Origin of the sequence: Paenibacillus uliginis N3/975 (genome assembly GCF_900177425.1) — a bacterium.
Taxonomy (GTDB): domain Bacteria; phylum Bacillota; class Bacilli; order Paenibacillales; family Paenibacillaceae; genus Paenibacillus_AQ; species Paenibacillus_AQ uliginis.
The window spans coordinates 5,870,471-5,928,141 of record NZ_LT840184.1; the positions used below are offsets into that span (position 1 = coordinate 5,870,471).

48 protein-coding genes and 2 pseudogenes (2 of these 50 running past the window's edge) are annotated in these 57,671 nt (G+C 46.3%); 22 read left to right on the forward strand and 28 right to left on the reverse strand.

Going from position 1 to position 57,671, the window contains the following annotated elements:
* Positions 1-1,570, forward strand: the 3' portion of a protein-coding gene (locus B9N86_RS27325) for a DEAD/DEAH box helicase (protein ID WP_208916195.1). 1,382 nt of this gene lie to the left of the window's left edge; 1,570 of the gene's 2,952 nt are visible here — the last part of the coding sequence; the start codon falls outside the window, past its left edge; the stop codon is at positions 1,568-1,570.
* A 1-nt stretch (position 1,571) separates the two neighbouring features.
* On the opposite strand, the gene B9N86_RS27330 is transcribed toward B9N86_RS27325, so the two are convergent.
* Positions 1,572-2,414, reverse strand: a complete 843-nt coding sequence (locus tag B9N86_RS27330) for a helix-turn-helix transcriptional regulator (protein WP_208916196.1) — start codon at positions 2,412-2,414, stop codon at positions 1,572-1,574.
* A gap of 133 nt (positions 2,415-2,547) precedes the next feature.
* Here B9N86_RS27330 and fabF point away from each other — a divergent pair, with 133 nt between their 5' ends.
* The 4 genes from fabF (at position 2,548) to B9N86_RS27350 (ending at position 6,489) form a co-directional block, all read left to right on the forward strand.
* Positions 2,548-3,786, forward strand: a complete 1,239-nt coding sequence (gene fabF / locus B9N86_RS27335) for a beta-ketoacyl-ACP synthase II (RefSeq protein WP_208916197.1) — start codon at positions 2,548-2,550, stop codon at positions 3,784-3,786.
* Between the two features lie 178 nt (positions 3,787-3,964).
* Complete coding sequence (locus tag B9N86_RS27340; protein ID WP_208916198.1) at positions 3,965-4,480, forward strand: RNA polymerase sigma factor SigV; 516 nt, start codon at positions 3,965-3,967, stop codon at positions 4,478-4,480.
* Entirely contained in the window at positions 4,473-5,348 is an 876-nt protein-coding gene (gene rsiV / locus B9N86_RS27345) for an anti-sigma-V factor RsiV (protein WP_208916199.1), read from the forward strand. Before B9N86_RS27340 ends, rsiV begins: the two co-directional genes overlap by 8 nt.
* 34 nt (positions 5,349-5,382) lie before the next feature.
* Positions 5,383-6,489, forward strand: a complete 1,107-nt coding sequence (locus tag B9N86_RS27350) for a stalk domain-containing protein (RefSeq protein ID WP_208916200.1) — start codon at positions 5,383-5,385, stop codon at positions 6,487-6,489.
* Positions 6,490-6,578: 89 nt separating this feature from the next.
* Here B9N86_RS27350 and B9N86_RS27355 read toward each other — a convergent pair whose 3' ends face one another.
* Positions 6,579-7,499: a proline dehydrogenase family protein gene (locus tag B9N86_RS27355; protein ID WP_208916201.1), complete on the reverse strand. Its 921-nt coding sequence runs from the start codon at positions 7,497-7,499 to the stop codon at positions 6,579-6,581.
* Between the two features lie 121 nt (positions 7,500-7,620).
* Positions 7,621-8,139 (reverse strand): P-loop nucleotide/nucleoside kinase family protein, encoded by a 519-nt coding sequence (locus tag B9N86_RS27360; protein WP_208916202.1) that lies wholly within the window; start codon positions 8,137-8,139, stop codon positions 7,621-7,623.
* Positions 8,140-8,793: 654 nt separating this feature from the next.
* On the opposite strand from B9N86_RS27360, the gene B9N86_RS27365 reads away from it, so the two are divergent.
* From B9N86_RS27365 to B9N86_RS27390, 6 genes are all read left to right on the forward strand, one after another.
* On the forward strand, positions 8,794-9,933 hold the full coding sequence (locus B9N86_RS27365; RefSeq protein ID WP_244562867.1) for a type 2 periplasmic-binding domain-containing protein: 1,140 nt from the start codon (positions 8,794-8,796) through the stop codon (positions 9,931-9,933).
* 103 nt (positions 9,934-10,036) lie between these two features.
* On the forward strand, positions 10,037-10,831 hold the full coding sequence (locus B9N86_RS27370) for a M55 family metallopeptidase (RefSeq protein WP_208916203.1): 795 nt from the start codon (positions 10,037-10,039) through the stop codon (positions 10,829-10,831).
* 27 nt (positions 10,832-10,858) lie between these two features.
* Complete coding sequence (locus B9N86_RS27375; protein ID WP_244562868.1) at positions 10,859-11,887, forward strand: Gfo/Idh/MocA family protein; 1,029 nt, start codon at positions 10,859-10,861, stop codon at positions 11,885-11,887.
* A gap of 21 nt (positions 11,888-11,908) precedes the next feature.
* Positions 11,909-12,781 (forward strand): sugar phosphate isomerase/epimerase family protein, encoded by an 873-nt coding sequence (locus B9N86_RS27380; RefSeq protein WP_208916204.1) that lies wholly within the window; start codon positions 11,909-11,911, stop codon positions 12,779-12,781.
* 249 nt (positions 12,782-13,030) lie between these two features.
* Entirely contained in the window at positions 13,031-13,936 is a 906-nt protein-coding gene (locus B9N86_RS27385) for a Gfo/Idh/MocA family protein (RefSeq protein WP_208916205.1), read from the forward strand.
* 160 nt (positions 13,937-14,096) lie between these two features.
* Positions 14,097-15,227 carry a hypothetical protein gene (locus tag B9N86_RS27390; protein WP_208916206.1) on the forward strand — a complete coding sequence of 377 codons (1,131 nt, stop codon included), beginning with the start codon at positions 14,097-14,099 and terminating at the stop codon, positions 15,225-15,227.
* A 91-nt stretch (positions 15,228-15,318) separates the two neighbouring features.
* On the opposite strand, the gene B9N86_RS27395 is transcribed toward B9N86_RS27390, so the two are convergent.
* Positions 15,319-16,764, reverse strand: a complete 1,446-nt coding sequence (locus tag B9N86_RS27395) for an alpha/beta hydrolase family protein (RefSeq protein WP_208916207.1) — start codon at positions 16,762-16,764, stop codon at positions 15,319-15,321.
* A gap of 90 nt (positions 16,765-16,854) precedes the next feature.
* Positions 16,855-17,946, reverse strand: a complete 1,092-nt coding sequence (locus B9N86_RS27400; RefSeq protein ID WP_208916208.1) for a threonine aldolase family protein — start codon at positions 17,944-17,946, stop codon at positions 16,855-16,857.
* 207 nt (positions 17,947-18,153) lie between these two features.
* Here B9N86_RS27400 and udk point away from each other — a divergent pair, with 207 nt between their 5' ends.
* A complete protein-coding gene (udk, locus tag B9N86_RS27405) occupies positions 18,154-18,789 on the forward strand; it encodes a uridine kinase (protein ID WP_208916209.1) in 636 nt (211 codons plus the stop codon).
* 119 nt (positions 18,790-18,908) lie between these two features.
* Here the strand turns inward: udk and B9N86_RS27410 are convergent, their stop codons facing one another.
* From B9N86_RS27410 to B9N86_RS27425, 4 genes are all read right to left on the reverse strand, one after another.
* On the reverse strand, positions 18,909-19,640 hold the full coding sequence (locus B9N86_RS27410; protein ID WP_208916210.1) for a MerR family transcriptional regulator: 732 nt from the start codon (positions 19,638-19,640) through the stop codon (positions 18,909-18,911).
* Positions 19,641-19,657: 17 nt separating this feature from the next.
* Entirely contained in the window at positions 19,658-20,395 is a 738-nt protein-coding gene (locus B9N86_RS27415; RefSeq protein ID WP_208916211.1) for an ABC transporter permease, read from the reverse strand.
* Positions 20,392-21,108, reverse strand: coding sequence for an ABC transporter ATP-binding protein (locus B9N86_RS27420; protein ID WP_208916212.1), 717 nt, complete (start codon positions 21,106-21,108; stop codon positions 20,392-20,394). The genes B9N86_RS27415 and B9N86_RS27420 overlap by 4 nt, the downstream gene beginning before the upstream one ends.
* A 191-nt stretch (positions 21,109-21,299) precedes the next feature.
* Positions 21,300-22,967, reverse strand: coding sequence for a glutathione ABC transporter substrate-binding protein (locus B9N86_RS27425; RefSeq protein ID WP_208916213.1), 1,668 nt, complete (start codon positions 22,965-22,967; stop codon positions 21,300-21,302).
* Positions 22,968-23,103: 136 nt separating this feature from the next.
* Here B9N86_RS27425 and nikC point away from each other — a divergent pair, with 136 nt between their 5' ends.
* The 4 genes from nikC to B9N86_RS27445 all read left to right on the forward strand — a co-directional run bounded on the left by nikC (position 23,104) and on the right by B9N86_RS27445 (position 27,327).
* The gene (gene nikC, locus B9N86_RS27430; RefSeq protein WP_425298557.1) at positions 23,104-24,000 is read left to right on the forward strand and encodes a nickel transporter permease; all 897 of its coding nucleotides are present in this window, start codon (positions 23,104-23,106) and stop codon (positions 23,998-24,000) included.
* Between the two features lie 175 nt (positions 24,001-24,175).
* Positions 24,176-25,099, forward strand: a complete 924-nt coding sequence (locus tag B9N86_RS27435) for an ABC transporter permease (RefSeq protein ID WP_208916214.1) — start codon at positions 24,176-24,178, stop codon at positions 25,097-25,099.
* 219 nt (positions 25,100-25,318) lie between these two features.
* On the forward strand, positions 25,319-26,323 hold the full coding sequence (locus B9N86_RS27440; protein ID WP_208916215.1) for an ABC transporter ATP-binding protein: 1,005 nt from the start codon (positions 25,319-25,321) through the stop codon (positions 26,321-26,323).
* Positions 26,320-27,327: an ABC transporter ATP-binding protein gene (locus tag B9N86_RS27445; protein WP_208916216.1), complete on the forward strand. Its 1,008-nt coding sequence runs from the start codon at positions 26,320-26,322 to the stop codon at positions 27,325-27,327. Before B9N86_RS27440 ends, B9N86_RS27445 begins: the two co-directional genes overlap by 4 nt.
* A gap of 217 nt (positions 27,328-27,544) precedes the next feature.
* Here the strand turns inward: B9N86_RS27445 and B9N86_RS27450 are convergent, their stop codons facing one another.
* The 7 genes from B9N86_RS27450 to B9N86_RS27480 all read right to left on the reverse strand — a co-directional run bounded on the left by B9N86_RS27450 (position 27,545) and on the right by B9N86_RS27480 (position 37,348).
* Positions 27,545-28,294: an SDR family NAD(P)-dependent oxidoreductase gene (locus B9N86_RS27450; RefSeq protein ID WP_208916217.1), complete on the reverse strand. Its 750-nt coding sequence runs from the start codon at positions 28,292-28,294 to the stop codon at positions 27,545-27,547.
* A gap of 2 nt (positions 28,295-28,296) precedes the next feature.
* Positions 28,297-29,307: a helix-turn-helix transcriptional regulator gene (locus tag B9N86_RS27455; RefSeq protein WP_208916218.1), complete on the reverse strand. Its 1,011-nt coding sequence runs from the start codon at positions 29,305-29,307 to the stop codon at positions 28,297-28,299.
* A 122-nt stretch (positions 29,308-29,429) separates the two neighbouring features.
* Positions 29,430-30,965, reverse strand: a complete 1,536-nt coding sequence (locus B9N86_RS27460; RefSeq protein ID WP_208916219.1) for an MDR family MFS transporter — start codon at positions 30,963-30,965, stop codon at positions 29,430-29,432.
* 664 nt (positions 30,966-31,629) lie between these two features.
* Positions 31,630-35,340 (reverse strand): pullulanase, encoded by a 3,711-nt coding sequence (locus B9N86_RS27465; RefSeq protein WP_208916220.1) that lies wholly within the window; start codon positions 35,338-35,340, stop codon positions 31,630-31,632.
* Between the two features lie 301 nt (positions 35,341-35,641).
* A complete protein-coding gene (locus B9N86_RS27470) occupies positions 35,642-35,893 on the reverse strand; it encodes an FtsW/RodA/SpoVE family cell cycle protein (protein ID WP_208916221.1) in 252 nt (83 codons plus the stop codon).
* A 191-nt stretch (positions 35,894-36,084) separates the two neighbouring features.
* Complete coding sequence (locus B9N86_RS27475; protein ID WP_208916222.1) at positions 36,085-36,396, reverse strand: hypothetical protein; 312 nt, start codon at positions 36,394-36,396, stop codon at positions 36,085-36,087.
* Between the two features lie 79 nt (positions 36,397-36,475).
* Entirely contained in the window at positions 36,476-37,348 is an 873-nt protein-coding gene (locus tag B9N86_RS27480; protein ID WP_208916223.1) for a DUF6612 family protein, read from the reverse strand.
* A gap of 205 nt (positions 37,349-37,553) precedes the next feature.
* Here B9N86_RS27480 and B9N86_RS27485 point away from each other — a divergent pair.
* A pseudogene (locus B9N86_RS27485) lies at positions 37,554-37,737 on the forward strand (SLOG family protein); the annotation flags it as partial.
* 70 nt (positions 37,738-37,807) lie between these two features.
* Here the strand turns inward: B9N86_RS27485 and B9N86_RS31060 are convergent.
* The 5 genes and pseudogenes from B9N86_RS31060 to B9N86_RS27510 all read right to left on the reverse strand — a co-directional run.
* Positions 37,808-37,996 (reverse strand): annotated as a pseudogene (locus B9N86_RS31060) (pullulanase-associated domain-containing protein); the annotation flags it as partial.
* An 18-nt stretch (positions 37,997-38,014) separates the two neighbouring features.
* Positions 38,015-38,455, reverse strand: coding sequence for a hypothetical protein (locus tag B9N86_RS27495; protein ID WP_208916225.1), 441 nt, complete (start codon positions 38,453-38,455; stop codon positions 38,015-38,017).
* A gap of 262 nt (positions 38,456-38,717) precedes the next feature.
* Positions 38,718-39,497 carry an AraC family transcriptional regulator gene (locus tag B9N86_RS27500; RefSeq protein WP_208916226.1) on the reverse strand — a complete coding sequence of 260 codons (780 nt, stop codon included), beginning with the start codon at positions 39,495-39,497 and terminating at the stop codon, positions 38,718-38,720.
* Positions 39,498-39,502: 5 nt separating this feature from the next.
* Entirely contained in the window at positions 39,503-40,099 is a 597-nt protein-coding gene (locus B9N86_RS27505) for a LysE family translocator (RefSeq protein ID WP_208916227.1), read from the reverse strand.
* Positions 40,100-40,319: 220 nt separating this feature from the next.
* On the reverse strand, positions 40,320-40,970 hold the full coding sequence (locus B9N86_RS27510) for a hypothetical protein (protein ID WP_208916228.1): 651 nt from the start codon (positions 40,968-40,970) through the stop codon (positions 40,320-40,322).
* 158 nt (positions 40,971-41,128) lie between these two features.
* Between B9N86_RS27510 and B9N86_RS27515 the strand changes: the two genes are divergently transcribed.
* Complete coding sequence (locus B9N86_RS27515) at positions 41,129-41,866, forward strand: response regulator transcription factor (RefSeq protein ID WP_208916229.1); 738 nt, start codon at positions 41,129-41,131, stop codon at positions 41,864-41,866.
* Positions 41,844-43,199 (forward strand): sensor histidine kinase, encoded by a 1,356-nt coding sequence (locus B9N86_RS27520; RefSeq protein ID WP_208916230.1) that lies wholly within the window; start codon positions 41,844-41,846, stop codon positions 43,197-43,199. The genes B9N86_RS27515 and B9N86_RS27520 overlap by 23 nt, the downstream gene beginning before the upstream one ends.
* 85 nt (positions 43,200-43,284) lie before the next feature.
* Here B9N86_RS27520 and B9N86_RS27525 read toward each other — a convergent pair whose 3' ends face one another.
* Complete coding sequence (locus B9N86_RS27525) at positions 43,285-44,061, reverse strand: DeoR/GlpR family DNA-binding transcription regulator (RefSeq protein ID WP_208916231.1); 777 nt, start codon at positions 44,059-44,061, stop codon at positions 43,285-43,287.
* Between the two features lie 289 nt (positions 44,062-44,350).
* Here B9N86_RS27525 and B9N86_RS27530 point away from each other — a divergent pair, with 289 nt between their 5' ends.
* Together B9N86_RS27530 and B9N86_RS27535 are read left to right on the forward strand one after the other, a co-directional pair.
* Complete coding sequence (locus B9N86_RS27530) at positions 44,351-45,313, forward strand: metallophosphoesterase family protein (protein WP_208916232.1); 963 nt, start codon at positions 44,351-44,353, stop codon at positions 45,311-45,313.
* A 20-nt stretch (positions 45,314-45,333) separates the two neighbouring features.
* Positions 45,334-46,191, forward strand: coding sequence for an EamA family transporter (locus B9N86_RS27535; RefSeq protein WP_208916233.1), 858 nt, complete (start codon positions 45,334-45,336; stop codon positions 46,189-46,191).
* A gap of 126 nt (positions 46,192-46,317) precedes the next feature.
* Here the strand turns inward: B9N86_RS27535 and B9N86_RS27540 are convergent, their stop codons facing one another.
* The 5 genes from B9N86_RS27540 to B9N86_RS27555 all read right to left on the reverse strand — a co-directional run bounded on the left by B9N86_RS27540 (position 46,318) and on the right by B9N86_RS27555 (position 54,950).
* Positions 46,318-46,971, reverse strand: coding sequence for a response regulator (locus B9N86_RS27540; RefSeq protein ID WP_208916234.1), 654 nt, complete (start codon positions 46,969-46,971; stop codon positions 46,318-46,320).
* On the reverse strand, positions 46,968-49,616 hold the full coding sequence (locus B9N86_RS30515; RefSeq protein ID WP_244562869.1) for a GAF domain-containing sensor histidine kinase: 2,649 nt from the start codon (positions 49,614-49,616) through the stop codon (positions 46,968-46,970). The genes B9N86_RS27540 and B9N86_RS30515 overlap by 4 nt, the downstream gene beginning before the upstream one ends.
* A gap of 44 nt (positions 49,617-49,660) precedes the next feature.
* Positions 49,661-52,054, reverse strand: a complete 2,394-nt coding sequence (locus B9N86_RS30520) for an ATP-binding protein (protein ID WP_244562870.1) — start codon at positions 52,052-52,054, stop codon at positions 49,661-49,663.
* A gap of 334 nt (positions 52,055-52,388) precedes the next feature.
* Positions 52,389-53,789: an MATE family efflux transporter gene (locus B9N86_RS27550; protein ID WP_244563177.1), complete on the reverse strand. Its 1,401-nt coding sequence runs from the start codon at positions 53,787-53,789 to the stop codon at positions 52,389-52,391.
* Between the two features lie 237 nt (positions 53,790-54,026).
* Positions 54,027-54,950 (reverse strand): ArsR/SmtB family transcription factor, encoded by a 924-nt coding sequence (locus tag B9N86_RS27555; RefSeq protein WP_208916235.1) that lies wholly within the window; start codon positions 54,948-54,950, stop codon positions 54,027-54,029.
* Positions 54,951-55,099: 149 nt separating this feature from the next.
* Here B9N86_RS27555 and B9N86_RS27560 point away from each other — a divergent pair, with 149 nt between their 5' ends.
* Positions 55,100-56,890 (forward strand): glycoside hydrolase family 2 protein, encoded by a 1,791-nt coding sequence (locus tag B9N86_RS27560; protein WP_208916236.1) that lies wholly within the window; start codon positions 55,100-55,102, stop codon positions 56,888-56,890.
* Between the two features lie 153 nt (positions 56,891-57,043).
* On the opposite strand, the gene B9N86_RS27565 is transcribed toward B9N86_RS27560, so the two are convergent.
* On the reverse strand, positions 57,044-57,671 hold the 3' portion of the coding sequence (locus tag B9N86_RS27565; protein ID WP_208916237.1) for an MBL fold metallo-hydrolase. The gene runs 194 nt beyond the window's last position; 628 of the gene's 822 nt are visible here — the last part of the coding sequence; its start codon lies beyond the right edge, outside the window — the gene reads right to left on this strand; the stop codon is at positions 57,044-57,046.

A 57,671-nucleotide genomic window follows, 5' to 3' on the forward strand; every position in this document is an offset into this window, starting at 1 on the left:
GCATCTACTGGGGCTGATCAGCCAGCTTAAACGGCAGAGTGAGTGGCCGGATCTGCCTGTACCGGATAGTTTAAAGGCAGAGCTTCGGTCTTACCAGCGTGAGGGCTATGCTTGGCTTGCCTTTTTGCGACGTTTTGGGCTTGGCGCCTGTCTCGCCGATGATATGGGTCTCGGCAAAACCGTACAATTCATCACGTACTTGCTTCATGTCAAAGAAACGGCTTCCGGGCAGGAAGGCAGGCTACCTTCCCTCCTGATCTGCCCTACTTCCGTTCTGGGCAACTGGCAGAAGGAATTGAGCCGGTTCGCCCCGTCCATCCGGGTTATGCTTCATTACGGAAGCAAGCGGTACAGCAGTGAGGAGTTCCATGAGGAAGCAAGCCAGGCCGACATTGTCCTGACCTCTTATGCAACGGCTACCCTGGATCAGGAGCTGCTTATAGGTTTCAAATGGGAAGCCCTCTGTCTCGATGAAGCTCAAAATATAAAAAATGCCCAGACGAAGCAATCGGCTGCGGTCCGCAGCTTTCCGGCGAAACATCGCATCGCGCTGACCGGTACGCCGATTGAAAACCGCCTGTCGGAGCTCTGGTCGATCTATGATTTTATCAATCCGGGATATCTAGGCAATCTTCGGGCCTTTACCAACCGCTTCATTCAAGCGATTGAGAAGGACCATGACGAGCAGAAAACGGCCGATCTGCAAAAGCTCGTTAAACCGTTCATGCTCCGCCGCAAGAAAAAAGATCCGGCGATCCAGCTGGATCTACCGGATAAGAACGAGATGAAAACATACATTCATCTCACGACCGAGCAGGGTGCACTTTACGATCAGAGTGTGAACCAGCTCATGGAGCGTATGCAGAAGCTGGAGGGTATTGAGCGGAAAGGTGCTATTCTATCGGCACTCACCCAGCTGAAACAGCTGTGCGATCACCCGCAGCTGCTGACTAAAGAAGCTCTACCAGAAATAACGGGGACCTCAGGCCGTAAGCTGGATACGGAAACGCTTATCAACCGTTCTTCCAAGCTTGAGCGCCTTCTATCCATGGTCAAGGAGCTTCGGGAAGAAGACGAACGATGCCTGATCTTTACGCAGTACATTGGCATGGGCGAGATGCTGCAGCAGGTGCTTCAACAAGAGCTTGACGAACCGGTGCTTTATCTGAATGGCAGCACCTCAAAGACAGCGCGCGACCGTATGATCGACCAGTTCCAGTCGCGGACGCTGCCGGCGAAGGAGCAGCCCAGCGTATTTATCCTTTCGATCAAGGCGGGAGGCGTCGGCCTGAATCTGACCGCAGCCAACCACGTCTTCCACTTCGACCGCTGGTGGAACCCGGCTGTTGAGAATCAAGCAACCGACCGGGCATACCGCATGGGCCAGACGAAGGATGTGCAGGTTCACAAGTTCATCTCCATGGGCACACTGGAGGAACGGATTGATGAGATGCTGGAAAGCAAGCAGCAGCTCAGCGATAACGTCATCTCCAGCAGTGAAGGCTGGATAACCGAGCTGTCGACCGATGAGCTGAAGGATCTGTTCACCTTGCGACGGGATTGGGCGTAGATTACGATTTCTCTTCCATCAACTGCCGCATCTTGGCTTCCGTATTCGTGTCCGGCGCAGGTGTATATATACTGCAGCGTAAATCATCATTACCATATACATGCAAAGACGTAAGCTCAAACAACATCTTTCCGGCTTTGGCATGTCTGAATTCAAGATGTACTTCCGGTGCGTAACTCACCTGGCTTTGCTCCCACATCCGGGTGAAGCCGGGATGATCTCTCTTCATTTCTTCAAGAAATGATTCGTACCACTTATCCTCCACATATTGTCCGTAATACGAACGAAACATCGCCAGAAACCCGCTGGCAAACTGATCCCAGTTAACTGCCAAACGCTTAAATTCTCTGCGGGTGAACAGCAGGCGAATCATATTTCGTTCTTCCAGAGGAATGCGTTCAAAGTCCAGAAATACATGGGCCGCGGCATTATTCCACCCAACAATGTTACACATGCGATCGGAAATAATCGCCGGACAACAGTGGAGTTCTTTAATAATTTTATGCAGGGAGGGGCTGATATGGGCCGCTTCCTGTTTGAGCGGATAGGTGCTTGTACCCGTCTCGAAGGCTAGTGAGAACAAATACTTCCGTTCATCAGCGGTTAGTTTCAGCGCGTTAGCTACACAATCAAGGACAGATGATGAAACCTGGATATCACGTCCTTGTTCCAACCAGGTGTACCACGTTGTGCTAACGCCTGCCAGTTGCGCTACTTCCTCTCTTCGCAGTCCCGGCGTTCTTCTTCGGGTTCCTACCGGTAAGCCGGCAGACTCTGGGGAGATCTTCGCGCGTTGAGATTTTAAAAATGCGGACAGTGCTTGAAGTCTGGCCTGTGAATTCATCGTACCCTTCCTCTCATACCGTTTTAGGATGGCAGTAATTATACTAGGATAAACGATATCTTGTAATAGGATAACATACATGACATCATAACCTTACGAATGACAAGTTATATATTCTAAGGAGGTTTATCCTATGGAAAGAGTCGTCATTACCGGTATGGGTGTGATTTCGCCGCTGGGTAACGATGTAGAATCATTCTGGTCCCGATTAGTTCACGGTCAATCTGGTATTTCACATATAGAATCATTTGACACAACGAAACAAAAGGTAAAGATAGCGGGTATCGTTCGGGATTTTGATCCAATTGAACTCTTTGGTGTAAAAGAAACAAGGCGCATGGACCGTTTCTGCCAGTTCGCCTTAGCAGCGGCAGAACAAGCCTTCAACAGCTCCAGTCTCAAGCTTGAGGACATCAATCGGGAGCGCATGGGCGTATATATCGGCTCCGGCATCGGAGGAATCCAGACCTTAATGAATCAAAGTGCGGCTCTCGCCTCACGCGGACCTGAACGGATCAGCCCCACACTCGTTCCAATGATGATTCCTAACATGGCAGCCGCAATGGTTAGCATTAAATATGGCGCACTGGGTTCCTCACTATCACCGGTAACGGCTTGTTCTATCGGGAATACAGCGATAGGTGAAGCCCTCTTTAATATACAGGCGGGAAGGTCTGACATCATATTTGCGGGAGGAACAGAAGCTGCACTGACCGACATTTCACTCGCAAGCTTCTCCAATGCCACGGCGCTATCCACCCGAAACGATCAGCCAGAATACGCAAGCCGTCCGTTCGATGCTGGACGGGACGGGTTTGTAATGGCAGAGGGTGCTGGTATTGTCATTTTGGAGTCCCTGACTCATGCACTGCGAAGAAATGCCCAAATCCTCGGAGAGGTTATTGGTTATGGGGCCGGCTCAGATGCCTATCATATGGTCGCAACACCAGCAGACGGTCACGGAGCCGCCAGGGCAATGAAGTCGGCACTTGCAGAAGCCAAAATCTCTTCAAATGAAGTCGATGTGATCAGCGCTCATGCGACGAGTACTGTAATCGGGGACCGTTCGGAAACAGCAGCGATCAAACATGTATTTGGACCTGACGCATACCGTATTCCCGTAACAGCCAACAAATCAATGACCGGTCATATGCTGGGTGCCTCTGGAGGCATAGAGGCGATTGCTCTTGTTAAATCTTTGCAGGAGGGAATCATTCCCCCTACGATCAATCTAGATACACCTGATCCGGCGTGTGACCTGGACTACGTCCCGAATCAAGCCAGAAAAGCCGATCTAAATATTGGAATCTCAAATTCCTTTGGCTTCGGGGGACATAATTCAGCTATAATTATCAAGAAGTTTGCGTTGTAAGCTTGGCTTTAATAAACTATCGGGCCCCAATTTGGGGCCCTTTCTTGCTTTTTCTCAAAAAAATTTTCACACTATTCAAACTTTTTTAAACCCCTGCACGTCTTGCCTGTGAAAGTGAAAGTGAAAGTTCAATTGCAATTGATCGCTGGCGCGCGCAGCAAAGGAGTGTCATATACCCATGAGAGGCCGGAAACTGGAAAAGCTTCTTATGGATTGTGTTACAGAAAATCAGGAAAGCATCTACAGGCTGGCCTACAGCTATGTAAAAAACAAAGAGGATGCACTCGATATCGTACAGGACGCAATTCATAAAGCATTTCTATCCATTGATAAACTGCAAAATAAGGGTTCAATCAAGAGCTGGTTCTACAGAATTGTCGTAACAACCTCCCTTGATTTTTTAAGAAAATATAAAAATATGCATGTCATGGAGGATGAAATTTTAGAGTCATTCATCCCCGGTCAAAATGATACTTATCCCAATCTGGATTTGGCCGAATCCGTGAATGATCTGCCTGAGAAATACCGGACAGTTATCATTCTCCGATTTTTTGAAGATATGAAAATAGAGGATATTGCAGAAGTGATTCAGGAGAACGCCAGTACTGTGAAAACAAGATTGTATCAGGCGCTGAAACGGCTGCGAATAAGTTTGGAAGAAGAACAACTAAAGGAGGTGCATCCCGTTGAATGACAGATTAAACAACATGAAAAAAAAATACGAGTCCGTTCCCATCCCTGAAGAATTGGATTTGGTCGTCAAAAGAGCGATCAAGCAAAGGAAGAATCGGCGTATCAAGCTTCAATCATTAGCTGGGGGTGCAGCCGCCTCCATTCTATTATTTGCCGGAGTGAATACGAGCCCTACGTTTGCTGCCGCGATCTCGGATGTACCAGTACTCGGCAATCTTGTTAAAGTAATCACGATCAGTGAGTACACCCAAAAAGATGATTCGTCCGAGACAAACATCAAAACACCGGCTATTACCAATCTAGACAATCCGCCACTCGAAGAGGCGCTGAACAGCAAATATGCCGAAGAGAACAAGAAGCTCTATGAATCTTTCAGAGACGAAGTCGAGGAACTAGAAAAGACGGGCAACGCCAATATGAGCCTCGACAGCGGTTATGAGATCATAACGGATACCGATCGACTACTTACCTTGTCGCGTTATGTCACGACGACCGCGGCTTCTGCCGCAGAGACAAGAACCTACGACACGATCGACAAGCAGGAAAACATCGTTATTACCCTGCCAAGCCTATTTAAAGATGATTCATACATCCAGGTGATCAGTGATCAAATCAAACAACAGATGAGACAGCAAGTGCAGGAGGACCAAGACAAGATCTATTGGATAGAATCGGCGGAAGATGATGATGTTATGACTCCTTTTGAAAGCATCTCAAAAGATCAGAACTTCTATATTAACGCTGACGGCAAGCTGGTCATTTCCTTCAATGAATACGATGTTGCCCCTGGGTATATGGGTGTAGTGGAGTTCGTCATTCCGACAGAAGCGCTCTCTGGTATTCTCGTTAGCCACGAATATATTAAATAATCCAATCCCAAAAATCATTATGGAGGTTTTTATCATGAAAATGCACACATCTTCCACACCACTCAAGAAAAAATTGGCTTATGCCAGCATGGCTGGTGTCATTCTGCTCAGTGGTTCCTTCGCTATGATGACAGAGGTTCATGCCCTTTCGGCCGCTAAACCTCAGGCCACAGCTGTTCAGGTTCAAAAATCACTCGTAACCTTCAAAACGTTAAAGTCGAGCGAACCTGCACTTGAAGCAAACATCCGTATCCCTGTATTTCAAGGATTGAAAGATACCAAATACCAAGACCAGCTGAATGATATTATTGAATCCCACGCTTCCAAGGACCTGGCCCACATGGAGAAAGAAGCCAAGGAGATGGCGGCTAAAGCAAAAAAAGAGAACTTTACTCTGCATCCTTACACGCTGAACATCAATTATGAACTTACAGCAGACGGTAAGGGTACACTGCCAAACCTGATCTCACTGAAAGTGATCACCGAAGTCACAACTGGCAACTCACCAGCTCAGCGTGTGGATACGTACAACTTCATGGATGAAAAAGAAGCAAAGCGCATAACTCTTGAAGATCTGTTCGGCACCAACTATAAACAGATGATCGATTCCAAGATTAAATCGGATATTGCAGCCAATGCCGAGAAATATTTTGCTGGTAAAGATGGATTTCAGGGTATTGATTCTGAGCAATCCTTTTACGTAACTGGCGGAAAAGCCGTTGTTGTATTCCAGGAGTACAGCATCGCTCCAGGGGTCACCGGAACGCCTGAATTCACATTTGAGCTTACAGATACAGATACTACAAACCCTGTAAAGACAGTAATTGATCCAAAGTCTACGTTTAAGGCGAAAAATGGCACAGTCATGATCCCGCTCGCGGATGTCCTGCGTAGTCTGCAATTCGACGTTAAATGGAACAAAAAAACGAAAACCGCTGATATCAGCAAGGGAGCGGTTTGGACGTCGGTAACGGTTGGCAAGGATGCATACTCCTTTGGCAAAAAAGCTCCACAAAAACTTGGCGCTTCCCCTGTCTTGAAAAAAGGCCGTGTATATGTACCGCTGAATTTCCTGACGGATATTCTTCATGCGGAAACCGTAAAAGGTGCGAACGGAGCCATTGAAGTTACCTTGAAATAATCAATTAAATATCACTTCATAACGCAAAACAAAAAGCAAAACCAAGCCCTCTATCCTTCCTATGCGGAAGTCATAGAGGGCTTTTCTCATTATTTGAACATATTTTTGAGAACCATCATCAGATTGGAGGGCTTTTCGGCCAGACGGCGTGTGTAGTAGGGATACCACATTGTCCCGTAAGGCGTGTAGCATCGTATGCGGTAGCCCTGCCGGGCCAACTCAGCCTGGTCGTTCATACGGAGCCCGTACAGCATCTGAAACTCAAAGATATCTTTCGAAATACCATGACGGGTCGAATACTCTTTTACCCAGTTGATGATCCGGTCGTCATGACTCGCAATGGCGGTATATATTTCCCGATCAAGATGCCGCTTGATTATTTTTTTATAGCTATCCATAATTTCGCTCATGCGCTGAGAAGCAATGGCTGCCGGCTCTTTATACGCGCCCTTAACCAGCCGCAGATTGACACCTGCCTTCATCATTGTTTTGACATCCTCCGCTGTCCGGAATAGATAAGCTTGAAGAACCGTGCCAACGTTGTTCAGGCCTTCGGCATGAAGCCTTAAGGTCATATCGATCGTGGCTTGGGTGAATGGCGAGTCCTCCATATCCAAACGCACGAAATTACCAAGCTCTTTCGCTCTGGCTGCAACCGCTCTCACATTTTCATAACAAGCCTCTCGTTCCAATGCCATCCCCATCTGCGTCGGCTTCAAAGACACGTTCGCATTTACTTTATGCTCGTCAATTCCCTCCAGCAGCTTTAAGTACTGCTCCTTATATCCCTTTGCCTCATCCAAGGATGTGATTCCTTCGCCGAGATGATCAAGGGTAACCATAATACCAAGCTGGTTCAGTCGCCTGGTTTCCTCCAGCGCTTCCGTGAGTGTATCGCCGGCAATGAATTTGCGAGCCATTTTCTTGCCATATTTAAGGGTCATCCGTTCCACCAGCTTGCTGCCGGATACGGTCAGCATCATTTTCCGATAAAGCTCTGTGCCGTCCATCCCGTTCCCCCTTTCCGTTTGATTGATCTTAATCCTCTGTTATACGTTGTATTCTGTATTTCACGGAATATATCAGGATCAAAAAATAAGCAAAAAAATAAAAAAAGAGATCCGAAGATCTCTAATTTCCATTGATAATATCTCTAACAATTTCAGCGGGTTGTTTATGTATGGTATCGTACAAAAAATTTTTATTTGCAGATGAGTTTTCCATTTCATTTAGTAAAAACAGTGACCGCTCTAATGAGTCGATATCCCCTCGTTTATTTAACCGTTCTATTATTGTTTCTTTATCTGCTCGCAATACTACATATTTAAAATTTACGTTTAGATCTGAAATCTGTTTACAAAACCAATCCAATTCATCTTCCACTACAAAATCAATCACCACATTTAAACCATGTTTTATATAATTTCTCGTTAAATCAACAATGTTCTTCCAGGTTATTTCAAGGCGTTCGTCCCAACAAGGCTGTGATTCTCCCTTAAACATATGCAATATGACATCACCTTCAATAAGGACACACCCAGTAACCTTTTCAGCAAGTTCTTTAGTTATTGTTGATTTGCCCACTCCGAGTGGGCCAGATATCAGGTAAATGATTTGTTTTTTATCCGTATCCAGCATTTCATGCACCATCCAATATTGTAGTCATTCTGATAATTCAAGATCACAAAGAGCAGAATCAGATTCGATATCTATATAAGTTGAATTAAAGATTTCTTAGTCTAAGCATCACTACGAATGCGGAGTATTCTTCCGATCGCTCAATGTACACACAACATACACTGGCGGATTGCGACACAGTATCGGACTTGCGACATACTGGCGGACTGAGAATCCGTTATTTGTGAAGATCAGCTGTTTATTGCGATACTCGCGGACTGAGGTTCCGTTATTTGCTTGTGAAACCCCTGAATTCCTTTGGTTGACGGATAATAGCGCATCTCCTGACCGCATACACACCTAAAGAGTCAGAAATGGAGAAATAGTGGAAGGTCAGTCCTCATACATCCTCTCCATAACCTGATTTTACCGCTTATTATGCTACTTTCATAGTTTAAAGACAGGCCCCAGCATAAGAATAACATGTTTCAATGCATACTCTCATATTCTAGATAACAGACAAACCATCTTAGTTAGGTGCATAGAAGTTTAATAGTATTAAATAATCACTTGCTTAATCATAGTGCATTAAGGAGGAATCGTGACCGATGAGAGTATCACTTCGTCCTCTCCGCTCCCAACCAATCATTTAAGCTTGTTCCAGAAAATGTTCTGAAAACGGTTACCGTGAATAATAATATATATGCCATTCAAAAATATTTGCCTCAAAACTATGAACTGACTCCTATGATCCGTCAGGATTGGCTTGATAAATTGGGTCTTGCTATGCCTACATCCTATGAAGAGCTCAAAGAGGTCGCTCTCGCATTCACGAACAAAGATCCTGATGGAAACGGAAAAAATGACACGTACGGATTAGCCATGGCGCAAAATATCAATCCATCCTATGAAATGGGAGCCTATTGGGATTATCAAACTTGGTATCATAAAGACGCTGAAGGGCGGCTGATCCCAGGATTCATCTCCGATGTTCGAAAGGAACATGTTAAGTTTCTGGCGGACCTGTATAAAGAGGGTGCTATAACGAAGGACTTTGCTGTATTGAACTGGACAGAAGTAAACACCAAAGAATTTTATGGCGGCAAGGCCGGGATTTTCATTGGGACACCTCGCGGCATGAACCCTACTTATATGCAAGGTTTAGTCGATATCAATCCGGATGCCAAGCTGGCACCAATCCCTCCTTTCAAGGCACCGGATAGTTCGCAAGGCTTCAGAAACTCCATGGGCTTCTACGGAACGATCATGTTAAGCTCCAAATTGGAGAAAGAGCCGGAGAAGGTAGCCAAAATTCTTGAAATGATTGACTATGGCCGTACTTTCTATTCGATTGAAGAACGTGTTGCTACGAATACGGAATTTGATTGGCTAAATGGCCATGAAGGTCAAGGCTACACCATCGAGGATGGAAGCATCCGAAGAGAAGTCGATGAAAAAGGCTTGTCCCCTTACAATTATTTACCTGACAACAGAATGTGGGCTCCAAACGATGAAGCAAATGGATACTCCAAGGAATATACGGTTCCGCTGCTGCGCGATGTAGCTGGACAATTCGAGAAAATGCACGCTGAAACCAAACACTATATAAATCCGGTGAACGCCGTCTATTCGGAAACGCGGGCAGCCAAGGGATCTGAGCTGGATAAGTTCCTATTCAATGAGCAAACCAAGATGATTTTTGGCGACAAGTCATTGGAAGATTGGGATGCTATGGTGGGCGAGTGGAAAGAAAAAGGCGGAGAACAGATGATTAAAGAAATAAATGATGCCCTTCAAGCAAGCGGCATTACAGCTGAGTGGCAGTAATCTCTCAAGATTGACCTGAGCTTTTAGTAATACAAGCAGCTACAAAGCAACGAATTGGAGCTCCTTGCCGAGAGCCACATCAAACAGGGAGGCAGATCAAATCATGAAAATCTATGTTTGTGTAGACATGGAAGGAATTGCGGGTATTGTGCTGCCTTCACAACTTCGGCAAGGAGAATCCTTCTACCAAGAAGGACGTCACCTGATGACGGAGGAAGTGAATGCGGTCGTCGATGGATTGTTAGAAGCTGGTGCAACCGAAGTCATTGTACGGGACATGCATGCCTCCGGCTTTAATCTCTTAATAGACCAGCTTCATCCAGATGCTTCGTATTTTATGGGAGCAAGCAAGATTGAGGATCGGTTCCCGGGGATCGATTCTTCCTTCCATGGTGCAATCCTGCTCGGTTATCATGCCATGGCGGGGACAAAGCACGCCGTTCGAGACCATACATTTTCCAGTATGACTTTTATCGGAATGGAATTAAACGGTCAGCCCATTGGTGAGATTGGAATAGACAGCTTACTGCTGGGACTTCATCAGGTTCCTGTCCTGCTCGTAACCGGTGACGATAAAACATGCCAAGAAGCTGAACAAATATTGCCCCACACGACAACCTATCAAACGAAAACAGCATGGGGGCGTCACAGTGCCTTAATGAAGTCTCCACGCAAAGTGAACATGGAAATCAAGGAAGCTGTGAAGCAAGCCCTTTTCAATCAGGCTCAGTGTTTACCGTATTCAAGCACCGGTCCGTATGAACTTAAGGTTCAGTACATGAGCACCGATCTCGCTGACGCGGTCCAAACCGATGGAATTCATCAAGTCAGATTGGATGGGCTAACGATTGTATATAAAGACACCAACCTAGTGAGCCTATTTTCGAAAGCGCTGTAAAATAAAATGATCAAAAGTGAGGCGCATATGATGTCAACTAAATTGCGGTTTGCCATTGTCGGAGCTGGGGTCATCAGTTCGTTCCATGCGAGAGCGGTAACAGAAAATCCAGAAGCAGAATTGGTTGCGATCTCTGATGTTAGCGAGGAGAAAGTCCAAAAGCTGGCCGGTGAATATGGCACACCTTCCATTTATACAGATTATCATGAAATGCTGCAGCGTCATGATATTGATGTAGTTTGTGTTTGTGTTCCAAGCGGTATGCATGCAGAGGTAGCTGTTGCAGCGGCACAAACCGGCAAACATATTCTATGCGAGAAGCCACTCGATACAACAATCGCTAAAATGGATTTGATGATTCATGAAGCCCGAAAGGCACAGGTTAAGCTGGGCGTTATTTATCAACGCAGAACGTTTCCTGCTGCCATTGCTGCCCGAAAGGCTGTTCAAGAAAACAAGCTTGGCAAGCTTGTGCTTGGAGATGCGTATTTAAAATATTACAGAAGCCAGGAATATTACGACAGTGCGGGATGGAGAGGAACATGGGAGCTTGATGGCGGAGGAGCCTTGATGAATCAAGGTGTGCATGGAATTGATCTGATCCAATGGATTGTCGGGGATGTGGAATCTGTATTTGCCCGATCTGCCGCACTTGTTAGAAATATTGAAGTAGAAGATACCGCCGTCGCTGTTGTGAAATATGTGAATGGAGCTTATGGCGTTATCCAGGGAACGACATCCGTCTGGCCGGGACAAGAAACTCGCTTTGAAATTCACGGAGAAAAAGGAAGTATCGTTTTTGCAGACAGCGGCATTAAACAATGGGAGTTTATGGACGGTGAACCATCCATGCCGGATGTAGCAGGCACCGCCTCCGCCAGCAGTGATGCATCGAATATTTCAGCAGACGGCCATTATATTTTGATCGATGATATGATCCAAGCCATTAAAGAAGATCGTGATCCGATGGTAACCGGTGAGGATGCAAGTAAGGCCGTTAAATTAATTCTCGCCATTTACGAATCGGCCAGAACAGGTCTGGAAGTCAGACTTTAATCTGCACAAGGGGGATGCGGCATGTCTCTGTTTCAGCTTGGAATTATAACAGACGAAGTATCTCAAAGTCTCGAGGAAGCGATCCATTTCGCTCTTCAGCATGACATGAAAGTGCTGGAGCTGCGGTCGATTGAAGGACATACGATTCAAACGTGGACTGATGAGCAGGTGGAGTCGATAAAAGCCCTTATCCAGCAAAACGGTCTGTCCGTGTGTGCATTATCTACGCCTATTTTCAAATGCCACTTAAATAAACCCGAAGAACTTCAGGAGCACATTGCTATTCTTCACCGCTCGATTGAAATTGCCAAGCGACTTGGAACATCAATCATACGTGGCTTTAGTTTTTGGGCTGAAGAAGTTTTTGAAGATGCGCTGCCAGCCATTGTGGAGCAATTTAATAGAATCTTGCCCGTGTTGGAAAAGGAAAATATCATATTCGCTTTGGAGTTTGATCCTAGTGTTTATGCCAGTAATGCAAATAAAGTACGAATGATATTAGATACAGTACATTCACCGAATGTGATGGCCCTCTATGATCCGGGCAACGATCTCTGGGACCCGTTTGAGGAAATCCCCTATCCCGACGGCTATGAGTTTTTGAAGGAAAAGATCTGTCATATTCACTTGAAGGATGCGGTGAGAACACCGGATGGTGTGAAGGGTGTCGCTATAGGTAAAGGTGAAGTGGATTATCCAGGCTTGCTGCGCAGGCTCATTAAGGATCGTTATGAGGGTTATTTAGTTGTGGAAACACATTACCGTCTGCAATCAGAGTTAACCGAAGAACAGCTAAAGCGCCCGGCGGGCTATGCTTTCTCAGAAGGTGGGCTAGCCGCTTCTCGGGAATGTGTCGAGAGCCTGAAGCAGCTGCTTGAAGGGATATCTACTTAAGACCCTTAGACTTAAGCATCACTCCGAATGCGGATTATTCTTCCGATCGCTCTTGCCCCCAGATTTCTTTTAATGTATTTATATAATCGTTGAAATCCGGGGACAAAGGCGACCTCTGTCGTTTCTCCAGAATAATTCCGCCTTCTCCGTTGAAGTCTTCTAATTCTTTAGTTCAATCCATGTAGATACCAATTTGCAGCTATCATCAATACTTATCGAAAATAGATACTAAATCGAGGTGCACAGCTGATGTCCAACGTTATAAAGATCGGAATGATCGGGCTTGATACTTCGCATGTGCTTGCATTTACACAATTACTCAATAATCCCGATCATGAATACCACGTTCCCGGAGGCAAAGTCATAGCTGCTTATCCAGGCGGCTCGCCTGACTTTGAATTGAGCATTTCACGGGTTGCCGGCTTTACAAAACAGCTTCAAGAAGAATTCGGGGTTCAAATTCTGGACAGCCCGGAAGCTGTCGCAGAAGTTAGTGATGCCATTTTGCTGGAATCGGCAGATGGACGGGTGCATCTGGAGCAATTCCGGTCCATTGCACCTTACGGAAAGCCCGTGTTCATCGATAAGCCGCTTGCTGTTCGCTCCGATGAAGCGCGAGAAATCGTGGAGTTAGCCAAGCAATACGACATTCCCATCATGAGCACATCCGCGCTTCGCTATGCGGAAGGCTTGGTTCAAGCATTGAAGGCTTCTGATAAATCGTCTGTTACAGGAGCGGATATTTACGGTCCCATGACGATTGAACCTACACAAAACGGCTACTTCTGGTATGGCATTCATACGGTGGAGATGCTCTTTACCATCCTCGGGAAAGATTGTGAGCAAGTAACCACATTCTCTAATACAGATCACGATGTCATTATAGGCACATGGAGTGATGGCAGAATCGGAACCGTTCGAGGCAACCGAATCGGCAATGTAAAATTCGGAGCAACCATTCATCGGAAGGACGAATGTGATAGCGTTGACGTGTACTCCCATCCAAAACCGTATTACGCCAGCCTAATGGAGCAAGTCATGACCATGTTCCAGAGCGGGAAACCGGTACTGGATTTAGAGGAAACATTAAAAGTCATTCGATTCATTGAAGCCGCTAATGAAAGCCGGATTACGCAAGCAACTATTAGACTTTAATCAAATTGGGTGTCCTCAAGGTCCTTCGACCTGGGACACCCAATTTTTTAATAATTTGATGGGAGTGGTGGCAAACTAATCCACATCAATTCCGTAAATTTCAAAAACAATGGCTTTACATCACTGTGATCAGCACGAAAAAATAATATTGGAGGTAACCATGAGTACCTTATTATATCGAGCCTTGGTGGTACTATTCATTTTGTCCGTCTCTCCCACACCGTTTGCACATCACTTTGCTGCTGCAGCACAACTGCAGGAAACCGCGATAACCATCAGTATACGATCAACTCCAACCGCAGCATTGGAAAGTGAAATCAAACTAAACACTGCACAAATCAAGCAGCTGATGAAAAATGTTAAGGAGGAGGAAGGCACTGCTCCAACCTCCCTTACAGATGCATACGTAACAATAGAGCACAACGATCATAGTGAACATTACCGGCTGGATTTTGCAAATCATTTCTGGAAAATCTCTGAAAAAAAGTGTCTTATCCTCTCCAATTCAGCCGTTGCACAAATGAAGAAATACGTTGAGGCGTTAAGGAAAAAGCATTATGGTCGTATGTTACCTTGGAAGGATATAAAAACAATGCTACCTTTGAAAAGTACGTTCACGGTCACTGATTTAGAAACCGGACTAAGTTTTCGCGTACAACGCCGAGCAGGAAGCGACCATGCGGATGTACAGCCGCTTACGACCGAGGACACAAAAATCATGAAACAAATCTACAACAATAAGTGGAGCTGGAACAGAAAAGCGGTCATCATTCAAAAAGGAAACGAAATGCTGGCTGCTTCGATGAACGGTATGCCTCACGGGGGAGATGGCATCCCGGAAAACGGTTTTTCAGGACATTTCTGTATTCATTTTCTGGGCAGCTCCACTCACCGATCAGTTCATACGGATTTGCTCCATCAATTCATGGTTCATAAAGCAGCTGGAGAGCAAAAACAATATATTAGCACCGCATCACCATATATGCTGGCACATTTATTTATAGAATCCTTAAATCTGCAGGATGCCGAACTGCTTCGCCAAGTCTCAGATGGATTGCCTACGGAAACGTTGGAATCCATCATCAATGATATGGACAACATAAAGGCTACCCGAGTTCAACAGAAGTATGCTCCTGAGACTAATGATGTCGAGGACAACTTACTTCAAGAAATCACACTACCCGTAGCACTTCAATATAAAGGAAAGAGAACTAAAAATGTGACATTTCGTTTTGTATTTGCTAGAGAATCACTACAATCGCCTTGGCTGGCCCGGGACTTTTCACAATAAAGGAACACAGCGTATTAATCAGACAAAAATGTCCCCGTAGGATAGACCTTTTTAAGTGTCTACTCTACGGAGGACATTACTGTTCATCAATTCATTTCCTATAAAACTTTACTTCCGGATACGCTTCACTCGGTCCGTTTAACAACGTACCTTCCATTCCCTTCAGATGCTTGTTAAAGAAATCGAGGACATATTTATTCACAATCTCCGCCCCCCTATATCCATCTATACTGCCCGCCATTCCCGTCAAACTAATCAATTTCGAAAATAGCGGCAGATCGGTAAAATTATAATGAGCGGTTCCATCGATTAAAAGCAAGGTTCCTTCATATTTCATGACATCGTCAACAATAGCTAGTTCATCGGAAAGATATTTTTTTATCTGTTCGTCCGCATCCGGGCTATTCTTATATTGTTCAATCCCGGTAATATAGTCTTCCGTTCTCATAAACAGAAAGGGCTTGTTCATTGATTCCCGGTTCTTTATCTCAAACAGCGTACCGTCCATATTAATCCCGGCTTGGATTTTATCATTTAAGTAGGATGCATCAAACGCCGTAGCGCCCCCAAACGAGTGACCCATCATTCCGATATGATTCAAATCCATCGTCTCTTTAAAGTCGCTTTGAATCGCACCCGTATTCATCTGATCCAATTGTTCGATGACAAAATCCACGTCCTCAGTCCATACCTTCCCGATCTTATTCGTGGCTTCAAAGAAGTTATTTTCATCGACCACCGTTTCATAACCCGTGACCTCCCCGTCCGGAAAAGCCGTAGTCATCGTACTGTATGTATGGTCTATCGCGGCCACGATAAAGCCATGGCTGGCGAGATTCTCTGCTTGAGACTTATGAATAAGTATCCCCGTTCCCATGCCATGACTCAAAATGACCAAAGGATACGGGCTGGCAGAGCGCAGCACCTTAGCTCCATCATGGGAATTGCTCTCAATGTATTTCAAATAGTCCAGTACAAATGCTGGAACACCTAGCCTTGAGGAATAAGTTCCCATAAGCCGGTCAAACGTCTCCGGATCATCCGGAAAAAGCTTTTTTGTCTTCGTATCGGTTTTCTCTGCCGGATACCACACTTGTACTATAAGCTCTCTGCGGTCGCCTTGTTTGTCCGTGAAGACCTCTTCTCTGTCCCCATCTATAAGGTGAAGTGTCTGCGTGCCAACCGAATATGCTCCATCAAGCTTCGGCAAATTAAATACAGGCAGGTATACAGATAAACCGACCGACACTGCCATAAGAAGAAACGAGAAGAAACCCAAGCTGTATTTTAACGACTTTCCGATCTTCACATGATTATCGAAACTCCTGATGATCATGAAGATGATGGACAGTACCGTAATGACATATACGAATAACATCTGCCAACGGTACCCCTCCATAAACAACTGCACCAATAACACTACAGCGCTTGCTACAGCAATGGATGCAGAAATTTTTCGTGGTGTTTTTTTAACCAACAACAAGTAAAAAAGCATAACAAAACAGAATATAACCAACATCAGCTCAAATAATCTCATCTCTCTCCTCCTCTAGATAAGTTCATATAACTACGTAAAGCATTCTTATCTATATTAGGGCTTGAAGATTAAATCGAGCTAAAGTATTGTTTAAATTTGGTTTAAATAACGTTCCAGCGTCTGAAAGGCCTTGTCTAGATCCTTCTTCGGTATACCGATATACCGGTCCCCGACACTTATCTCACAGTAACTGCCGCCTTTGCTGTTATCTCGAATATATGACGTCAAACCTACACCCGTCTCTATATAGAGGTTCTTAAGTAGAGGCTCCAGCTTCTCCTTAGGAAGCTCAAAATGGACGTGAAACATGTTGGAGACAGGTTCCAATGGTATCGTGGACATGCCATGACACCGGTTAAAATAAGCGGCCAGCTCTTTGGCCTCTTCATAATACTGCCCCATCTTATCGACTCTTTGCTCGAAATAATAATCGGAGGTGAGGATATAAGGATACAGGCTGATCAAATCGCCGCCATGCCGCCGTTTCCATATCTTCGATTCGTTAATAAACGCGGCTTCGCCCGCAAGTACAGCACCGGCAATCCCACCGATCCCTTTGTAGAACGAAACATACACGCTGTCAAACAATCCGCATATTTCGGCAGCCGTCTTTTGATAATAAGGTACTATTTCAAACAACCTCGCCCCGTCCAAATGCAGCTTGATTCCTTTGTCCCGGCAGAAGGCGGAGATCGCTTCAATCTCTGCATAGTCTGGCAGTTGACCGCCAATTTCGCGCTGCGGAAGTTCCAGTAGCAAACAGGCGATATCTTCCTTCATGTTTACCACGTCATCCAGCTGAATTAATCGGTTTTTGTCTGCAAGCAGCACCGGCTCGATATGATGCAGCTCCTTCAGTCCGTCTTCTTCATGAATTTCCAAATGGCATAAGGGGTGATAAGCGACTCTCTTTATCCCTTGTTGATCACACCATATTCTGAGGGCTATCTGCTGTGCCATCGTCCCGCTCGGGAAAAATACCGCATTTTCTTTACCGAGGTACGTTGCTATTTTATCCTGAAAATCCTCGATCACTTTGCCTTTTCCATACATGTCACTGTCAAGACTTCCATCAATTTGTTCCAAAGCCAACTTCAATACTTGAATGTCCCTGCTACCGTGACCCGTAACCTTGAAAGTCGTTTCATTAAACACTTCGGATAACGATTGATCTGCGTTCATTTCATGTACAACTCCTTTCCTCTAAATGAGGCAGAATAGGTACTTTCTCTATTTCTATTCTACACGATGGCTCGTTTAAACGGATTCATTCTAAATCGCGATAATCTCCTAAAGGTTCCAGCATCCCCAAAGGTGAAAATAAACACATACTATGATAAAATACTAAATTGCAAAGCAAGCAACCTTAGGGAGGTTTAGGGAAACACCATGCTCATTATTGGAATCGCCGGCGGCACAGGCTCTGGCAAAACGACGGTGGCCCGGTCTGTCATTGACCGACTCGGACCAGGCAAAGTAACTTTTATATCTCAGGATAATTATTATAAGGACAACCCTCACCTCACTCTGGCTGAACGCGAGAAGATCAATTATGATCATCCGTTTGCCTTTGAGAATGAGCTGCTTATCGAAGATCTGAAGCTCCTGAAATCAGGACAGCCTGCTTACGCTCCAGTGTACGACTTTACGGTTCATGCACGCTCCAAAGAAGAAAAGCTGGAGTTGAAACCGAACCATATTGCTATCATTGAAGGGCTCCATGTACTCTCGGACGAAAATCTCCGGAAACTTCTCGACATTAAAGTGTTCGTCGATACAGATCCCGATGTGCGAATACTTCGCCGGGTCGTCCGAGATATCGAGGAACGCGGCAGAACGATCCACTCGGTTCACGATCAATACTTAAGCACGGTGAAACCGATGCATGAGGCTTTTATCGAACCATCCAAGAAATATGCGGATGTAATCCTCCCTGAAGGCGGAGAAAATGAGGTCGGCATTCAGCTGCTGTCCATCCTAACCGAGAAATACCTGACGGGCGATCGGACTTGGGGATGCAGCTAAAAAGGCTTGATTTGAAGTCCCCAGGCTGGAACCACATAAATCTTATAGAGCAAGCTGCCGGGCACAACTAGCCCGGCAGCTTTTTGGCATACTCTAACCGCTGGGTCAGCGTCGGCTATTCATTTTTCATACGTTATTAAAAGTTGTATAACTTCCTGTGCATTCTGTATCGCTTCTTCAAGTGAATGGATTAAACGGTCCGTTAATGTAATGATCTCTTCATATTCTCCCGGTGTATTCAGTACGCTCTTTACGTTTAATTCCTTCGATTTCTCTGTTTGATTCAGTAATCGGAGAATAGCACTGATTGAATAGTGTGCAGCCCTTAATGTCCGAATGATCTTCATTCGATTGATTTCTTTTTCTGTATATACACGATGACCATTATCAAGCCGAGGAACCGTCATTAAATGATTTCGTTCCCAATTCCGTACAACCTCAGATGAGATATCGAGTATCTTAGCAGCCTCTTTTCGAGTGTACGTCTGATCTTCGGACCACGATTCTGTACCGCTCAGCCACTTCTCCACAAGTTCGATCGCTTCCAACGCTCGTCCATATTCTTGTTCTAAATGAGTCAAATACTGCTCGGCAAGCTCAAAAGCCAGACTGAAATTTTCTTTCCCGCTAGCTTCAACAATGGCTCGTGCTTTGGCTCGGATATGGCCTTGAACGATCTCGCAGCGAAAAGCGGTCCTTGCCACTAGCAGCTGAAATAAGTGAATATCTGAAAATATACGGTACCCATTATCCTCTCGTGGAGCTGGCGAAATATAGCCCCAATCTTCATAAATACGGACGGTATTCGGATGCACATTCGCCTGTTTTGCGATTTCTGTTGTTCTGTACATCCGATCCCCCCCCTTCTTTACTTCCATTTGAAAAACTTAATTGCGCCTCCCAGACCAAGCACAACACAGAATACAAGCACAACAACGCTTATGAGCAGAGGTTGAATAGGCTCCCCAATCGAGACTTGCTTAATAAGGTGAATACCGTGTGAAAGAGGAATTATGTCCATGAACCATTGGAAAAACCGCGGCATCACTTCATATGGAATGGTAGCACCTGAGAACAGCAGCATCGTAAAATAGGCGACTGAGCTCCATAAATTCGCAGATTTTTGATCAGGCACCACACTACCGATAAATATTCCAATGCTGTACATGGCGCATACAACGAATGCATAAGAAAGTAGAAAGATTCCCCACGAACCTTTCATATCATAATCAAATAATAAATGATAGACAGCAGTTACACCAATAAAAGACACCAACGCTGAAGATAGCTGGATGACGACTTGAGCAAATAAAATATGCAGAGGTGATACAGGGGTCACTTGAAATCTTTTTAAAATACCCCGGTGGCGATAGTCAGCAATCGTAAGCGGCACACCCATCACACCTGTCGCAAGCACCCCGATGGTAATGACAGCAGGGTAGGACATTTCAAACATAGATGCGCCATTGACAGATGCATCTTTACTCATCACGTAACCAAACAGAGTCGCCAATATCATCGGAAACAAGATTCCAAATATAACAATATCGATCCCTTTCCAGACCAGCTTGCCTTCTATTTTCAACAATGTCCAAAACAAAGTCATGTCCATTCCTCCTCCCCTGCAAAATGTAAATAGGCGTCCTCTAATGTTGCTTTTCCACTAAGATTCATAACTTCTTGAATCGTACCTGTTGCAACGGTTTTACCATCTCTCAAAATTAACAATCGATCACAAAGAGCCTCGACCTCATCCATATAATGAGAAGTTAGCACAATGGATAGCCCGTTCTCTTTCATGATCAGCAGCTGTTTCCATAACATTCTGCGTGCCTTCGTATCCAGTCCTGTTGTTAACTCGTCTAAAAAAACAAGCTCTGGATTAGGTAACAGTGCCAACAACACAGCAAGGCGCTGCTTCTCACCGCCTGAAAGTGATTTGACGAGCTGTTTTTTCTTATCCTGTAATCCAAATGCAATCAGCAGTGGCTCTATTTCTTGTGTTTCTTTATACAGGGCACGCCACTGAACACATGCCTCTTCTACGGTCAAGCGATCCTGAAAATTCGTTTCTTGGAATTGGACGCCGACTTTTTCGAACACTTTCTTTCGTTCGGTAATGGGGGATTTCCCAAGTAAAGAGAGCTTCGTAAACTCACTTTTCTCAATCCCTAAAATCGCTGCAATACTAGAAGATTTTCCGGCACCATTGGCCCCTAGCAAACCGAACACCTCACCTTTGCCGAGACAAAAACTTAAATCGTGCACAGCCGTTTTGTCTCCGTATCGTACCCATAGATTTTTTACGACCAGAATCATATGTTCACCTCACTTCCATTCAATAGATTCACACTATATCAAATGAAGTATGGGGTGGTGTTATATTGGAGGGTTTAAAAAGCTACGCAAAAAAAGACCAGACTGCCGTTCAGGCAACATGGTCTTCTTCTTGAGGTACATCGATAGACGTTTTTCTTACTTAAATAAAGTTATTGCGATTCTGTCTGTTTCTAAGGCTCAATCGATACGCCATGAAATTGCATGATACCGTTCGGATGTCTCCAGTATCCCTTCACCTTGTCACTGACACCGTCCAAATATTCCTGATGATGAATGTACAGCATCGGAGCCAGCTCGACAAGTTTTTCCTGGGCCTGCTTATACAGTGCTTGACGTTTAGCCGGATCATTCTCTTTACGTCCTTCGTCCAGCAGTCGATCCAGCTCCGCATCCTTCGTAAAGGTCCGGTTGCCCGGCTCCCCGACGTTTGCGGAATGGAACACCAGATACAATCCATAGTCGGCATCAGCTGTTACCGTAGACCAGCCGAGCACAAACATATCATGCTTGCCTTCGGCTGTCTGAGCCAAATAAGCGCCCCACTCCATCACTTCGATCTTCACTTCAACATTCAGCTCTTTCAGCTTCGACTGCACATATTCTGCAATTTTGATCCGCTCTGCATTGTCGTTCGTCCAGATCGTCGTGGAGAAGCCTTTCTCTAGTCCAGCCTCTTTCATCAGTTCTTTCGCTTTTTCCATATTATTTTCGATTGGTTTGACGGAGGCATCATAACCGTTGACGTTTGGAGCCAACGGACCGACGGCAGGTATTCCCGTCCCCTCATAAATACCTGAAATGATGTCATCTTTGTTGATTGCCATGGACAACGCCTGACGCACACGGACATCGTCAAACGGCTTTTTTTGCATATTAAATCCGATATAGGACAGGCTTAGCGAGGCTTGGCGGTTCAGAGACGCACCATCCAAACCTTCTACGCGGCTAATGCTGCTTGGTGATACCGGGTCAATAATATGTGCATAACCTGTTTCCAGTTCAGCAATCCGTGTACCGTCTTCGCTGACAACTTTAAAGGTTACGCTGTCGACTTTTGCTTTCTCACCCCAGTGATCATCGTTACGGACGAGCTTTACTTCCTGCCCTGGATTCCAGTTGTCCAGCTTAAATGTGCCTGTGCCTGCCGGATTTTGAGCCAGATGTGCGCCTGCCTTCTCACCGGCATTCACTTTTTCATAATCCTGCTTAATGCCTTCGGCACTGACCATGCCTACTCCAGGATGGGCCAGATGAGCAAGCAGCGGCGAGAACGGATAAGCAGTAACGAACTGCACCGTATTCTCGTCAATCACCTTGACCTCCTTGACCATATCTACCAATCCGGCACGCGGGGAAGCTACCTTCGGATCCAGCATCCGGTCGATATTCGCCTTCACGACTTCCGCATTGAAAACAGAGCCGTCACTGAATTTCACACCCTGACGCAGCTTGAACTCCCAAGTAACGTCATCTACCGCTTTCCAGCTTTCGGCTAGATTTGGTTGAATTTTAAGGTCTTTGTCATGCTTGAGAAGTGTGTCATAGATATGGGTTGTCATTACACTCGTTTGCTGATCTGTCGACATATGTGGGTCCATGGAAGGAGGATCGGACAGCCAGGCGACAACAAGATCCTTTGCTCCGCCCTCGGCGGTTTTGTCTTTTTCTTTGTCCTTGTTTCCGGTTTCCGGAGGCGTAGTGTTACCGCTATTTCCTTCCGGCGGTTTGTTCTCTCCGTTACTGCTGCTACCACTGTTACCACTGCATGCCGAGACAAACAACATTATCACGATAACCAGGAATGGAAAAATCCACCTCAATCTTTTACTACCTGCCATAACTGAGCACTCCCCTTCTCAATTAAAAATTAAAAATATTATCCCAGTATTAAACATATATTTGAGTAATTCATATTTAATACTAGAAATCTCTATTTATCCTTCGGTCAATTATTTGGAGAAAGGGTGATTCCACTTGCGTAACCTGACGACAGCACCAGTTACAGCAGAATCCGGACAAAGCCGGGCTCGGCAGCGAAGATGGAAATCTTTTTACATGAATCTGCGAAAAAATAAAGCGGCACTGCTGGGAGGTTACTTTCTTTTTTTTGTAATCGTTGCTTCGATCATAGGCCCCTTCCTCACACGGTACGATCCCACAATCGTCGATTATTCTTCTAAACTGCTAAAACCTTCGGCCGATCACTGGTTCGGTACGGACCATAACGGACGGGATATATTTACGCGCATTGTTCATGGAATGCACCTCACACTGTCAGTCGGTTTCATCTCGGTTATCATCGGAGCAGCATTCGGCATCATACTGGGGATTATCTCCGGATATTATGGCGGAAAGCTGGATTCTATCATCATGCGTATAACGGATGTCATGCTTGCATTTCCGGGTATTCTGCTGGCATTGGCGATTGTAAGCGTTCTCGGAAAAAGCCTGTTCAACGTAATTATTGCTGTCAGTATTTTTTCCATCCCAACCTTCGCCCGGATTGTCCGGGGCTCAACACTGGCGGTACGCAAGTTGGAGTACATCGACGCCATGCGATCACTCGGAGCCAGCGACAGCCGGATCATTTTCAAGCATATTTTGCCAAACATTTCGTCCCCTATTATCGTCCAGGCTACCCTCCGTATTGCCGTTGCGATCCTGACGGCCAGCGGCCTGTCCTTCCTTGGACTTGGCGCACAGCCGCCTACGCCGGAATGGGGTGCGATGCTGAACGACGGACGCAACTATATTACGGAGCACCCTCATGTCGCCCTCTTTCCCGGCCTTTCCATCGTCCTCGTTGTGGTTGCCTTTAACTTGCTGGGTGACGGTCTACGGGACGTGCTCGATCCAAAGACGAAAAAATAGCACTAACTGCCGTTAACCATCCTCTACCTCCGATCTTAGACATTGTTGAATCCAAGAAGAAACGCTTTCGGCGTCCTTAATACAGGGCGGCGGTGTTTCTTCGAGAAATATAAGTCAAGTATGCAGCATGAAACTTATACTTTCTTATATTTTAAAGAAAAGGAGCCGGCACACCATGCTCATGTATACCGTTCGAAGGCTAATTCAGACCATTCCGGTCGTCATCGGAGTGACGATTATTGTCTTCCTGCTCATGCACCTTATTCCGGGCGATGCGGCGCAGGTCATTGTTGGAGAAGGCGCTCCAAAAGAGAAAGTGGAGCAAATCAGGGAAAGCCTCGGCTTAAATGATCCCCTGCCCTTACAGTATTGGAACTATGTCAGCCAGCTGGCCCAGGGCGATCTGGGAGACTCGATCCGTAGCAGCCGGCCGATCGCAGATGAAATTTTCAAGAGCCGTTTCTGGATTACCGTGGAGCTCGCACTGTACAGCACGATGCTTGCCGTCTTCCTCGGTCTGACTGCTGGCATTATTTCCGCGGTAAAAAGGAACTCCCCCGCCGATGTCGGCGTCATGCTGATTGCCTTATTCGGACTGTCCATGCCGAACTTCTGGCTCGGACTCATGTTGATCCAATATTTCGCCGTCGATTTAGGATGGTTCCGCCCTTCCGGGTGGGGAACCTGGTCACAGACCGTTCTTCCGGTCATTACGCTCGGCACAGGTGGCGCCGCCATAATCGCCCGAATGACCCGCTCCAGCATGTTGGAGGTGATCGGTCAGGATTATATCCGTACCGCTCAGGCTAAGGGCGTCCGGGAACGCGTCATCATATACAGACATGCTCTGAAAAATGCGATGATTCCCGTCATTACCGTCATCGGACTTGAATTCGGCGGTCTCCTGGGCGGAGCCGTGCTGACTGAATCGGTCTTTGCGGTCAACGGCATGGGACGGTATGTGATCGATTCGATCCGGGGGAGAGATTTCCCGGTTGTCCAGGCTGCGATCCTGATCATCTCCTTGACGTTTGTACTCGTGAATTTACTCGTGGACATCTCCTATAAATATTTCAATAAACGAATCGATTTCGATTGATCCCTAATAGTGCGTGTTCAAAAAGTCAGATTTTCAGCACCGAGAAGGTTGGATGAAGATAGGGACTGAGGAGCGGAGCGTAGGCTGAACCTACGTGAGCACCGGAAGGCCCGGCTGAATTCAAGATTCGACGTCGATTTCGCTTCCTGGATCACTTCGTGATCAAAAGATGATTTTTTGAACAACCTCTAATAGCTGAAAGGGAAAGGAGTGAGGAGGATGGACCCTAAGCAGCCGGTGCTGGAGATCAACAACCTGCAGACTTCATTTTTCACAGACCGCGGCGAGGTGAGAGCGGTCGATGGCGTGAGCCTTACCGTCCGTAAAGGCAAAACCCTTGGCATCGTAGGCGAATCAGGCTCGGGGAAAAGCATTTTATCATTATCTATTCTGCGTCTGATTTCAGAACCGGGCCGCATTATCGGTGGTGAGATCCTGTACAATGGGGACAATCTGCTGAACAAAACGGGTAGGCAGATGCGTGAAATCCGAGGGAATCAGATATCGATGATCTTTCAGGAGCCGATGACCTCGTTGAATCCTGTCTTCACCGTCGGTGAGCAGATCGCGGAGGTCTATCAGGTTCATGAAAATATGAGCAAGCGGAAAGCGATGGACAAAGCAGTGGAGATGCTGCGTCTCGTCGGTATCCCCTCTCCCGAAAAGAGAGTGAAACAATATCCATTCCAGCTGTCTGGGGGGATGCGTCAGCGGGTTATGATTGCCATGGCTCTGGCCTGCAATCCGGATCTGCTTATTGCAGATGAGCCAACGACGGCGCTGGACGTAACCATACAAGCTCAAATTTTGGAGCTCATTCAGGAACTTCAGCAGAGGCTGCATATGTCAGTCATCTTTATTACACATGATCTTGGCGTTGTGGCGGAGACATGTGACGATGTTGCTGTCATGTATTGCGGAAAAGTTGTGGAATTCAGTGATGTCCAGACTTTATTCAAGGAGCCGAAGCACCCGTATACGGTTGGGCTGATGAATTCTCTGCCCCGCCATGACATCGACCAGAAGGAGCTTGAAGCGATTAAAGGCTCCGTTCCGAGTCCTTATGAAGCGCTAACCGGCTGCTGGTTTGCACCGCGTTGCCCCCATGCACAGGATCTGTGCCGCGAAGCGACGCCGGAGCTGAACGAACTGGGTGGCAACCACAAGGTGCGCTGCTGGATGTACACCGATCTATGGGAGACAACGCCGGAGGTGAAGACATGAGCAAAGAACTTCTAACTGTCAACCACTTAAAGCAGTATTTCCCGATCAAGGGCGGCGTCTTTGGACGAACCGTCAACTACGTCAAAGCCGTCGACAACATTTCCTTCACCGTCTATGAAGGCGAAACGGTCAGCTTGGTAGGTGAATCGGGCTGCGGAAAATCCACGACGGGACGTGCGATTTTACGACTAGACGAACCAACCTCCGGTGAGGTGATTTTTGACGGAAGTAATCTGCTTTCGCTGAGCAAAAAACAAATGACCCAAAAACGCAAAGACCTGCAAATGATATTCCAGGACCCTTACGCTTCTCTTAATCCGAGAAAAACAGCCGTACAAGTACTGGAAGAAGCGATGGAAATCCAAAATATCGTGCCCAAAGACGAGCGGCGGCAGAGAGCCATCGAATTATTAGAAACCGTCGGCTTGTCACCCCATCAGGCGGACCGGTATCCGCATGAATTCAGCGGTGGTCAGCGGCAACGAATCGGCATCGCCCGTGCGCTGGCGGTCAATCCGAAGCTGATCATCAGTGACGAGGCCGTATCGGCCCTCGACGTCTCGATTCAGGCTCAGGTACTCAACCTGATGAAGTCTCTGCAGCGGGAATTCAAGCTGACATACCTGTTCATCTCGCATGATCTCGGGGTCGTCCGCCATATTTCCGATCGCATCATTGTCATGTACCTGGGGACTATTGTGGAGATTGCTGACAAAAAATCGTTGTTCCATCAGCCTCGGCATCCTTATACACGCGCCTTACTGTCTGCTATTCCAACCCTTGACCCGGACCGAAAAACCGAGCGTATTTTGCTGAAGGGTGACGTCCCCTCTTCGATCGACCCACCCTCAGGCTGCCGGTTTCATACCCGCTGCATGTATGCAAACGACCGCTGCAAGACCGATGCTCCCGAGCTGCGTCCGGTGCAGCACGGGGCCGAAAACCATCTTACAGCTTGCCATCATATGGAGGAAATTGATAGCGGCGCGATACAGGCGCGTTAATGTGGATGGACGGGCACGGACTTTAGTATCTCATATGTGGACCGACCGCCGTCAGGTAACACCACAACGTGCTTTGGAGCTTACGAGGTGAGTCGAGCCACTGTTACGTCTTTATGTAAATCAGCAAGCCCTTCACCAAGCAGTTCCCTGACCTGTTTTGATGAAGGGCTTTTTCCTTAGGCTATTTTTAAGTTCCGGAATCGGACGGTAGCGAGACTTACTCCATAGTGAGTCCACCTGTCACAGGCGTGTACGTTCCCGTCACAAACCGGGCGTCGTCGCTTGCCAGGAAGGAGATTACACCTGCCACGTCATCAGGCTCGGCTACACGGCCAAGCGGCGTAAAGCTGCCGATCATCTGCAGCTCTTGTTCCGTCATTCCGGCCGTTGCATCTGTCCGGACCAGACCGGGAGCAACAACATTGGCCGTAATACCATATGGACCAAGCTCCTGCGCAATATATACAGCGAACGTATTCAGCCCGCCCTTCGCTGTCCCATGTGCAATCATATATGGGGAAGGATCCTTACCCAGACTGCTGGAGATGTAGATCAGACGACCGGATTTCTGCTGCATCATGGATGGAATCACAGCTTTCGCCGTGACGAACGCCGCCCGCAATTCATCATTCAGCTTCGGGGAGAACTCCTCCCAGGACATCTCGGCAAAAGGCTTTGCCACAAAACTCATATTCGCGTTGCATACCAAAATATCCAGGCGGCCATACATCTCCTTCACTCTGGAAACAAGCTTCAGAACCTGATCCTCCTCGCGCACATCACCTTGAAAAGCCACCGCTTCGCCGCCATTGGACTTAATATCAGCAACCAACGATTCAGCTGCTTCGGTATTCGTTAAGTAGTTAACGACCACCTTAGCTCCTCGCTTCGCTAACAGAATAGACGCTGAACGTCCGATTCCCCGTGCGCCACCTGTCACGATCGCCACTTTATCAACGAGATTCATGATTAATGCCCCCTTTGATCACCTGAATGATTGAAGCTCGAATCATAACCTGATCTTCCTGACATCGGTTGACCGGAATCGAGATACAAGGCGGCTACTTCTAGCGCCGTCTTCCTTACCTCCGCAGCGATATGGGCCGGTTCCAAAATAAGCACATCCGTCTTCATCTGCAGCAAAAAACTGATAAGCCACTTCTCATGAGGAAGTCTGGCCCTTACCAGAAGCGAGCCGTCTGCCAACCTCTCGATTTCATTCTCATCAAAATGATCTGCAGCATACACCTTAGCATCACCAGAGATACGAAGCACGAGATCGATCTTCTGTTGTCTCGGCTTTACCCATTGCGCGTTCATTATCGATAGCGGCATATCCCGTCGATTAAAAGAATCCGAAAGAACCTGAAGATCTCGTATGCGGGAAAGCTTGAAAGTTCGGTAATCTTCACGGCTAAGACAATAACCGTGTAGATACCAGGAGTACCCTTTAAGCGCAAGTCCCATGGGCTCGATTTTGCGCTCCGTGTCATCGCCTTTACCATCCGTATAATGAAAGAGGATCAGCTTATTGTCTTTTACCGCCTGATGCACCGCTTCATATTTATTCCGTTCCGCCTCACTTTTTTTCCATGGGGTAAAATCAATCTGCACCAGATCGCTGTCCCCGAGACGTCCCTGTTCTGCCTGGGAAACCAAAGCCCCCACCTTGTCGAGCAGACGATCTATATTGGTTGGATCGAGTGCCTGTGTCGATTGAAGACCACGAAGCGCAGTAGACAGGGCAACAAGCTCATCAAAAGACAGCATCTGCCGGTCCAGACGAAAGTTATCCATGATCTCATAACCACCCTCCATTCCCGTATACGACACAATAGGAATACCAGCAAGACTGAGTGACTCCAAATCCCGGTAGATGGTACGTAGCGATACTTCCAGCTTATCTGCCAACTCCTGTGCTTGCACCCGCCTGCGGTTTAATAAAATCATCGTGATCGCCATGAGCCGTTCGAGCTTCATTTCGTTCTCTCCCCTCAAAACATCAACACATACCATTATATACCATTTATTTTCTCGATACTGGGATAGATTTAGATAGATTGATATGCTGCATGATGAAAATACCATGCAGCACAATCATATTAATGAGACGTCGCGTAATCCTCATCCTGTGCTTCCGGATCCAGCTTCTCCTTCGTCATGCCAAACGCTGCCGCCAAAGCCAGAACGGCCGGGATGAGACTCCAAGCAAAGGTCCCTGCAATCGATGATGATAATCCTTCCGTAATGGTGCTGAGTGCGGACACATCCATAGACTGGCGTACTGCGGGATTCAGTAATACATACGGATCACTAAAGTCCACACCGGCTGAAGCCATATTCTTCGCTCCGTTACTGCCGAAGGCCTTCGTGAGCTTGCCGGTAAGCGAATGGCTTTGCAGTATCCCGAATATCGTAATGCCCAGTGTCATGCCAAGCGAACGGTTAAAATTCAGCGTAGAAGTTGCCGCGCCCCGCTGCGCAGCCGGAAACGAATGGATGGCCGCGCTGCTGAGCACCGAGAAGGAGGACCCGATGCCGAGACCGACCAGAATCATATACACCGTGATGAGAAACCGTGGTGATGCTGTGTTCAGTGCGGTCAAAAGTGCAAGTCCTGCGATCAGAACCAGGAGTGTCGGAATGAGAATGGAACGGTACGGTAGCTTAGACATTAAGTATCCACCCACAGTGGCCGTCACAACTGAACCGACCATCATCGGAAGCAGTACAAGCCCGGCATTCGAAGCTGTACCGCCCAGCACGCCTTGAATGTAAATCGGGATGAACATGGATGCCGTCATAAACGCCGCGCCGCTGAGCATGGCGACCAGATTGCTTGTCGTGAACAGCCGATTGCGGAACATACGAAATGAAATGATCGGCTCAGCCGCTCTTTTTTCCACAAACACTAGCAGAACACTCAGGACAACAAAACCTGCAAACATACCAATAATTTGCGGGGAATCCCATGCATACTGTTTGCCGCCCAGTTCAACAGCGAACATCAAGCAGATGACAGCCCCCACTAACAGGATCGCGCCGAGAAAATCGATCTTCTGTCTGGAATGCTCCGCCGATTCCTTGTAGAAGAGCACGATCAGGAAGAAAGCAATCAGACCGAGCGGCAGGTTGATGTAGAAAATCCAAACCCAGTGAATATGTTCCGTGATGTAACCGCCAAGCAGCGGAGCCGCAATGCTCGATAAGCCGAACAACGCTCCGAACATACCCGTCATCTTGCCTCTATTCTCAGGTGCGATGACATCGAACATAATCGTAAAAGCGATCGATACCATCGCGCCTGCCCCAATGCCTTGAACTGCTCTGTACAGACTCAGCTGAACGATGGACTCCGCTGTCCCGCACAAAGCTGAGCCGATCATAAACACGATGATCCCGAAAATGAAAAACCGTTTGCGACCGTACATATCTGACAGCTTGCCGAAAATCGGCATGCCAGCCATTTCCGCAACCATATAAGCCGAAGTGGCCCAGACAAACTTGTCGAGACCTCCAATCTCGCCGACGATGGTTCCCATCGCGGTTGCCACAATCGTGTTGTCCATTGAAGCCATCAGAATGGCCAATAGAAGTCCTGTAATAACGACTCCGATTTTGTTAGGTGATTTATTCACGCAATTTCCGTCCTTTCCTACATTTAAGTTTCGATAACCTCTTTCTTAAAACAGCATAAACCACCCTTGTTGACAACTGTGTGGCAAGAAAGGAATCCTCTGTTGTAAGACGCTACGCGTACGAATCGTTCCTGCCTGAGCATCACTACGAATGCGGATTATTCTTCCGATCGCTCTTGCCCCCAGATTTTTTTAATGTATTAATATAGGCTCAAATCCAAAACCAGTACTTGCATTAAGCAATGAAGCCGCTACGTGGATGGATCGTTCTTACGATCGCTGTTGTCCCCAAATTTCTTATGAATCAATTTTAAAGTGGATGAAATTCGGGGACAGTTTATGCTTCCGATGCGAGCTTTACTACGGAAAGCTTTTGGGCGCCCACTGACGTTTCTCCAGAATAATTCCGCCTTCTCCGTTGAAGTTTGTTCCATTTCTTTAGTTCTATATAACAGAACAAACTCAAGGACAAGAGGATATGCCTTCCGATTGAGCTTCCTTTTAGTAAAATGGACGTTTCAACCACCAAGGAAAGATTTCTGGTGTACATTCCCTTCCCCACAATCTGCTCTAAGAGAACAATGTAAAACGCAAGCAGCCGCCCAGGGATGAATCCTTGGGCGGCCTGCTTGTTTCTTCTTATTGAGAAAGTTCCAAGTTACCTTTACTGAAGTTGATTTAACAAGTTCGAAATAGCCTGCGCGCTTTCCGCCCGGGTTGTAGCCGCCTTAGGCGCAAATTTGCCGTTGGCGCGTCCTTTCATCAGACCTAGTGACAAGGCTTCGTTCACCTTTTTGACTGCCCAAGTTGAAATTTGCTCTTTGTCCTTTAATACTGGCGCTCCCGCTGACGAGGAGACATTTCCCTTCGTTTGGTAAGCACGGAGGAGCATGACTGCCATTTCTTCACGGGTGATAACGGCATTCGGTGCGAAGACATCCTTACCTTTACCGCTTACCAGCCCATGTTGATAGGCTGTCGCCACAGCCGATGCATACCAGGCTTTACTGTCCACATCTTTGAATGCTACGCTTTCTTGACCTTGATCCCCAAGGTTCAAGGACCGAACGAGCATCGCCGCAAACTGTGCCCGTGTCAGCTGCTGATCAGGGCTGAACTTCGTATCACTTGTACCCTTCACGATCTGCTTGGCTGCAAGCTCTTTTATGGAAGTTTCTGCCCAATGGCCATTAATATCCGTAAATGTCTTTCCTTCATCTGAATCGCCACCCGCACCCGATTCCATCTTAATAACAACTGAAGTTAATGGCTCCAATGTAATGGACTTCGAAGTTAGTGTGAATCCTGATTTAGTGGATACACCGGTGATTCCTGCCTCGTCCTGATCGACAAGGACAATACCTGGAGTCAGATCTTCTTGTAATGTTAGTTTTCTCTCTTTTTGATCGGCGTTAACAAACACATAATAAACTCCTGCTCCATCCGTAGCCTTGTTCTTGTATGCAATAACCAGATCCTGATCTTTGACTTCTGGAGCCTGGAGCAGTGTAACATTCGAGTTAACCAGAGATTGGCTGCCCAATCTGAACGCATCTGTCGACTTTCTTAACTCAATCAACCCTGCCGTAAATTGTTTAGTTTTATAATTCTCAGGATACTTCACGCCATTTGTTGCTTTATTCCATTCAAACATATTGATTGCGTCCGAAGAATCATAAGAGTCATGAACAAAATAACCGAAGGCTTTCCCGGACTCATCCTTTAACTCATGATATTTCTGTTCAGGCACTCCTTCCCCTTTCCATTGCTTCGTTCTGCCGTATTCCTGTCCCGCATGAAGAAACGCCGTACCTTGCGAAGTCAGCGTGAGCAGGTTACCGAGCCGGATTCGCTTATGAATTTCCTGATCATTAGCTGCAATCGAAGGGTCCTTCTTGATCGACTGCGCAATAATATCATATAGCGGCAAATTGTCATGCGCCTCGATATACTGAACTATATCTCCCGGATCATCCACCTTGGTATTTCCTGGTTGGCCTTTAATGTTATTAAAAATAGTGACGATATCACGAGCCCCACCTGTAATAAATCTAGGCTCACCTTCATGACCGAAGCCGGATTTCAATTCGTTGCGGAATTCATCGGAAAATACGCCGACATCGTTTGTTTTGTCCATCCAGTCCTGATCTGCCCCTTTTCCCGCCAGGGAAGGATCGGACAGATGTCCGCCAAATGTTCTCCAACCTTCGCCAATAAACAACGCGTCAGGATTGATTGCGGCTGCTGCATCATAGGCTTTTTGTACAGATTCGTAGGTCGCATCACCCATCATATCCCAGCGCATACCGTCGATTTTGTATTCATCGAACCAGTACTTAACCGAGTCGACCATCAGCTTCTCAGCCATTTTATGGTTCGTAGCCAGATTATTCCCGAAGCCCCCGATAAAGTTTCCGTTTGCATCCTGGAATGCATAGTAGTTAGGCACAATATCATTTAGGAAATCCGCCTTCGCCATATGCGTGTAGACCACGTCAAGGACGACGCCCATATCTGCCTCGTGAATAGCATCAATCATCGCTTTCAGTTCTTTGACTCTCAATTCCGGATCTTTCGGATTTTGGGAATAGGCTCCATCCGGTGAGAAGTAACTATGGGGATCATAGCCCCAGTTATATTCATTGTTTTGTGCCGAGTATTCCAGTTCTCTGGTCTTCATCTCGGCTTCATCCCCGTAATACCATGCCATGACAGGAAGTAATTGAACATGTGTTACGCCGAGTGATTTGATGTAATCAAGCTTGTGTTTAAAGGCATCGTATGATCCCCACGTTGCATTGTGCAAATCTCCTTCAATGGAAGGATCTGAAGTAAAGTCTCTAACATGAATTTCCCAGATGATAGCGTCCTCTCTCTTCTCATAACCAGGAATATTTGCAGAGCTAAAGCCTGCCGGATTCGTTTTACTTAAATCCACAATGGCAGCCTTACCAACCGTATCGCCGTCCGGTCCGGGTTCACCTTTTGTATTAACTCTGAACTCGGCCATCGATTTGGCATAGGGATCCAGTACTTTTTTCGTCACACCGTTGTTTGTTACTTCATATTGATAAAAATATCCATTCAGATCCTGAACATCCAATTGGCTCGGCTTTAACTGAGCGCTCCAGACACCTTTATCCCCTTTGCTCAACTGGGCATTACCAATCAACTTGGAGGAGTTCTCTTTACTATAAAAGTTGACTTTTACGCTACTTGCGAGCGGAGCCCATAATTTGAGCATAACGCCGCCATCAGCTTCATATGTAGCTCCGAGATCATTGCCGTCGTAATAGTACATTTCATCGAGCATTCTCCAACCCGTAGAGGCGGATACTGTCTTGCCGGAATAAGCCACACTGAACGGCGCATCATCAAGCTTAAACTGCGAGGTAATCTCCACGGTAGTTTCGCCGTTGATTTTGGCCGTACCGATTCTCACCGGTTTACCGTGCTTGTCTTTGACCTCAATTTCTTTTTTTAGAGTATCCGCTTCCAATCCTTCTGTCATTGTAAAACCAAGCTGCATTTTGCTAGGGGACAAAATCTCAGCTGATACCAGCCCGATAGCCATTTCACCATAAGGTGAAATGTATACGTTGTCATCCCCTTCTTTTATGAAAAGATGATTGTACTTATCCAAAAGATTGAAACTTTTGTCTCCAGCATCTTTACCAGCATCACCTTTGTCTGGATCCAACACAAGAAAATTAATTTTTTGAGCTTTGTCCTTAATCTGGACGTCCACATAAGCCCCATAGCGGTTTTTCTGTCCTGAAGGGAACTTCGTTGCACTCACGGGCCAGTCCTTAGACGGCTCTGTCACATCTCCCCATAGCCACAATCCATAATTACCATATTCCTGATCTTCTCTTACATAGTGAATCCGTACTGTATTGGCCGGTAAATCTGCTGGTTCAAAGTTGTAGACCGTGTCAGAACCTTCCTTCACCCAGATTTCATTCATTTCCGGTGAAGCAATAGCCAACTTTTTGTCGCCTCCATCCTTGTCACCGCTTGTGCGGTCAACAACAACGATCCCAACTTTTTGGGCATCGGATTTCAACTCAATGTCAACATAAGCACCATAGCTGTCCTTTTGCCCTTTAGGGAAGGCTGTTGCACCAGTAGCCCAATTTTGTGAGGGAGACGCTACATCATCAAAAATCCACAGTCCCTTATTTTCATAGTTTTCATCTGCGCGGCTGTAGTGAACCCGTAGATGATTGGCAGGAACCTTGCCAACGCTCGTTATCCCCTGATCTTTTCCAGCATCCGCTTGTACTTCTAGTGGAGAAATACCGAAAAGTGAACATACGAGAGCGACAATCATGATAATGGAACATAATTTCTTCCTTTTCACTGTTAATCCCATTTTCATTTAACCTCCTCTTAAGTTGAATAATTATTTTTGTTCGCCGCGCAAACGTTTTCACAAAAGTGTGCGGTGCTCCTTTTGAAAAAGCGCCATATACATGAAAAGTGCTATTTTCATTCATTTTCCACGACTAGAACGATAATTTAAAAACGATTGTTGTGGAAACGCTTGCATATACCATATTATTCTTGCTTTTACTAATCGTCAAGTGTGTTTTCAGTTGAAGTATACAATAAAAAAAACAGCTATCATAAGCAGATGCCTATAACAACTGTTCTTTACCAGACATAGCAGCAAGTTATGAAGCAGGGGTTCCCGCCCCTTCGCTTGGCAGCATATTTTTACGACGATACATCGACAACAGCATCCCGATCGCTGCAAAATAGAATATCTGTGTCGATCCTCCATAAGCTATAAAAGGCAGAGCTATCCCCGTAATAGGGACGATCCCGAACGCCATAAGAATCGGCCACAACATATAGAAACCGAAAATGGCTGTGAACGCAATAGTCACTCTCTTAGCATAAGGATCGTTAAGCGAAACAGTCATTCGCCAGATTTCTGCCTTAAACCCCCAGTCTGGATATCGCGTGTATTATAGCTCCGATATTTTGAGGCTTCAGGAAATATCCGTCCTGAAAGAAATGGGGTTTTCATTATCTGCTAATAAAAATATCGTGGAGAAGTACAACCGGAGTTCTAGTACAGGAACCAGGCAGGAGATATGGAAGGAAGCTTTCATCAGCCAAATCGAGTCGCTCCGTAAAGAACAGCTCCGGCTTTTTCGGATTGAACAACTGCTGTAAGGCTCGCTGTACTCCCTGGAAATGAATGATGATCAAGCTGGACGATATGATGCGGTTCATTAAGGAGCTTCAACACGTACAGCCGGAGGATCATAATAAGTGGCGAAGCAAGATATTTAATTTCAAACAGTTCTATGATGATAATATCTGGAAGCTGACTATACATGTCATCATAGATCTCTTTGATCAGCATGGGAACACCCGTAAAGTTCTTGATAAACGCAAATACCACCGATACCGTAAACATCAGCAGTATCTTACTGCCAAAAAAACGCCGTCGTCCTTCGGAAAGGACGACGGCGTCTTTTGCTTGTTCGTATTTTGGCTTAATTCGCGCTGTCGAGCGCTTCTTGCGGCACTTCGATCTTATCGATTTCGTTATGCTTGGAAAGTCCGCTAGTCATCTCCATTTCAAGAGAGACCTTCTGTCCTTCCTGCTCCATTTCCATGACCATGTTCATATCGGTCTTGGTTGGAAAATACGTATCCTTATTCATGCCAATCGTAATCTTCATGCTTTTGATATTCATCTGTTCCAGCATCGCCGCAGTTTGCTCATCTGCGCCGCCGGCTTGGCCCATGTAGGTCTTCGCCAGTTCCTTAAGGTTATCGCCGGAAACGTCGGCCGTCAGGATATACTGATCGCCTTCTTCGCTTACCTTGGCGTCTTTGGCTATGGTTTTAAACTGCTCCAGCTGTTTTTCCGGTCCTTGCGTGGCCGCCTTCATGCTGTCAAGAATTTCCTGCTCCTGCTCCTTGGGAATCTGAACCCATTGGCCGTCAACCTGGGAGTAGATGCCCTTTTGCGTAATGTATTGCTTGATGTCCTGCGTTCCTTGGCCCGGCATCTCCATCTTCATTTCCTGATACATTTCCAGTGGATCCAACGTGGTATCGATTTTCATGGAAATGTTCACTTTTTGTTCCTGTTTGCTTTCCCCGGCGCTGACCACGATGTTCTGCTTAATATCGGAATCCATGGAGAAACTCTTCATCTTCTGGCTTGCCTCAGCTGATTTCTGGATTAATTCATCCACTGAAGGTGCTTCCGTTTTCGCATCGTCCGTCTTACCCGCAGCCGGCTGCTCCGCAGCAGGCGGAGTTGCTGCGCTCTCGGCCTCTTTGTCTTTGTCTTTGCTGCAAGCCGTGATCCCCATTACCAAAATTACGCTAAGTAGTCCTGCTGTCCATTTTTTCAAAACAAGATCCTCCTAAGAATATGTATTCCTATTTCATGAATTGGTAAAGGCTGTAACGCCTGACCGAAAACTATTTTATAAAATACTACCAAGCCTGTCAAAAGGATAAAGTTATAATTTTAAAATTTCATATTTATGAAGAATCCTTGCTTCTTCCGGTACCTTGGCATTACACAGGTGGTAAGATAACAAGGAGCGTGTTTGATTGAAAAATCTCCTCATAACCGGTCACAGAGTCCATGAGCTCGGCATTTACAACCATAAACACAAGGGCATCCCCTATATCGAAAAGCGATCGAGTCCCGCCTGACCCGCTGCTTGAAGAAGGACTCGAATGGGTTCTCACCCCAGGACAATACGGAATAGATCTCTGGGCCTGCGAGGTAGCTTCAGCTAATTGCTTTTTGATATATGCAGGTACATCATAATGGAATTTAACTTTATTACCTTTAGATCATTTTATGGGGGCTCAAAAAGAAGAGTTAAAGTCCATGAGTGCCGTAATGACCGCTCCCATAGCCACAATCCGAAATTATCATATTTCTGATCTTCTCTTACATAGTGAATCCGCACCGTATTAGCAGGCAAATCTGCGGGTTCAAAGTTATAGACCGTTTCAGAACCTTCCTTCAGCCAGATTTCATTCATTTTATGAAAATTCAAAAGTCAGGGGGTTAAGTGAACGAGTTTTTTCAATTCAGCTGTCTCTTCCGCAAACTCAACTAGCAAAGTCTCATTCTCCGTAGTACGTAAAATCATATACGGGCGCGGTCTTTCTCTCGACATAATAACATATACGTCACTGATCGTTGTATTGATACCACTAGGTGTGTGGATCAGTTTTTTCGGTGGTGCTAACGGTATCTTTACGATCATCGCCCTCGAAAGCGATGGATTTATTTCCATGACCCGACCATTCACGCTATTTAATAAGCTTTGCGCCACCACCTGGAACGATGCGCTATTGTCGAACCTTTCTACTACACGCTCTTTGTCCGTATCAAAAAGCTCTACTTGAGCCGCACCTGCAATTGGCTGTGTTACAGTTAACTGCGGAATAGCTTGGTTCGGTGAAAAAAGCAGAGTCATACAGAGAAGTAACCACATCGGAATATACCCTCCCAAATGATTTAGCAGTAGTATACCCACCAATTGGAAATTAAAACAAAAGCCGCATGTTCATCGCTTTTTGTTTAAACTCAATGCTGTATGTCTTCCTAATTTTACTCATAAAAAATCCCCTCCAAGTAAACTATAGTGCTCTTTTTTCACACGGTCTACTTAAAGGGGATAATATCAAACCCATGGCCTTTTCTTTTTAATTTAATTGATACGGAGTCATGAAAGCACATCTTGAGTGGTCGGCTCCTTACCTCTCCAAGTGGGACATATAATCATACGCTGTCGTTCCGTACACATTCTTGAAATGACGGTTCAGGTGCGCCAAGTCTGTGAAGCCGCACTGAGTAACGGCCATATACACATCCCTGGTGTCCTCGATTAACTGCTTTGCATGTTCCACCTTGCAGTTCAAATAATATTGATACGGCGAGATTCCCATGCTCGCTTTAAAGGAACGGATGAACTGATACTTGGACATGCCGAACTGGCTGCTTAACTCATCCAGACGTAGAACATGGTCGAGATGACCGTGCATCATTTCTTTGGCCCTCTTCGTGAACATACTATCTATTTTGCCTTTTGTACGGAACATATCGTCTGAAAAATTCCCGGCAATCCCCAGCAGCAGCTCGCTGCATAAAGCATCTGGCATATCGTTGAATATGGCCTTGGTCAAATTTAGAATGCTCTGCCCTAATCCAGCATGATACACAATCGGAGTGGAGAATCGGACAATATCCTTTTTCTGAATCAATTCCAAAAAAAGCTCTGGATGAATATAAATCATCACGTAGTCTATACCTGTTTTTTCTTGTGACCAGCCGTCATGATTTTGCTCCGGATGAAACAGCATCACACCGTTTTCGTGGGAGGCCTGCTGACTGCCATCAAGTTCGTACTTTTGGATTCCACGCAGGGTTACACCCAGGGCATATTCTTCATGACAGTGCATTTTATATTTGAAATCGGTAAGGCTTGCTGATAGCGCAGTAATCCCTGCCGATTTTTTATATATAAAGCGCTCCATCCCTTTCACCCCTTTATGAACTCCGTGATGCCGGACACGGTAATCGCTGAATAAACCAGCAACAATGCGAGTATCGTCTGACTCGCCTTCTGATATTTTTGCATAATTCCTTGAAAAAGGGTACCACACACCGCCCAAGTCACATAAGCGGCCACCCCAATCAACGTCACAATAACTACGAATACTGATAGTACAGGTCCCGATGTATAATACGGCATCACAAAACTTGGAATGACGGTTAGCGTAAACACAACAACCTTAGGATTCAAAAACTGCGTCAGAAAACCAGACGTAAATGAAGTAGCTTGTTTAGAGGCGTTGTTGGATACATCCATTCTGTAGATTTGATAAGCCAGGTACAGCATGAACAAGCTGCCACCGATGCGCATGAATGACAATATGGCTGGCATCCCGGAGCCTAGTCTGCTGTTCAGGAAAACCGAGGCAGCGATTAACATGAAAAAAGCGAGCGACGCCCCGGCGATATATCGTAGTGCTTTTTTCATGCCCTCGTTCTGAACCGCCGCCAGAATGACGATGTTGGACGGACCAGGTGAGAACGCTACAACAAAACAATAAATAAAAAATGAAGAAAAATTCATGATGTTAGCTCCTTACAAGGAAATTCCCTTGCATTATAGAGCTTTTAGCCGCTGGGAGAATAGTACATTATTGCAGAAAAGGGGCTGCACAGGCAGCCCTTCTCCAGAAAAATCCGGAACCATATAAATAATCCCTGTCTCAGCCGTGACTGAAACAGGGATGGTCTTATTTTCAATATCTCCTTATATGTTCTTCTTGTGAGCTTTTCTCTCTATGTCTTTACTTTGCTGTTTCGTAATCCGCGATTTGCTGCTTGTATTGTGCCAATAACTTATTTAAAGCTTCCTTAATCTCAGTGGCATCTTTGGATTCAGCTGCAACAGATAGAGCGATTCTTGCCTTAGCGAAGGCAAGATCCGCTTCGCTAGATGATCCAGATCCTTCAGCCTCAATCGCCATTTCCTTAACCTCCACAGCTTCAGAGGAGAAGAAAACTTGATTGCTCGCTTCTCCAGCTTCTACCGGTACGGCAATACTTTCTACAATCATCTCATCGAGATTTACTTCTATAGCTTGATCAAGTATCTCATAAGCTTGATCGGGGGTAATGTTAGTCTTATCCATAACGGTAACAAATGAAGTTCCACTCTTTTCTCCAACGATCTTCCTGTATTGCTCCAGCGTCTTCTCCCACTCTTCCAGCGTATTCGGTGCGTAGGTTTTGGCTAGCTCCAAGGGATCTGCCAGTCTGCTTGCAGTGGACATGGAAATCGTTAGTACCTTAGCTGCCGGAGCAGAGGTGCCTTGGGTTACTGCTGTAGGGTTTGTTTCTTCGGGTACGCTAGCAGCGTTCGTTACAGCCGGGGCAGCAACTGTGGACATCAGCAGAGCGGACAGGACCAACTTTTTAATTATAGGATGATGATTCATGAATACAACACTCCTCTTCGGTTCGAATATATTACAAGTCCAAGTTTACGAAAAGGGTGTGGCAGATCATTGGTTGATTTGTGGAAAAACGATGGCACTCCTCCATAACTGATCCCAGCTTGATATACTGAATACAGAAAAATCTGGAGGTACCTTGAATGAATAACAGCTATCTCATTGCCATAGTGGACGATGATCAACATATACGCAATCTTGTGGAAGCCTATTTGTTAAAGGAAAATTACCGAATCATCGGTCTAGGCAGTGCCGAGGAAGCATGGACTTTATGGCAGACAAGCCCTCCGGACATGTGGGTACTCGACATTATGCTTCCCGGCATGGACGGGTACGAATTTTGCAGACGAATCCGGAGTGAGGCGGAAGTGCCGATCATTATGATTTCTGCAAGAGACAATGAGGTTGACAAAATATTAGGGTTGGAGCTTGGAAGCGATGACTATCTGGTCAAACCGTTCAGCCCTCGGGAGCTGGTAGCGCGTATTAAACGTCAGCTTCAGCGGTGGTATAAAATGAGCAACCCCTCAGAAGGGGCAAATAGCCTAACTGCGTACGCTCGCCTTGAAGTGGGTCAGCTCCAACTACTGCTGGAGGAAAGACGCGTATTTTGGTGTGGAGAGGAAGTTGATCTGACCAACAAGGAATTCTTAATGCTAAAAGTATTCGCCGATTCTCCGAACCGAGCCTTTACGAGAGATGAGCTGCTGACATTTGTGTGGGGAAATGATTACTTCGGAAGTGACCGCGCCGTTGATCATCTGATTAAGCGGATGCGAAAAAAGTTAGAGCATGTGCCGATCGAAGCGGTATGGGGACATGGCTACCGTCTGAGAACAGAAGGGAGTGTGCAAACCGATGAAGCTGGTACATCAAATTAATTTGGCCTTTGGCATCGCACTCGTTCTGGTACTCTCCATTACGGCTATTATCATCCATCATGTACTTTTAGATCATTTTATGGGAGCTCAAAAAGAAGAGTTAAAGTCCATGAGTGCCGTAATGACCGCTTCCTTGAGTCAGGAAAGTGCAGCGAGTGTCCTTATCGAAGACCCATTCGCCTCATTCCCCATGATCATCTCCCCTGCAGCTACAAGTGTTGATGCCATACTTACCGATGAGAACGGAAGAGTGTTGTCCACATCGGTACCTATGGATCGCTTCGAAATCATCACGGAGTCTTCAGCCCCCGAAACTTCAAATCTGCTAAACATTTGGAACGGGACGGATAAGCGGTTTATTACTGAAGTGAATGTCACACCTCAAGGAACACTGACCCTCTTTACGCCTGTTAGCAAAGTCCAAGCGATTGAACAAGCTCTGCTCAAGAGGCTGCTCATCATTTTCTGTGTGGTGGGCGCGTTTATGTTCCTATTCAGTCTATTTATCACTAAAAAACTGATCAAACCACTAATAAGGCTCCAGGAAGAACTCAAAAAGGTAAAAGAACGTCACTTTTCAGACGTTAAGCTGATCAAGGCCAGCGGAGAGATTGGGTCTGTCGCTCAATCGGTGTATGAGATGGCGGGGGAATTGAAGCGGTTTAACCATGTGCAGAAGCAATTTTTCCAAAACGCCTCCCATGAATTGAAAACACCGTTAATGTCCATATCTGGTTACGCCGAAGGCATCCGGGACGGCATCTTTGAAGGGGAGAGCGTCCGGAAGGGGCTCGATATTATTATGAGCGAGAGCGGCCGTTTGAAGAGCCTCGTTACGGAAATGACGCTGCTGGCGAAGCTGGACAGCGAGGAAGACATATTTCAACCTACGGAGGTTTGTCTGAAGGACCTGCTTATTGAAACTATTGAACGCATGAACCCTTTATTGATACAAAAAGGACTGACACTGCATACGTCGTACGATGATTATGAATTACTGACAGTTCATGCCGACAGGGAAAAGCTGTTGCAGGCGCTGCTTAATGTCGTCTCTAATGCAACCCGTTATGCGAAACAACAAATATATATTCATGCTGAAATCAAAAATAGCCGTGTTGAAATATCGGTCACCGATGATGGACCAGGAATACCGGAAGACCTGCTTCCTTATCTGTTCCAGCGATTTGTCAAAGGAAAAGACGGAGATTCGGGACTCGGGCTGGCCATCTCCCGTGCAATCGTCGAGCGTTGTGGAGGGCTGATCACGGCAGGCAACCTTAGAGAAGGCGGAGCGGTGATCTCGATGAAGTTCCCTGCAGTAGCACATATTTAACTGGTCTTCGCTATGAGTTCAGGTTCAGGCGGAACTATTAAAAATCCAAAGCCTCAATGGTTTTGGATTTTTAGTTGTATCCCGCTTATACCTTCTCGCCTGTCAGAACTTCAACATCTAGCCTATTCAGCGCATCAATCCATTCCTGGGAACAGCCTGAGTCGGTCACAATCATGGATATTTGCTCAATAGGTGCAATATGGGCAAACGTTGTAACGCCGAACTTGGAATGGTCCGCGACAACAATGGCCTCTTCCGTTCTGGACATCATTTTCCGAGACAGCAACGCTTCATCCACATTGTACTCGGTAATGCCGTCCGAGAGCGAGATGCCGCCTGCAGAAATAAACGCCTTGTTTACCTTAAACTGATCCAACAGCTGATAAGCGATAGGTCCTGTTGCCGCTTGAATGCCCATATTCACCTCGCCGCCCGCAAAAATAATTTTCCCCTGGAAATCTTCCAACGCGCACGTTAGAATTGGCACAAAGTTAGTAATGACTGTCACATCGGCACGGTCTTTAAGATGCCGCATGATTTCCAGCGTGGTTGTACCGTTATCCAGCATAACCGTTTCCCCATCCTTAACGAGGGAAGCCGCCATTTTCCCAATAGCCTGCTTCTCGCTTTGAAACATCTGGGACCTCTTTATAAACGTCGGCTCGATCCACTCGGAACGTACCTGTACCGCGCCGCCATATACTTTGCGCAGCCTTCCTTCCTTCTCCAATCGGTCCAGGTCGCGCCGGATCGTTTCCGTAGAGACATTGAATAACCCGGCAAGAGCGTGCACCTGCACTTTCCCTTCAATACTTAACTGAGCAAGAATCGTTTGCCTTCGTTCTTCATAGGTTAAGGACATATCTCTTTCCTCCTACATTGGTTTCATGTGTATTGATGTTGTTTTTATTCAGTGTAAAGTCCTATGCTGGTTGTTGTCAAACGGCCATAGTTACGTAGTCCGATCTATATATACGCGATATTCACACATCTTGGAGTTTAATCAAATGAACGTTACATTATTTTTTACTGTGTAAAAATGAATTGACAGATCCTCACTTAGATAATAAGATCAACAAGAAACCACATGAAATAACGCAAATCAACATCAACACCATATCTCATCGATTGATCGAGGGGGAAATTTTGAAATGAGTAACCAATTATCTTTTCGGCAAGACGGGACCTTTACCATTGTGCAATTTACCGATCTTCATTGGAAGGACGGAAGAGATGAGGATCAGCGCACCCGTAAATTAATGGAGCTTACCTTAGAGGCGGAGAAGCCGGATCTCGTTGTATTTACAGGGGATGTCATCTATACCGGTCCTGTCGCACCCGGCGAGTCCAAATGCAGTAATCCGTCACAAGCTTTCTGCGATGCGGTTGCTGCGGTCGAGGAAAGCGGTATTCCGTGGGCCTGCGTATTCGGCAATCACGATACTGAAAGCGAAATCACTCGTAAAGAGCTCATGCAAGTCGTGCGATCACATCAACATACCGTAACTCAGGCGGGACCCGAAGAGCTTGCCGGCGAAGGTAACTACATACTGGAGCTTGCAGATCCGAAGGGGAAACCAGCGGCCAATCTATATTTCCTGGATTCAGGCGACTATTCTCCTCTTCAGCACGTTGCAGGCTACAACTGGATACAACGGAATCAAATTCAATGGCTGACGGCCGAGTCGGCTCGATTGAATCCTCCGGAGCGGGAAAGCAAGCTTCCTGCACTCGCATTCTTTCATATCCCTGTTCCCGAATATAAGGAAGTATGGGACACCCAGATTTGCTACGGACACAAATTCGAAAACATCTGCTGCCCACCTGTTAACTCGGGGCTGTTCGCAGGGCTGCTTGAGATGGGCGACGTTATCGGCACATTTTGCGGACATGACCATATTAACGATTACCATGGTACCTTACACGGGATACGCCTCTGCTACGGACGGGCAACCGGCTACAATACGTATGGCAGAGAAGGTATGATGCGTGGTGCGAGGGTAATTCGTCTGACCGTAGGGGAGTCCGATTTTAACACATGGCTTCGCCTTGAAGATGGCTCGGTCGTAACCGAACAACCACTTCATGATCCTCATTCCACGAATGAAGATTAACAACTAAGGGAGAAGGCCTAATGCTATTACCTATATTGCTCGTTATTGCCTCCGGTATGGCCCACGCCGTCTGGAGCCTATTCACCAAAAGAAGTCTTAACAAAAGCGTTTTTCTATGGTCAATCATGATGCTGTGCACTGTTCTGCTCCTGCCGACCTTAATTACGGAGTTGTGGCACAATCCCCTATCTGGGGGTGCGTACGCTCTGCTGCTACTGTCTGTTATCCTGCAAGCCGTCTACTCCTGGCTATTGTCCCAGACGTATGAGCTTGGCGATTTATCGCAGATCTATCCGATTATGCGGGGGACCAGCACACTGCTCGTGCCGATCATCGGGGTGATCTTTCTCCGAGAATCGCTGTCTTTGTTTGGTTGGATCGGGATTCTCTTTATGCTCAGCGGCTTCATTATCCTTAGCGGAGTAGGATCTCGTCGCAAACACCCAGGGGCCCCGATGCAAAGCTTAAAACCTGTTCTCATGGCGCTGAGTGTCGGACTTGTCACCACCAGTTATGTATTCGTTGATAAATTGAACCTTCAGCATATTTCACCCTTGGCACTGCTGGAAGTGACAAATATCGGTTTTGTGGCTGGCCTGACTCCACAGGTTCTCAGATCCAAGGCACTGCGGAAGGAGTGGCAAGTTAACCGTTCTACGATTTTGCTTGGAGCTATTCTGAATCCGGGCTCCTATCTGCTGTTCCTCTTTGCCATGCAGCAAGCACCAATGGCTCATATTAGCCCCTTGCGGGAAACAGGAACGGTATTTGCCACGTTCCTCGGTATCCTGGTCCTGAAAGAGCAACAGGGCTTGAAACGGATTGTCTGTTCCATCATCATCACCTGCGGCATCATCCTTATTGGCATGTGGGGCTGAATCAGTGCGGAGGAGTAGAGTAGCCCTCTATTAATACATTACTAAAAACGGACACCAATTGGTGTCCGTCTTATATTCTATAAAGTAAATTAATTATATTTCCGGCTAGATCGGCTTCCATAAAATTTACATAAAAGCTTGAAGCCGAATAATCGCCTGCGCCCGGTCAACCACCTCCAATTTACTATAGAGATTGCTGATATAGTTGCGAGCTGTACCCTCGGCGATATGCAGCGTATCGGCAATTTCACGATTATTCAATCCCTTGATAATGAGCCGTGCCAACTCTTCTTCGCGTTCGGTCAGCTTGATGTGACCCGCTCCGCTTCGCTGCAGGTATTCATAATCCTCCGCCAGTCGGTTCATTCTCGCTGCTAATTTGGCTGCAACGGAAGCAGGCAGAATGAATTGCCCTGATACTGTATCGCGAATCGAAGCAATCATTTTATCCGCATCCATATCTTTAAGCATATAGCCGCTTGCTCCGTGTGCCATACCTTCAACGATATAATCAGTCTCTATAAAAGTGGTCAGGATCAGAATAAACGTCTCCGGGCTGCTCCGCTTTATTCGCTTCAACGCACTAATTCCGTCCATGACAGGCATTTGAATATCGAGCAGTACCAGATCAGGATGGAGCGCCTCTACCATCTCGCAAGCCTCTTCACCGTTTTTTGCTGCGCCAATGACTTCCATATCATCTTCCAAGTCCAAAATGGTTCGGAGTCCCTCTCTTGTCAGCAGTTGATCATCGGCAATGACCATCCTTATCTTTCTCATACTCTATCCCCAATCCAGCGCATTTGGTACGGCAGATCAATCCTTAGCAGACAGCCTTGGTTAGGCCGGGAATCGATAGATAAGCTGCCTCCCAGCTGTTCAACACGTTCTTTCATCGCTTTCAATCCAAATCCCATCACAATGTTACTTGTGCCTATTCCGCAATCTTCGAGCCTAAATTGCAAATATTCTCCGACAGGCTCCAGACTAAAGCGAAACTCTGTACTTCTGCCATGCCTGATCCCATTGGTCAGACCTTCCTGAAGTGCATGATAGATCGCCTTTTTATGGGCTGTCGACATCAACTCAGGCAGTTCATAAACAGCCGTATGGATGACAACTCCCGCATTTCGTTCCGTCTCTCGAATCAGTTGATTCAACATGATGGATAGATCTGCATACTTGTCCTCTCTTAACATATGAACAGAGCCCCGGATTTCATTCAGGCTGCGCCGGACAAGATCTTGTGCCTCATTCAGCCGCTGAACACCGCTCTCCATATCCTTATAGAGCAGCCGCTTTCCAGCTTCAATCTGTAAAATCGTGGATGTAAGTGTATGTCCGACAATATCATGTATTTCCTGAGCAATTCGATTCCGTTCCTCATAAACAGAAATCTCCGCCAGAGCTGCAGACGCCTCGCGCATGGATCTCTCCAGACTACGGGTTCTCTCCTCGACCTGAATCTCCAAATTTTTCTTAAGATATTGAATGCCCGAGTAAAGCTTGGCATTTGCGATCGAGATAGCGCATTGTGAGCCAAGCAGCTTAAGCACATCCAGCCGTTGCGGGGTAAATATGCCGGGTGACAGCTTGTTCTCCAAATAGAGCAAACAAATTAAGTTGTTCTGATTCATAACGGGGAGGCAGAGAACTGATTTCAGCCCTTTTTCCCTAACATATGAATTACGCACAAACATCCCTTGGCTGGCCGCATGATGCAGCACGATCTCCTCTTGCGTTCTCGCCGCATATCCGATAATGGCTGCCGGAACAACGTCCGACTCTTCCCCAAGAGGAACGGACTCGATGTGAATCCTCTCCACCGTACCATAAGCTTCAATATTCCATCTGCCTTCATGGTCGATAATGACCGCTCCATAATCTGCTCCAGCATTGTGGAGCATAATACGCATCAGCGTAACCAGTAATCGGCTCATCTCCATCTCGCCTGATAAAGCTTGCGCAGACATGACAACAGATAAGGAATCGACGCTCTCCAATCCGGACTCTCGCTTGACGTTTAGAAGATGAGGATATTTTTGCTCCAGATCAGCTGCTTTTACCAGCGCTCCCCATTGCAAATAGGCTTCATGCGCTTCGGTCATGTAAATCTCCGCAAGATGCAGCTTTCCCTGATGAAGACCGTGTCTGCCGTAGCACTCAGCCGTCATCGCCAAATCGTGAATATGACCGTACAGACGGGCAGCCTCAATGGATTGCTCATACAGCTCTTCAGCCTGACGATTCTTACGTGACAGCCGGGCCATTTCTGCTTTGATCAGCAAATATTTATGTTGATAATTTTCCGGGCAACGAAGGGCCAATTGCTTCATTTTCTTCAGACGTATTCGCATATTCGTCCAATATACACGTTGTTCCCGGGGTGAAGCCTCATCGTATAGCTGGGCCCAGACCAATGATTCGTAAAAATATTGAAGAGTATAGTCAACGTGGTCTTGACGCGACTCCAATATAGCACCCGATTTGATCAATGCCTCATTCGCTTCCCGATATTGACCGAATAAATAGCCGGGTAAATACTGATAAATGCAAACCAGCTCTTCGATCATATGAAACGAGTCCCCATGAACCGATTCGACAAACTCCGATCCTCTAACATTCTCTATTTCAAATGGATCATTAGGTGAGCGATTACCCGTTAATCGAACCAGGAGCGCAACAAATATGGTAGTTTGCTTACAATGAAGACTGTTATTATGTCGTAAAAAATCACCAGAATGGGAAATCAACCGATCATAAATATCTCCGAGTGGATGACCGTACTGCAGAAGTGAAGCACAATTGATCAACACACTCTGATTCCCCTGCCACAGATCTCCGGATTCCAGACCCATTTGGCCGACATACTCGGTGAACGTGTTAAGCATACCCGGATCAAAACGTCGCCAGCTGTTGTAACAGAGTGAGAATGAGGTCAGTGCCATCGCATGAAATGTCGGGTACGGTTTCGATAAGCTACAAGCCAGCATACCCCATTTGAATGTCTCATCATCATTACGGAAGTGATAATACAGAAACATCGCATAGCCTATAAACCCGATTGAAGCCTCTGGAGTTATACCATAATCCAGCGTCAATTCGAGCATCGTGAAATTGGAGGCGAGCCAGCCCTTTCGGTTCACAAAAAAACAGGCATTGCTCGTATAGACCAATACGGACATGGCCACTTTGCGCACTTCATCGGTCATAGGAGGCAGATATCTGAGCGAATCGATGGGGTGCTTCCGGAGTTTTCGGCTCAGCCGTAACCATTGAAAAGTCAATTGTAAAGAGTTTGGATTAAAATTATGATTCAAATTCAACAATTTCAATGTATTACGGCCTAAGGAAATGACCTCTTCATAGTTATCGTTGCTCGCTTCCAGTTGGATCTTCATCACGTAGACGCGTGCCTTATCCATATTTGTCGACGCTTTGCTAAACAGCAACTGAAACAAATCATTAGCTATTCAAAATGGGCGCATAAATATTCCAACTCCGCCCTCTCCCGAAAAATTTGAAAGAAGAGCTCGTAGTTCTGATCCCAATGATCTTCCTTTAGCAGTGCTGTCGCATGACGCAAATATCCGAGTGATGTCTCGTAAGCCGTTGATTGCTTCGCCTTTAAGCCCGCCTGCAGGTTAAGTTTCGCCAAGTCCTGACACTGCTCGAAACATTCCATCCGCTGCACAGCCTGATTCAAATGATTAGCGACTTCGAATACGGTCACGTCATCGCTGATTTCCATTCGATCCATCAGCAGTAAACCAATCTTCAGATGCAGATCGGGCTGCTCGTCCTCCGAAACAAGAGCATATGCGGCCTGATGAATGCGGACATGTTGAAATTTGTACGACTTAGCATCACTACTGCTAACTTGCTGCAACAAACGCTCCTCCACAGCACTATCCAGTACTTCCATAAGCTCCTCTACAGGCAGATCAGTAATGCTGGAGAGTGTGCCTAGCTGAAATCGACTGCCCAAAAATGCAGCCCTTCCCAGTACAAACACCATCTGGTACGATAAAAGCCGCATTTTATCCGACAAGTACGCAGCTGCATTATCCGGTACGTTCATTTCCTTTATCAGCTGTATATTCCACCTCCAGCATCTGCCTGACTCGTCAAAGGTTATTTGCTTATCATCGATCAAATCCTGAAGGAATTGTTTTAGGAAAAATGGATTTCCATCCGTCTTATGAAACAACACTTTAGCCAGTTCATCCGTATTAACAGCTTCGTATCGCATAGCATCACTTAACCATTGCTTCAGATCGGCGAGATCAAGAGCCCTCAGCGGTATTCTATTTATCGCTATGTTGCGCTCTACAAGCTTTTTCTCCAAAATACTAATCGGATGCAGCTCCGTAATCTCCCGATCATCTCGATAAGCCAGGGCTACCAGTAAATGCTTCGTTACCCTGTCCTCCAACAGAAAAGAAAGATATTGCAGCGATGCTTCATCCGCCCACTGAACATTGTCGAAAAACAACACAAATGGTCGATCTTGATGAAAAAACAATTGAATAAACCGGTTCATAATCTGATGAAACCGTTCCTTAGCTTCTAGCGGGGGCAGCGGCTGGACAGAAGGCTGCTGGCCAATAAGCAATTGCAACCTGGGAACTAGTTCGATCAACAGAGCCCCATAACCATCCAATGCTTTTAAAATTCGCAGCTTCCAGACTTCAACCTGCAGTTTAGTCTCCATCAGCAGTTGGCTGACCAATGTATCGATCACTTGATTCCATATGTCATATGGACGTGCAGTATGATGGGGGTCAAACTTGCCCATAGCAAAAAATCCTTCAAATGGAACCACTTTTCGAAAAGTTTCCTTAATGAAGGATGTCTTCCCGATTCCACCGTTTCCGCTAACCCAGACCGTCTCCACAGTTCTGTCCGAAGCTCGCTGCAGCGCTTTTCGCAAACTTCGCTGTTCGGACTGTCTTCCATAAAACTGGACCGGCACAATCCAGCGCTCCGGAATATCATGGCTTGCCAGCACAAAGGACTCGACTTGCCCCGAGGCTTGAAGCCTCGCCACACATTCCTCGAGATCCGTCTTGATCCCAAACGCACTGGCATACCTCGCTTCCGGCATTTTTTCCATACATTTGCTGACGATGTCGGAGACGGGTTGAGGTATTGAAGAAAATCTTTCATGCAGAGGCTCCGGCGTACCGGCAAGATGACGGTAGACAATGTCTACTACGTCCTGAAGCTCGAAAGGCAGCCTCCCTGACAAACATTCATAAAGAATGACTCCAAATGAATAAAAATCAGAGCGGTAATCAGGTGTCACACCTGTTCTTCCCGTCTGCTCTGGGGATATGTAAGAAAGCACAGCATCCGGTCGATCCATGGACAGCGACAATGGACTCTTGCTCTGATCTGTTGAACACATGCGGATATCAATCAGCTTCACTTCATAAGTGGCGGGATTGACCATCAGTTGAGAGGGGGTTAATTCATTTAGCGTTATGTTGTCACGATGTAATTGCATAAGGCAATCGGCAGCAGATGCAGCGATACGGAACCGGGCAGAAAGATCTAACGTATTTGCATGTGAACGCAATACCCGATCGAGAGTGCTTCCCTCCATATCTTGTAAGAGCAGAACAGGCCGATCCGCCATGATCTCCAGGCTGTAAACTTCAACTGCTCCTCTGCCGCCCAACTTTCTTAGCATGTCATACTCGTATCGAAAGGCGTCAACCATGACAGGTCCCGGGTATTCCTCACATGTCGTTTTGGCTATAACCATTCGTCCGTCCTCGTAACGCATCAATCTGTACAGCTTTATGTCACCGCTATTACCTATTACGCCCAATGTTCGGTACCCTGGCATCTCAAACATATATCGCACTCCCTAGCTCCAAATAGGTAGACAGAACGTTTTAAGATCATAACTAACAAATTAATACTATTATACATTGGAACATGCAGATGATGACCGCATCATCTAACAATATATCCTAATCATAATGTAATGCCATTTCGACAAATAGTGAGCGTTGTCATCATTCTTGTCATGTGACATCAGGAGATAGGGACTATGAATACTAACCCTGCCTTAAACACGTAAAGAAAAAGAGCACCTTGATCGGTGCTCTTACGAGTGCTCTTTCACATGATTAGCTTCTATACCATTGTTGGGCCTACCCAAGTTTGTTCTTTTTAAAAAAAAACACTTAAATGAGCTTATGCGCATACCACTTCTTCCCGCGGAAACGCCACAGGAAGATCGCGCCGCGCACGCCCCATTCACAGTTCATCGCCAGCCAGACCCCAAGAATGCCAATGCCAAGAACGATGCCCAGAATATATCCAAGCACGACCCGGAACAGCCACATTGTCAGCATCGAGGTGATCGAGGTGAATCGCGAGTCGCCTGCCGCTCGGAGCGCTGAAGGTAGAATAAAGCTAATGGACCACAGCGGTACCTGCACAATGGCATTGATCAAGAGGAGCCAGAAGATATCATCTACAATCTCAGCGGGAGGATCGAATAAACCTACCAACGGACGGAAGAACGGCATTAGAATCAAACCGGCCAGCGCCAGGGAGCAGGATCCCAGCACGAGAAAGGATTTGATGAACTTTCGGGCGTCCGCAATATTCCCTCGTCCGATGCATTGGCCGACAACCGTTACAACGGTTAGAGATAAGGCACTGGCGGGGATCTGAAACACACCGGCGAGAGAAGATCCGATGGCATTGGTTGCAATGGCATACGTACCCAAACCGACGATGAACACCTGAGTTAATAATTTCCCCCCGTTAAAAAACATCTGTTCCGCAGCAAACGGAAGGCCGATGAACATAATTTTACGGAGCATGGAGAGCGGAATGTGAAACAGATCGCGAACGCGTAGATGCAGTGTAGCATCCACTTTGAACAAATAATATAGGGCGCAGACAGCCCCCGCATAACGGGCGATGTTCACGGCGAGTGTCATCCCCATTACACCCATATTCAGAAAATTGATAAAAACGATGTTCAGCAAAACGTACAGTACGTTCATAATCAACGAAAGGGCCAGCGATGCCCGGGTCTTTCCGATCCCTCGGAGTGCACCGCAAACCGCTTGAACAACCGCTATGCCCACAAAGGAAGCACTGCTCCCGATCAGATAAATCCTGGCACTGTCCAACACATCTGACGAGGCCGAGCCAAACAAAATATTAAGCACCGGGTTGTGCATCCCCATGATCAGGAGACCAATTCCCAAGGCGATCAGGGCAACCGAGGTTACGGTGCTAGCAGAAGCCCGGGACACCATCAAGTCATTGCCGCTTCCTTTATACTGAGCCACCACAACCGTCCCCCCGGTCGCTACAGCCACAAACACATTAATCAGAAAAATGTTCAGTGAATCGACCATATTCACCGCACTGACCGCCGCCACCCCTGACGAACTGATCATGGCCGTATTCACTAGATTTAACCCGATGATAAAGGCCTGGTCGATCAAAATCGGAAAAAACAAGGCAAAAATCTGCCGGTAATCCATCGACTCCCCAGAAAAATATTTATTCAAAATACCATTCATTTGCATTTGCATTCGTCTACGAAGCTGATTCAATGTCATCACATTCTTTTCGTTTAAATCAAGCAGAAACGGCTTGCTGTCCTTATTAAGACGGCGGCCGTTTCTGCGAGAAAAAACTCTTCATCCGAAGAGCTTCTAATAACGGTAATCATGAATTTATATCACAAGGATGAGCCTCTCACGAGAGTGATCCCTTTTACCCCAGCATTTGATTGGAGAATATCACTGTAACCGGATTCTGTCAATGAAACAAACTATACTTAAAATGACGGTCTTCTATTGATATTCCCACGTCACTTCAATGTCCTGATCATAGTTGCCGAAGCCGCGGCCGAACAGACTGACACCTCCTGGATGCCTGGCCGAGGGGAGCGAAGCAATTCGCAGTCGGATATCCTGATTGCTCTCAATCGAAATCTCGTGTACTGAGAAGTCAGACATGCGGACACCATCGAGAAACGTTCCTTCGTGTGTGACAAGCAACGTCTTTAGCAGACCATACTGCGTTGATTTTTCCGTCCACCATGCGGGAGAATATCTCCCTTTTTTATCACCAAAATCACCTGGGCAGGTCCAAGTGAGCAGTTCCTTCCCGTTTAACGAAAATGTAATATCCGACGGCCAGTCCTCCTGAAAGCCCGGAGCCTCCGAACATACTTCCAACGAAATACATAAACTGGATAGCTGCTCCGTCGCCACCGAATAGTTTGGCAGTCTGTACTCCACATATCCGCTTGCAAACCAGAGATGACCTGCTTTCACATGCTCAGGGTCTGAAAAATACCGCGGATCATCCACGATCCCGATTAGCTTGTCCCTTGAAGCCAAACCGCAGGTTGGCGTGACCTGATAATCGACATACTGGCCTATCGGAATCGAGCATGTGTCACCGGCGGCTGCCAAGGTCGATACTTCTTCTGTAACAGGAGGTTCCTGAAACTGCAGTTCTACTTGCGTAAGTTTCAGGGAGCAGCGCTTCTGCACACCACGGATCCCCGGTACATTTTCTGTTTGAACAATGCCTGCTTCCTCCAGCTTCTGAATATGCTTCGTTATGATAGCAGAAGAGAACTGCAGCTTCTCTGCAAGATCCTTAATGTTATGCGGTTCCTGCCGTAAATAATCAATGATGCGAAGTCGTGTTTCAGAGCCAAGGCATTCATAGAAAGCCAACTGCTCGATACTTACTGGTATTTTCATAGCAGAGCTCCTTTCAAACCCATTATATAACTTCAAGGTTAATCAAACAACTTGATAATTGACAAAACAAACAAAAGGGCTATAATTCAAATTAAAGTGAACTTATTTGTTTATGATTAACTTTTAAGTTAATGAAAGGAGTTTCACAAATGAATTCAGCAATTTCACAACAACCACAACTAAGACCCGAACACCCACAGCCGCAATGGGAGCGTAAACAATGGCTAAACCTGAATGGCGAATGGGAGTTTGAGATGGACGATCAGCGTACAGGTGATTCGAATCGCTTGTATGCACAGGAGCAGTCACTTAGCGGCCGGATTCAAGTGCCATATTGTTACCAGAGCAAGTTGAGCGGAATTACTGACACAGGCATTCATGATCTGGTCTGGTACCGCAAATCCTTTACCTTACCGGCAGACTGGACCTCGAAGCAGATTTTGCTGCACTTCGGTGCAGTTGATTATAAGGCAGATGTATGGGTGAATAGACAGCATGTCGTTTCACATGAAGGAGGACATACTCCATTTTTCGCAAATATCACACATACGCTGCAGGATGGAGATAATATCATTACCGTAAGAGCTGAGGATTACAGCAAGGATAATGCTTTGCCGCGCGGTAAGCAGTACTGGAAAGAAAAGTCGGAATCCATTTTCTATACAAGTACAACTGGCATATGGCAGACCGTATGGCTGGAGGCTGTAAACACCGTCCACATGGACAAAGTAAAGTTTACCCCTGACATCGATCGCAACGAAGTTCTATATCGATTGTATGTGAATGGACTAGCCTCGCTTGCAGCAGCGTCTAAAGTTGAAGCCTGCTTCACGGTAACTTTTAAAGGCAAAGTCATGGCAGAGCATCGGATCCGTGTAAACCATCGTGAAGAGTGGGGCTCCATCGGCTTAAACAATGAATACAACAATCGTGGAGGAGAATATCATTGGACACCGGAGAACCCCAATCTTCTGGATGTGTCTCTTCAACTTCTTGTGGATGGCCAAGTGACAGATGAAGTAGCCAGCTATTTAGGCATGCGTAAGGTCTCTATCCAGTATGGCAAGTTGAGCTTGAACAATCATCCTTATACGATGCGGCTCGTGTTGGACCAGGGGTATTTTCCGGAAGGACTATTGACAGCTCCGACTGATGCAGACTTTATCAAGGATATCGAGCTGACAAAATCTATGGGTTTTAACGGCGTGCGCAAGCATCAAAAGACAGAGGATCCTCGCTTCCTGTACTGGGCAGACCGAATGGGACTTCTCGTTTGGGGAGAAGCGGCTAACGCGTATCAGTTTACACCTACGTACGTTAACCGTTTTATGAATGAATGGCAGGAGATCATCGAACGGGACTACAATCACCCTAGTATCGTGGTCTGGGTACCGCTCAATGAAAGTTGGGGTATTCCACTAGCAAAAACAGACACATGTCAGCAACACCACGGTCTTGCCATGTATCACACCACGAAGTCGCTCGATCCTACAAGACCGGTCATTTTTAACGATGGCTGGGAGATGATGACGACCGATATTGTCGGCATACACGATTATGAATGGAGAGAGCAAGTACTGGCTGAGCGATATGCTACAGTAGAGAGCACGGTCCAATACTCACCTTCTATGAATCCTTTATTCGTGGGTGGTGCACAGTATGAAGGGCAACCGATATTAGTGACCGAGTTTGGCGGAATTAAATTTAAGAAGAGTGAATGGGAAGGCTGGGGATACTCAGGCGCAGAAGATGATGAAGATTTTAAGGCGCGCCTGCAGGCTGTAATTCATCCACTTTACCTCTCTCCAGTCGTTCAAGGCTTCTGTTATACACAACTAACCGACGTGGAGCAGGAGATCAATGGATTGCTAACCTATGATCGTGAGCCCAAGCTTCCATTGGAGGTTATTCATCGGATCGTAACGGGTCAAGGGCTGTAAAATAACAATTGTACGTACGATATAAAAGGAACCCCGGAGTACAGCATCAGTCTGTGATGCTGTACTCCGGGGTTCCTTTGTTTTGAATTTACCGTTAGTCATCAAAGTTAACATAAAACATTAATTTGTATAGTTTCCTATACAACAGACATGTTACCCACCCATAAATTCACTTCTAATAATACTTACATTTTCCTTGTGACAGGCTGTGGTAAAGGCGGATAAGAAGGCGTGCTCTTTATACAGCGCATCAAGAGCGCACTCATTGTTGATAAGGACCGCCTCACAAAGTCGGTTTAAGTAATCCGATGCCATATCCAAGCGTCTCTTCATCTCTGACGAATCAGCAGTCGTTTGCCCATGACCTGGTACAAGCAATTGAATGGAATGAGCAGCGAAAATACGGTCCGCCTTCTCCAGCGTTTGCATATACGCCTTCGCGCTCTGATAAATAAATGGCAGTTCAAAATTCGATAAATAATCTCCAGCAATCATGATCCCGAGCGGTTCAATGACGGTAATTACTCCATCTTCCGTATGTCCCGGAGCTAGATAGAAAGTCATCGTAGTGTCTCCTAACCGAAGCTGCTGTCCATCCTTATGAATCACAATGTCGACCCTCGGAAATTCAATCGGATAGTCCCGGCTAATATAATGTTTGTTATCGAACTCTCGGATCATTTGAAGCGTCTGCTCTTTCTCCGATTGATGATGCAGCCCGCTACTTCCAATCACTCTCGCATCAGGAAACGCTTGATAGCCAATAATATGATCGAAATCC

Bases quoted from the DNA above. Each gene is read 5' to 3' on its own strand.
- B9N86_RS27330 (WP_208916196.1), bottom strand. From the start codon at position 2,414: ATGAATTCACAGGCCAGACTTCAAGCACTGTCCGCATTTTTAAAATCT.
- fabF (WP_208916197.1), top strand. From the start codon at position 2,548: ATGGAAAGAGTCGTCATTACCGGTATGGGTGTGATTTCGCCGCTGGGT.
- B9N86_RS27340 (WP_208916198.1), top strand. From the start codon at position 3,965: ATGAGAGGCCGGAAACTGGAAAAGCTTCTTATGGATTGTGTTACAGAA.
- B9N86_RS27350 (WP_208916200.1), top strand. From the start codon at position 5,383: ATGAAAATGCACACATCTTCCACACCACTCAAGAAAAAATTGGCTTAT.
- B9N86_RS27355 (WP_208916201.1), bottom strand. From the start codon at position 7,499: ATGGACGGCACAGAGCTTTATCGGAAAATGATGCTGACCGTATCCGGC.
- B9N86_RS27360 (WP_208916202.1), bottom strand. From the start codon at position 8,139: ATGGTGCATGAAATGCTGGATACGGATAAAAAACAAATCATTTACCTG.
- B9N86_RS27370 (WP_208916203.1), top strand. From the start codon at position 10,037: ATGAAAATCTATGTTTGTGTAGACATGGAAGGAATTGCGGGTATTGTG.
- B9N86_RS27375 (WP_244562868.1), top strand. From the start codon at position 10,859: ATGATGTCAACTAAATTGCGGTTTGCCATTGTCGGAGCTGGGGTCATC.
- B9N86_RS27380 (WP_208916204.1), top strand. From the start codon at position 11,909: ATGTCTCTGTTTCAGCTTGGAATTATAACAGACGAAGTATCTCAAAGT.
- B9N86_RS27385 (WP_208916205.1), top strand. From the start codon at position 13,031: ATGTCCAACGTTATAAAGATCGGAATGATCGGGCTTGATACTTCGCAT.
- B9N86_RS27390 (WP_208916206.1), top strand. From the start codon at position 14,097: ATGAGTACCTTATTATATCGAGCCTTGGTGGTACTATTCATTTTGTCC.
- B9N86_RS27395 (WP_208916207.1), bottom strand. From the start codon at position 16,764: ATGAGATTATTTGAGCTGATGTTGGTTATATTCTGTTTTGTTATGCTT.
- B9N86_RS27400 (WP_208916208.1), bottom strand. From the start codon at position 17,946: ATGAACGCAGATCAATCGTTATCCGAAGTGTTTAATGAAACGACTTTC.
- udk (WP_208916209.1), top strand. From the start codon at position 18,154: ATGCTCATTATTGGAATCGCCGGCGGCACAGGCTCTGGCAAAACGACG.
- B9N86_RS27410 (WP_208916210.1), bottom strand. From the start codon at position 19,640: ATGTACAGAACAACAGAAATCGCAAAACAGGCGAATGTGCATCCGAAT.
- B9N86_RS27415 (WP_208916211.1), bottom strand. From the start codon at position 20,395: ATGACTTTGTTTTGGACATTGTTGAAAATAGAAGGCAAGCTGGTCTGG.
- B9N86_RS27420 (WP_208916212.1), bottom strand. From the start codon at position 21,108: ATGATTCTGGTCGTAAAAAATCTATGGGTACGATACGGAGACAAAACG.
- B9N86_RS27425 (WP_208916213.1), bottom strand. From the start codon at position 22,967: ATGGCAGGTAGTAAAAGATTGAGGTGGATTTTTCCATTCCTGGTTATC.
- B9N86_RS27435 (WP_208916214.1), top strand. From the start codon at position 24,176: ATGCTCATGTATACCGTTCGAAGGCTAATTCAGACCATTCCGGTCGTC.
- B9N86_RS27440 (WP_208916215.1), top strand. From the start codon at position 25,319: ATGGACCCTAAGCAGCCGGTGCTGGAGATCAACAACCTGCAGACTTCA.
- B9N86_RS27445 (WP_208916216.1), top strand. From the start codon at position 26,320: ATGAGCAAAGAACTTCTAACTGTCAACCACTTAAAGCAGTATTTCCCG.
- B9N86_RS27450 (WP_208916217.1), bottom strand. From the start codon at position 28,294: ATGAATCTCGTTGATAAAGTGGCGATCGTGACAGGTGGCGCACGGGGA.
- B9N86_RS27455 (WP_208916218.1), bottom strand. From the start codon at position 29,307: ATGAAGCTCGAACGGCTCATGGCGATCACGATGATTTTATTAAACCGC.
- B9N86_RS27465 (WP_208916220.1), bottom strand. From the start codon at position 35,340: ATGGGATTAACAGTGAAAAGGAAGAAATTATGTTCCATTATCATGATT.
- B9N86_RS27470 (WP_208916221.1), bottom strand. From the start codon at position 35,893: ATGACTGTTTCGCTTAACGATCCTTATGCTAAGAGAGTGACTATTGCG.
- B9N86_RS27475 (WP_208916222.1), bottom strand. From the start codon at position 36,396: ATGTTTACGGTATCGGTGGTATTTGCGTTTATCAAGAACTTTACGGGT.
- B9N86_RS27495 (WP_208916225.1), bottom strand. From the start codon at position 38,455: ATGTGGTTACTTCTCTGTATGACTCTGCTTTTTTCACCGAACCAAGCT.
- B9N86_RS27500 (WP_208916226.1), bottom strand. From the start codon at position 39,497: ATGGAGCGCTTTATATATAAAAAATCGGCAGGGATTACTGCGCTATCA.
- B9N86_RS27505 (WP_208916227.1), bottom strand. From the start codon at position 40,099: ATGAATTTTTCTTCATTTTTTATTTATTGTTTTGTTGTAGCGTTCTCA.
- B9N86_RS27510 (WP_208916228.1), bottom strand. From the start codon at position 40,970: ATGAATCATCATCCTATAATTAAAAAGTTGGTCCTGTCCGCTCTGCTG.
- B9N86_RS27515 (WP_208916229.1), top strand. From the start codon at position 41,129: ATGAATAACAGCTATCTCATTGCCATAGTGGACGATGATCAACATATA.
- B9N86_RS27520 (WP_208916230.1), top strand. From the start codon at position 41,844: ATGAAGCTGGTACATCAAATTAATTTGGCCTTTGGCATCGCACTCGTT.
- B9N86_RS27525 (WP_208916231.1), bottom strand. From the start codon at position 44,061: ATGTCCTTAACCTATGAAGAACGAAGGCAAACGATTCTTGCTCAGTTA.
- B9N86_RS27530 (WP_208916232.1), top strand. From the start codon at position 44,351: ATGAGTAACCAATTATCTTTTCGGCAAGACGGGACCTTTACCATTGTG.
- B9N86_RS27535 (WP_208916233.1), top strand. From the start codon at position 45,334: ATGCTATTACCTATATTGCTCGTTATTGCCTCCGGTATGGCCCACGCC.
- B9N86_RS27540 (WP_208916234.1), bottom strand. From the start codon at position 46,971: ATGAGAAAGATAAGGATGGTCATTGCCGATGATCAACTGCTGACAAGA.
- B9N86_RS30515 (WP_244562869.1), bottom strand. From the start codon at position 49,616: ATGGATAAGGCACGCGTCTACGTGATGAAGATCCAACTGGAAGCGAGC.
- B9N86_RS30520 (WP_244562870.1), bottom strand. From the start codon at position 52,054: ATGTTTGAGATGCCAGGGTACCGAACATTGGGCGTAATAGGTAATAGC.
- B9N86_RS27550 (WP_244563177.1), bottom strand. From the start codon at position 53,789: ATGACATTGAATCAGCTTCGTAGACGAATGCAAATGCAAATGAATGGT.
- B9N86_RS27555 (WP_208916235.1), bottom strand. From the start codon at position 54,950: ATGAAAATACCAGTAAGTATCGAGCAGTTGGCTTTCTATGAATGCCTT.
- B9N86_RS27560 (WP_208916236.1), top strand. From the start codon at position 55,100: ATGAATTCAGCAATTTCACAACAACCACAACTAAGACCCGAACACCCA.